General features: G+C 68.7%; 51 protein-coding genes and 11 pseudogenes. 24 read left to right on the top strand and 38 right to left on the bottom strand.

Translation table 11 applies throughout. The features are described from left to right. Positions 1-796 precede the first annotated feature (796 nt). Positions 797-1,069, bottom strand: coding sequence for a hypothetical protein (locus tag ACZ7LK_RS31255; RefSeq protein ID WP_471144567.1), 273 nt, complete (start codon positions 1,067-1,069; stop codon positions 797-799). Then, entirely contained in the window at positions 1,069-1,305 is a 237-nt protein-coding gene (locus ACZ7LK_RS31250; protein WP_392277573.1) for a hypothetical protein, read from the bottom strand. Before ACZ7LK_RS31250 ends, ACZ7LK_RS31255 begins: the two co-directional genes overlap by 1 nt. On the opposite strand from ACZ7LK_RS31250, the gene ACZ7LK_RS31245 reads away from it, so the two are divergent. Then, the gene (locus ACZ7LK_RS31245; RefSeq protein WP_471144579.1) at positions 1,195-1,947 is read left to right on the top strand and encodes a tetratricopeptide repeat protein; all 753 of its coding nucleotides are present in this window, start codon (positions 1,195-1,197) and stop codon (positions 1,945-1,947) included. The two genes, ACZ7LK_RS31250 and ACZ7LK_RS31245, sit on opposite strands and share 111 nt — an antisense overlap. Here the strand turns inward: ACZ7LK_RS31245 and ACZ7LK_RS31240 are convergent. Together ACZ7LK_RS31240 and ACZ7LK_RS31235 are read right to left on the bottom strand one after the other, a co-directional pair. Continuing rightward, positions 1,904-2,683 (bottom strand): hypothetical protein, encoded by a 780-nt coding sequence (locus tag ACZ7LK_RS31240; protein WP_471144566.1) that lies wholly within the window; start codon positions 2,681-2,683, stop codon positions 1,904-1,906. The two genes, ACZ7LK_RS31245 and ACZ7LK_RS31240, sit on opposite strands and share 44 nt — an antisense overlap. A gap of 228 nt (positions 2,684-2,911) precedes the next feature. After that, entirely contained in the window at positions 2,912-3,352 is a 441-nt protein-coding gene (locus ACZ7LK_RS31235; protein ID WP_471144565.1) for an ALF repeat-containing protein, read from the bottom strand. A 236-nt stretch (positions 3,353-3,588) separates the two neighbouring features. Here ACZ7LK_RS31235 and ACZ7LK_RS31230 point away from each other — a divergent pair. Further along, positions 3,589-3,786 (top strand): annotated as a pseudogene (locus tag ACZ7LK_RS31230) (alpha/beta fold hydrolase); the annotation flags it as partial. A 1,550-nt stretch (positions 3,787-5,336) separates the two neighbouring features. Here the strand turns inward: ACZ7LK_RS31230 and ACZ7LK_RS31225 are convergent. Further along, the gene (locus ACZ7LK_RS31225) at positions 5,337-5,864 is read right to left on the bottom strand and encodes a hypothetical protein (RefSeq protein ID WP_471144564.1); all 528 of its coding nucleotides are present in this window, start codon (positions 5,862-5,864) and stop codon (positions 5,337-5,339) included. Positions 5,865-5,924: 60 nt separating this feature from the next. Between ACZ7LK_RS31225 and ACZ7LK_RS31220 the strand changes: the two genes are divergently transcribed. After that, positions 5,925-6,284: a hypothetical protein gene (locus ACZ7LK_RS31220; protein WP_471144563.1), complete on the top strand. Its 360-nt coding sequence runs from the start codon at positions 5,925-5,927 to the stop codon at positions 6,282-6,284. Positions 6,285-6,356: 72 nt separating this feature from the next. Here ACZ7LK_RS31220 and ACZ7LK_RS31215 read toward each other — a convergent pair whose 3' ends face one another. From ACZ7LK_RS31215 to ACZ7LK_RS31195, 5 genes are all read right to left on the bottom strand, one after another. Further along, positions 6,357-6,752 (bottom strand): DUF6193 family natural product biosynthesis protein, encoded by a 396-nt coding sequence (locus tag ACZ7LK_RS31215; protein ID WP_471144578.1) that lies wholly within the window; start codon positions 6,750-6,752, stop codon positions 6,357-6,359. A gap of 184 nt (positions 6,753-6,936) precedes the next feature. After that, positions 6,937-7,221 (bottom strand): hypothetical protein, encoded by a 285-nt coding sequence (locus ACZ7LK_RS31210; protein WP_471144562.1) that lies wholly within the window; start codon positions 7,219-7,221, stop codon positions 6,937-6,939. Then, entirely contained in the window at positions 7,218-7,433 is a 216-nt protein-coding gene (locus ACZ7LK_RS31205; RefSeq protein ID WP_471144561.1) for a hypothetical protein, read from the bottom strand. The genes ACZ7LK_RS31210 and ACZ7LK_RS31205 overlap by 4 nt, the downstream gene beginning before the upstream one ends. A gap of 1,278 nt (positions 7,434-8,711) precedes the next feature. Then, entirely contained in the window at positions 8,712-8,885 is a 174-nt protein-coding gene (locus ACZ7LK_RS31200) for a hypothetical protein (RefSeq protein ID WP_471144560.1), read from the bottom strand. Positions 8,886-9,193: 308 nt separating this feature from the next. Continuing rightward, positions 9,194-9,787, bottom strand: a complete 594-nt coding sequence (locus tag ACZ7LK_RS31195) for a TetR/AcrR family transcriptional regulator (RefSeq protein ID WP_471144559.1) — start codon at positions 9,785-9,787, stop codon at positions 9,194-9,196. Positions 9,788-10,327: 540 nt separating this feature from the next. Here ACZ7LK_RS31195 and ACZ7LK_RS31190 point away from each other — a divergent pair. Then, a complete protein-coding gene (locus ACZ7LK_RS31190; RefSeq protein WP_392277562.1) occupies positions 10,328-10,477 on the top strand; it encodes a hypothetical protein in 150 nt (49 codons plus the stop codon). 279 nt (positions 10,478-10,756) lie between these two features. Continuing rightward, positions 10,757-10,936, top strand: coding sequence for a hypothetical protein (locus ACZ7LK_RS31185; RefSeq protein ID WP_392277561.1), 180 nt, complete (start codon positions 10,757-10,759; stop codon positions 10,934-10,936). A gap of 93 nt (positions 10,937-11,029) precedes the next feature. Here ACZ7LK_RS31185 and ACZ7LK_RS31180 read toward each other — a convergent pair whose 3' ends face one another. Beyond that, entirely contained in the window at positions 11,030-11,344 is a 315-nt protein-coding gene (locus tag ACZ7LK_RS31180) for a hypothetical protein (protein WP_471144558.1), read from the bottom strand. A 311-nt stretch (positions 11,345-11,655) separates the two neighbouring features. On the opposite strand from ACZ7LK_RS31180, the gene ACZ7LK_RS31175 reads away from it, so the two are divergent. Next, a complete protein-coding gene (locus ACZ7LK_RS31175; RefSeq protein ID WP_471144557.1) occupies positions 11,656-12,291 on the top strand; it encodes a GNAT family N-acetyltransferase in 636 nt (211 codons plus the stop codon). 35 nt (positions 12,292-12,326) lie between these two features. Here ACZ7LK_RS31175 and ACZ7LK_RS31170 read toward each other — a convergent pair. From ACZ7LK_RS31170 to ACZ7LK_RS31150, 5 genes and pseudogenes are all read right to left on the bottom strand, one after another. After that, positions 12,327-12,617: pseudogene (locus tag ACZ7LK_RS31170) on the bottom strand (transposase); the annotation flags it as partial. A 380-nt stretch (positions 12,618-12,997) separates the two neighbouring features. Beyond that, a pseudogene (gene bla / locus ACZ7LK_RS31165) lies at positions 12,998-13,905 on the bottom strand (class A beta-lactamase). 253 nt (positions 13,906-14,158) lie between these two features. Then, positions 14,159-15,097, bottom strand: a complete 939-nt coding sequence (locus ACZ7LK_RS31160) for a MerR family transcriptional regulator (RefSeq protein WP_471144556.1) — start codon at positions 15,095-15,097, stop codon at positions 14,159-14,161. Between the two features lie 398 nt (positions 15,098-15,495). Continuing rightward, positions 15,496-16,227 carry a DUF2625 domain-containing protein gene (locus tag ACZ7LK_RS31155; protein ID WP_471144555.1) on the bottom strand — a complete coding sequence of 244 codons (732 nt, stop codon included), beginning with the start codon at positions 16,225-16,227 and terminating at the stop codon, positions 15,496-15,498. 106 nt (positions 16,228-16,333) lie between these two features. Continuing rightward, positions 16,334-17,621 (bottom strand): annotated as a pseudogene (locus ACZ7LK_RS31150) (IS110 family RNA-guided transposase). A gap of 784 nt (positions 17,622-18,405) precedes the next feature. On the opposite strand from ACZ7LK_RS31150, the gene ACZ7LK_RS31145 reads away from it, so the two are divergent. After that, positions 18,406-18,936 carry a helicase associated domain-containing protein gene (locus ACZ7LK_RS31145; RefSeq protein ID WP_471144554.1) on the top strand — a complete coding sequence of 177 codons (531 nt, stop codon included), beginning with the start codon at positions 18,406-18,408 and terminating at the stop codon, positions 18,934-18,936. 16 nt (positions 18,937-18,952) lie between these two features. On the opposite strand, the gene ACZ7LK_RS31140 is transcribed toward ACZ7LK_RS31145, so the two are convergent. Continuing rightward, positions 18,953-20,722, bottom strand: a complete 1,770-nt coding sequence (locus ACZ7LK_RS31140) for a protein kinase domain-containing protein (RefSeq protein ID WP_471144553.1) — start codon at positions 20,720-20,722, stop codon at positions 18,953-18,955. 2,742 nt (positions 20,723-23,464) lie between these two features. On the opposite strand from ACZ7LK_RS31140, the gene ACZ7LK_RS31135 reads away from it, so the two are divergent. Both ACZ7LK_RS31135 and ACZ7LK_RS31130 read left to right on the top strand, forming a co-directional pair. After that, the gene (locus ACZ7LK_RS31135) at positions 23,465-24,070 is read left to right on the top strand and encodes a dihydrofolate reductase family protein (protein ID WP_471144552.1); all 606 of its coding nucleotides are present in this window, start codon (positions 23,465-23,467) and stop codon (positions 24,068-24,070) included. A 600-nt stretch (positions 24,071-24,670) separates the two neighbouring features. After that, positions 24,671-25,244: pseudogene (locus tag ACZ7LK_RS31130) on the top strand (helicase associated domain-containing protein); the annotation flags it as partial. 390 nt (positions 25,245-25,634) lie between these two features. Here the strand turns inward: ACZ7LK_RS31130 and ACZ7LK_RS31125 are convergent. From ACZ7LK_RS31125 to ACZ7LK_RS31115, 3 genes are all read right to left on the bottom strand, one after another. Next, positions 25,635-25,814 (bottom strand): hypothetical protein, encoded by a 180-nt coding sequence (locus tag ACZ7LK_RS31125; RefSeq protein WP_471144551.1) that lies wholly within the window; start codon positions 25,812-25,814, stop codon positions 25,635-25,637. A gap of 195 nt (positions 25,815-26,009) precedes the next feature. Next, a complete protein-coding gene (locus ACZ7LK_RS31120) occupies positions 26,010-26,735 on the bottom strand; it encodes a hypothetical protein (protein ID WP_471144550.1) in 726 nt (241 codons plus the stop codon). A gap of 128 nt (positions 26,736-26,863) precedes the next feature. Further along, positions 26,864-29,404 carry a hypothetical protein gene (locus ACZ7LK_RS31115; RefSeq protein ID WP_471144549.1) on the bottom strand — a complete coding sequence of 847 codons (2,541 nt, stop codon included), beginning with the start codon at positions 29,402-29,404 and terminating at the stop codon, positions 26,864-26,866. Between the two features lie 244 nt (positions 29,405-29,648). On the opposite strand from ACZ7LK_RS31115, the pseudogene ACZ7LK_RS31110 reads away from it, so the two are divergent. Together ACZ7LK_RS31110 and ACZ7LK_RS31105 are read left to right on the top strand one after the other, a co-directional pair. Beyond that, positions 29,649-29,848: pseudogene (locus ACZ7LK_RS31110) on the top strand (hypothetical protein); the annotation flags it as partial. 250 nt (positions 29,849-30,098) lie between these two features. Continuing rightward, positions 30,099-30,227 (top strand): hypothetical protein, encoded by a 129-nt coding sequence (locus ACZ7LK_RS31105; protein WP_471144548.1) that lies wholly within the window; start codon positions 30,099-30,101, stop codon positions 30,225-30,227. A gap of 449 nt (positions 30,228-30,676) precedes the next feature. Here the strand turns inward: ACZ7LK_RS31105 and ACZ7LK_RS31100 are convergent, their stop codons facing one another. Then, positions 30,677-31,474 (bottom strand): N-6 DNA methylase, encoded by a 798-nt coding sequence (locus tag ACZ7LK_RS31100; protein ID WP_471144547.1) that lies wholly within the window; start codon positions 31,472-31,474, stop codon positions 30,677-30,679. A gap of 766 nt (positions 31,475-32,240) precedes the next feature. After that, on the bottom strand, positions 32,241-33,248 hold the full coding sequence (locus ACZ7LK_RS31095) for an ArsR/SmtB family transcription factor (protein ID WP_392277547.1): 1,008 nt from the start codon (positions 33,246-33,248) through the stop codon (positions 32,241-32,243). A 56-nt stretch (positions 33,249-33,304) separates the two neighbouring features. Between ACZ7LK_RS31095 and ACZ7LK_RS31090 the strand changes: the two genes are divergently transcribed. After that, positions 33,305-34,072: an SDR family NAD(P)-dependent oxidoreductase gene (locus ACZ7LK_RS31090; RefSeq protein WP_471144546.1), complete on the top strand. Its 768-nt coding sequence runs from the start codon at positions 33,305-33,307 to the stop codon at positions 34,070-34,072. A gap of 15 nt (positions 34,073-34,087) precedes the next feature. Further along, positions 34,088-35,416, top strand: a complete 1,329-nt coding sequence (locus ACZ7LK_RS31085) for an MFS transporter (protein WP_471144545.1) — start codon at positions 34,088-34,090, stop codon at positions 35,414-35,416. Here the strand turns inward: ACZ7LK_RS31085 and ACZ7LK_RS31080 are convergent. Next, complete coding sequence (locus ACZ7LK_RS31080; RefSeq protein WP_471144544.1) at positions 35,395-35,805, bottom strand: Tn3 family transposase; 411 nt, start codon at positions 35,803-35,805, stop codon at positions 35,395-35,397. The genes ACZ7LK_RS31085 and ACZ7LK_RS31080 overlap by 22 nt on opposite strands. 88 nt (positions 35,806-35,893) lie before the next feature. On the opposite strand from ACZ7LK_RS31080, the gene ACZ7LK_RS31075 reads away from it, so the two are divergent. Continuing rightward, a complete protein-coding gene (locus ACZ7LK_RS31075; protein ID WP_471144543.1) occupies positions 35,894-36,412 on the top strand; it encodes a GNAT family N-acetyltransferase in 519 nt (172 codons plus the stop codon). A gap of 150 nt (positions 36,413-36,562) precedes the next feature. Here the strand turns inward: ACZ7LK_RS31075 and ACZ7LK_RS31070 are convergent, their stop codons facing one another. From ACZ7LK_RS31070 to ACZ7LK_RS31060, 3 genes and pseudogenes are all read right to left on the bottom strand, one after another. Continuing rightward, positions 36,563-36,952, bottom strand: coding sequence for a hypothetical protein (locus tag ACZ7LK_RS31070; protein WP_361609665.1), 390 nt, complete (start codon positions 36,950-36,952; stop codon positions 36,563-36,565). A gap of 141 nt (positions 36,953-37,093) precedes the next feature. Then, positions 37,094-37,666, bottom strand: a pseudogene (locus tag ACZ7LK_RS31065) (response regulator transcription factor); the annotation flags it as partial. Between the two features lie 549 nt (positions 37,667-38,215). Further along, positions 38,216-38,635 carry a DUF6841 family protein gene (locus ACZ7LK_RS31060; protein WP_469464553.1) on the bottom strand — a complete coding sequence of 140 codons (420 nt, stop codon included), beginning with the start codon at positions 38,633-38,635 and terminating at the stop codon, positions 38,216-38,218. Between the two features lie 530 nt (positions 38,636-39,165). Here ACZ7LK_RS31060 and ACZ7LK_RS31055 point away from each other — a divergent pair. Beyond that, positions 39,166-39,614, top strand: a pseudogene (locus ACZ7LK_RS31055) (DEAD/DEAH box helicase); the annotation flags it as partial. Between the two features lie 92 nt (positions 39,615-39,706). Here ACZ7LK_RS31055 and ACZ7LK_RS31050 read toward each other — a convergent pair. Then, positions 39,707-40,024 (bottom strand): ArsR/SmtB family transcription factor, encoded by a 318-nt coding sequence (locus tag ACZ7LK_RS31050; protein ID WP_392277541.1) that lies wholly within the window; start codon positions 40,022-40,024, stop codon positions 39,707-39,709. Positions 40,025-40,122: 98 nt separating this feature from the next. Here ACZ7LK_RS31050 and ACZ7LK_RS31045 point away from each other — a divergent pair, with 98 nt between their 5' ends. Further along, positions 40,123-40,470: a putative quinol monooxygenase gene (locus ACZ7LK_RS31045; RefSeq protein WP_469464554.1), complete on the top strand. Its 348-nt coding sequence runs from the start codon at positions 40,123-40,125 to the stop codon at positions 40,468-40,470. 636 nt (positions 40,471-41,106) lie between these two features. Here ACZ7LK_RS31045 and ACZ7LK_RS31040 read toward each other — a convergent pair. Continuing rightward, positions 41,107-41,418 carry a hypothetical protein gene (locus ACZ7LK_RS31040; protein ID WP_471144542.1) on the bottom strand — a complete coding sequence of 104 codons (312 nt, stop codon included), beginning with the start codon at positions 41,416-41,418 and terminating at the stop codon, positions 41,107-41,109. On the opposite strand from ACZ7LK_RS31040, the gene ACZ7LK_RS31035 reads away from it, so the two are divergent. Continuing rightward, the gene (locus ACZ7LK_RS31035) at positions 41,417-41,731 is read left to right on the top strand and encodes a hypothetical protein (RefSeq protein ID WP_471144541.1); all 315 of its coding nucleotides are present in this window, start codon (positions 41,417-41,419) and stop codon (positions 41,729-41,731) included. The two genes, ACZ7LK_RS31040 and ACZ7LK_RS31035, sit on opposite strands and share 2 nt — an antisense overlap. Before the next feature lie 9 nt (positions 41,732-41,740). On the opposite strand, the pseudogene ACZ7LK_RS31030 reads toward ACZ7LK_RS31035, so the two are convergent. Both ACZ7LK_RS31030 and ACZ7LK_RS31025 read right to left on the bottom strand, forming a co-directional pair. Then, positions 41,741-41,998, bottom strand: a pseudogene (locus tag ACZ7LK_RS31030) (NF041680 family putative transposase); the annotation flags it as partial. A 704-nt stretch (positions 41,999-42,702) separates the two neighbouring features. Next, on the bottom strand, positions 42,703-43,035 hold the full coding sequence (locus ACZ7LK_RS31025; RefSeq protein ID WP_392277538.1) for an SH3 domain-containing protein: 333 nt from the start codon (positions 43,033-43,035) through the stop codon (positions 42,703-42,705). A gap of 741 nt (positions 43,036-43,776) precedes the next feature. Between ACZ7LK_RS31025 and ACZ7LK_RS31020 the strand changes: the two genes are divergently transcribed. Both ACZ7LK_RS31020 and ACZ7LK_RS31015 read left to right on the top strand, forming a co-directional pair. Next, entirely contained in the window at positions 43,777-44,307 is a 531-nt protein-coding gene (locus ACZ7LK_RS31020; RefSeq protein WP_471144540.1) for an ArsR/SmtB family transcription factor, read from the top strand. Positions 44,308-44,501: 194 nt separating this feature from the next. Then, positions 44,502-44,843, top strand: a complete 342-nt coding sequence (locus ACZ7LK_RS31015; RefSeq protein WP_471144539.1) for a hypothetical protein — start codon at positions 44,502-44,504, stop codon at positions 44,841-44,843. Positions 44,844-44,889: 46 nt separating this feature from the next. Here ACZ7LK_RS31015 and ACZ7LK_RS31010 read toward each other — a convergent pair whose 3' ends face one another. The 7 genes from ACZ7LK_RS31010 to ACZ7LK_RS30980 form a co-directional block, all read right to left on the bottom strand. Then, on the bottom strand, positions 44,890-45,219 hold the full coding sequence (locus ACZ7LK_RS31010; protein WP_471144538.1) for a hypothetical protein: 330 nt from the start codon (positions 45,217-45,219) through the stop codon (positions 44,890-44,892). Beyond that, a complete protein-coding gene (gene istB, locus ACZ7LK_RS31005; protein WP_471144537.1) occupies positions 45,209-46,015 on the bottom strand; it encodes an IS21-like element helper ATPase IstB in 807 nt (268 codons plus the stop codon). Before istB ends, ACZ7LK_RS31010 begins: the two co-directional genes overlap by 11 nt. Then, positions 46,008-47,024 (bottom strand): Mu transposase domain-containing protein, encoded by a 1,017-nt coding sequence (locus ACZ7LK_RS31000; protein WP_471144536.1) that lies wholly within the window; start codon positions 47,022-47,024, stop codon positions 46,008-46,010. Before ACZ7LK_RS31000 ends, istB begins: the two co-directional genes overlap by 8 nt. 573 nt (positions 47,025-47,597) lie before the next feature. Next, positions 47,598-48,083 carry a DUF3995 domain-containing protein gene (locus ACZ7LK_RS30995; RefSeq protein ID WP_392277532.1) on the bottom strand — a complete coding sequence of 162 codons (486 nt, stop codon included), beginning with the start codon at positions 48,081-48,083 and terminating at the stop codon, positions 47,598-47,600. A gap of 17 nt (positions 48,084-48,100) precedes the next feature. Next, positions 48,101-48,250: a DUF6191 domain-containing protein gene (locus tag ACZ7LK_RS30990; protein ID WP_471144535.1), complete on the bottom strand. Its 150-nt coding sequence runs from the start codon at positions 48,248-48,250 to the stop codon at positions 48,101-48,103. Positions 48,251-48,394: 144 nt separating this feature from the next. Next, a complete protein-coding gene (locus ACZ7LK_RS30985; protein WP_471144577.1) occupies positions 48,395-48,790 on the bottom strand; it encodes a cupin in 396 nt (131 codons plus the stop codon). Then, positions 48,790-50,238, bottom strand: a complete 1,449-nt coding sequence (locus ACZ7LK_RS30980) for an MFS transporter (RefSeq protein ID WP_471144534.1) — start codon at positions 50,236-50,238, stop codon at positions 48,790-48,792. Before ACZ7LK_RS30980 ends, ACZ7LK_RS30985 begins: the two co-directional genes overlap by 1 nt. Before the next feature lie 58 nt (positions 50,239-50,296). Between ACZ7LK_RS30980 and ACZ7LK_RS30975 the strand changes: the two genes are divergently transcribed. Continuing rightward, a complete protein-coding gene (locus ACZ7LK_RS30975) occupies positions 50,297-50,965 on the top strand; it encodes a TetR/AcrR family transcriptional regulator (protein WP_471144533.1) in 669 nt (222 codons plus the stop codon). A gap of 267 nt (positions 50,966-51,232) precedes the next feature. Here ACZ7LK_RS30975 and ACZ7LK_RS30970 read toward each other — a convergent pair whose 3' ends face one another. Beyond that, complete coding sequence (locus ACZ7LK_RS30970; RefSeq protein ID WP_471144532.1) at positions 51,233-52,459, bottom strand: serine hydrolase domain-containing protein; 1,227 nt, start codon at positions 52,457-52,459, stop codon at positions 51,233-51,235. 295 nt (positions 52,460-52,754) lie between these two features. On the opposite strand from ACZ7LK_RS30970, the gene ACZ7LK_RS30965 reads away from it, so the two are divergent. From ACZ7LK_RS30965 to ACZ7LK_RS30950, 4 genes and pseudogenes are all read left to right on the top strand, one after another. Beyond that, on the top strand, positions 52,755-53,474 hold the full coding sequence (locus ACZ7LK_RS30965; RefSeq protein ID WP_469464563.1) for a MerR family transcriptional regulator: 720 nt from the start codon (positions 52,755-52,757) through the stop codon (positions 53,472-53,474). Between the two features lie 249 nt (positions 53,475-53,723). Further along, positions 53,724-53,998 (top strand): annotated as a pseudogene (locus ACZ7LK_RS30960) (glyoxalase superfamily protein). Positions 53,999-54,034: 36 nt separating this feature from the next. Beyond that, positions 54,035-54,181, top strand: a pseudogene (locus tag ACZ7LK_RS30955) (IS630 family transposase); the annotation flags it as partial. Positions 54,182-54,807: 626 nt separating this feature from the next. Beyond that, positions 54,808-55,055: transposase (locus ACZ7LK_RS30950; protein ID WP_471144531.1), on the top strand; the 248-nt coding region annotated here is incomplete at its 3' end.

Below are 55,055 nucleotides of genomic sequence, written 5' to 3'. Positions count from 1 at the left end.
GGCGGCTGACAGGAGCTGCCGGTAGCACCAGGTGAACCGGCTTGCTCTGGAGCAGCAGAACAAACGGCGGCGGCCCGGTGGCCCAGTCTGCCCTCCCTGCTGCTCGGGTTAGGCCCCTTGCTACCCGTGCGGCACCCGTGTGCCATCTAAACCGTGCGAATACTGCGCTGCGCTGCACTCCTCACCGGATGTGCAGCAGACGCCTCGCACCCCTCACCACCCAGGAGCAGCAGGACGTCGGCGGCCAAGTAGCGAGGCGCTGCGCCCGGCCGGTAACAGCCGTCGGCGGTCGCGACCTGGCGGGAACGCCTCTTGCACCCCATTGGTTGGTCACGCAGGTGGTACCTACGTGCGGGTTGGGTTTCCTTCCCTCTGAGCAGAGCTTGGGGGCGGGAGCGGCGAGAGGCGGCGACCGAGGAGGGAGGGCATGGCGCCCGTCGTGAAGCCGTCGCCGTGGGGCAGGGCGCTTCAACGCCCCTCGAACGTCAGAGCGCCACAGACGGCCGCACAGCGCCGGGAACGATCATGTGCGCCGGTCGGGCGGGGTGGATCTCAGTGCAGGTGGCGGCGGGTGGTGCGTGCCCGCGCGAGCTTCGCTCTCAGGGGGAGGGATCTACAACTCGGTGCCGATCCGTCAGGACGAGAGGGGTGTTGCCGCACGTCAGGGGGCAACGCCAGCTCTGTTGCACCTATGTGTTGCAGGCCGGGGTGCAGGCGGTCGCCGGCCCTGTGGGCTCCGGGCCGGACGGCGGCGCGGTGATGTGCAAGGCCAGCGTGCCGCGCTGGCCTGGACCGGTCAGACCTCGATGTAGGCGACGACCACGACGGTGCGCAGCGCGGTGACGAAGTACAGGACGCGGACCTGCTCGATGTCGTCGGTGTACTGGCGCAGCTGGGGGCCAGCGGTGTCGCCGGGGATCGGCTCGCCGACGTCGGGGTCGACGGAGACGACGACCAGGGCGCGGTCCAGGGCGTGGATCTCCGCCTCGCTGGTGATGTTCTCCAGTTGCTTGGCGGCGGCGTCGGAGAACGCGATCCGGGCGCGGCGCAAGCCGTGCTGCGGGGTCATCAGGCGACGGCCGGGCGCTGGCGGGCGAGGCGGGCGAGGTGCTGTTCGCGCAGCTCCTCCCACGGGGTGCACTCCTCGACCGAGGGCAGACCGTTCGCGGCGATGTCCTCCAGGACGCCGGCGAACTGGTCGGCGGCGGCCCGGGTGCGGGCGGCGTACGCGCGTACGGCGTCGGCGGCCGCAGCGTCCAGCTGCTGCCGGGCGGTGTCGGCGGCGAGGGCCGGCTGTTCGCTCATCGAGGGCTCCGTAGGGCGCGGAACGGGCGTGTCTCACCAAGGTATCGCCGAACCCTGGGGGCCCGGGACCACTCCGGCGGAACCGGCGGTCGAGGGCCCCGGGGCCCAGGTGGATCCCGGCACGCAGCGGTCGGGGTCGACCGGGGGAAACCCGCCGTCACGCTAGCCTGGGACCAGGTCCACCCGCGGCTGACCCACCGAGCCACCTGGCTAGACCACGAGGGCGAACTCCCGCTGATCACCACCCCGAACACCCTCACCGCCCGCGTCAACCTGGCCGTCTCCTACCGGCAGGCGGGTCGGACCGACAAGGCCATCACGATCCTGGAGAGAGTGGTGGCCGACCGTGAGCGCCTGCTCGGTAACAACCACCCGAACACCCTCACCGCCCGCTCCAACCTGGAGTATGCCCGTCGGTCCGTTGGACGCTGCGGGCTGAGGCCCTGTGGCGGGACCGCTCCGCCTGCGACCAGCGATCCGCGCCCATGCGACGAGCCCGTTTTCGCGACCCGACCGGAGCCGACAACGGGCGGCAGATTTCGGGAGCCGCGCACACGTGGGAACCGTGCACGTGAACAGAGCGCAGGAGTGGTCCCGATCAGTTGGCCGACGTGGTCCGTGTCATCTCGGCTGCCTCGGTGATGGCGCGTTGTCTGAGATCGCCGAACAGTTGCATCGTGACGGCGGCCAGGACGTCGTCCCCGCCAACAGTCCGGCTGTCCCCGCGGCGGGTGGAGAGGGCGAGGAGGGTGTCGTTGAGCGGCGGCGGGGCCGGGGCTGGCTCGCCCGGCACCACCATACTGACCGTCCCGAACCGCTTGACCCCGCCCTCGCGGACGACCTGGGCCGCGTCCCGGGCCAGGGCCGTCAGGAACACGCTCGCGATCCCGTCCAGGTCGCGGACCATCGCCGGGACCGCCCTCACCCCCCGGCTCTTCAGCAGCCTTCTCACCCCAGTCTCGAACCGGTGGGCGCCAGCCACACCACTCGGTGTACGCGCTCCGCGGCGCTCACGAAGAGACACGAGCGCACCATCGGCGTTGCGCACCTCGCCCATCAGGCCGTGGAAGGTCGGGCTGTGCAGGTACCACGCCGATCCCACCTCCACCTCGATGTTCCGGTCGATCGCCGAGATGAGGTCCCTGGGAATCAGCCTTGTCCTGGCCTCCTCGGCCGCCGCGCTTCTCGCGCCGTCGATGATCTCCGTCAGCACGGTCCGCGTCACCGACGCGGCGGCCCACGCGGCCGACCGGGAGACGTGCAACGAGGTCACGTCCCTGAACACCGCTTTGACGAGCTGAGGCTTGAACGGCAGGTCGGTCCCGACGGAAGCGGTCTGCGGACCGCTGCGCTCGGTGCGTAGGGGTTGTGTGGTCATCGAATAATGTGCTTTCTGCTGTCGGAGGTGTCAGTGGCCCATGCCGCACCGGGCGGCGAGACCACAGGGCTCTGCGGAGGGTGCCGAGCCGACACAGGGCCTGCCGGGCGGGGACGCCGGCACATAGAGGTGCAGGCGGCCCCGCCCGGATTCTCGGCGTTGCGGCGACCGGGCCTGCGGCAGGGGGTGCCACCCGGGGGGACGCGCTGTGCTGCGGCGCCGTGCCGGTCAGGCGACCTGGTACCTGCCGACTTCCAGGAAGTGGCGTAGTGCTTCGGGGGTGTTGTCGTCCAGGGCGGCGTTGGCTGCCGCGCGCAGGGCCGGGCTGATGGACGAATCGGCGAGAATGCGGGCGATGGCGACGCGGTCGTCCTCGGCCTGGGCGATGCGGTAGCCGGTCTCCAGCCAGGCGCGCATCGCCTCGGGGTCGTTGGCGTCCAGAAGGGCGTTGGCTTCTCGTGTCACACGCCGGCCGCTGTCCGGGTCGGCGAGGATCCGGACTATGGCCACCCTCAGGTCGTCGGCGTCCGGCTCGTCCGCGGACGAGGACACCGCGGGCACCGTCACCGCGGTCGGTGCCGCCGTGGCCGCGAAGGACGGGGTGACGAGCAGGAGGGCCGGGGCAAGGATGCCCGCGGCGATGCCGGGCGCTACGCGATGCAGTCGCAAGGGGAATGCTCCTCTTCGTTCGCGACGGAAATGAGTTGAGGACGCCTCAGGGCGTTCACTTCGGGAATGCTGCCACCTGGGTCTGACAGTGGCAGTCCCCCCGCCGCGGTCGCAGGGCCCCGTCGCCGCGGACGTGGCCGGTGTTTCATGTCGACGCGCCTTCGAGAAGGGCGGCCTTGAGCGCGGCTCGTGGCTGTCGGGGCGTGATCGGGGCAAGACGATTCCTGGGGGCGGTCGTGGTGTGGTCCGAGCGTGTGGTGGTGCGCGACGGGGCTCGGCTTGTCTGCCGGGACCGGGGCGGGCCGGGGGATCCGGTCGTGCTGCTGCACGGCTTGGTCGGTCATGCGGGTGAGCGGGAGGTGGTGGCCTCGCGGCTGATTGCCCGGTATCGAGTCGTCCCGGTCGATCAGCGCGGGCACAGCGCGAGCGAGCGTCATCTGTACGCGCGGACATCCACCTCAACCTGCGCCAACTCGCCTGCAGCATGATCTGCTTGAGATGACTCCAAACTTCATTTTGAAACGATCAGTAAGCGACGGCCGCGAAGTGCCCAGGGGTCTGGAGGCAGACTGGTTAAGCCTTGGGAGCGTGGGGGCCGGAGTCGTCGGCCGCCGTCGGCAGCGCTGAGTGGCCTTCGGACCAGGCATTCACCCAGCCGCACACGCCGCACGCGTATCGGCCGTTGAGGCCGGACACTGCGGCGCCGCACGCACGACAGTCGGTGTGCGTGATCTCCAGCTCCCTCTCGCTGCTGCCCGCCCCTGCCCCGCCGGTAGGGGTATCGAGGGGCTCGGGGGCCCAGGAGGCCGGCTCTGGCCGGCGTGGTGCGGTCATGCTGTGGAGGGTAGCGGCGACCGGGCGTGTGCGGCAGGCGACGTCGGCCTGGTGTCCGGGATAGCGCCGCTGACGGGCCCACACAGGGGGCACGACCACGATCCGTCGGGGCCTTGCTGCGCCGAGCCCCCGCACTTCGGGCACTGCACGGTTGCCCACCCCCCTCTGCGCGATGGAGGCACCGGTGTACCTGTCCGTCAGCATGCCTGCTGGGCGAAGCTGGTCAAGGGCAGTGGCCCAGGGTGGCTGGATGACGTCGGGGGGCGCGGGAGGCGGGCCCGGCGATCGGGCCGGCACCGGGCCCGCGGGTGCACCCTCCGTTCAACGACTGACGGCCGTGGAGGGATGCGCGCCGGCCGGGAGACCGCGTTGTCAGCGTGCGTAGGGCGCCGGGGCGTAGCGGGGTGCGGAGGATGCTGAGGACGAGGCGTCGGAGGGTGCGTACGGCGGCGCGGCGGGCGCCGGGCGGGACTTGGTCGTCGAGGGGGCGGCCGGTTTTGGTGGGTACCCATGGGTGGCCGGGGGTCGGAGCCTTCGAGGGTGGAGGTGATGCCGGCGCGCTGGCCCAGCCACCGCCGCAGGGTGCGCACGGTGTCGGTGTCGAGGGGAAGGGGGCCGCTGTCGAGGAGGATGCGGGGCGGCCGGTGGTCGAGCTGGAGGTCGGCGAGGTCGAGAGTGGCGAGCTCGCTTACGGTGCGGCCGGTGGCGACGACGAGCGCGGCGAGGGCCGCAGTGCGGATCAATGCCTGCCGGCAGAAGGCATATCGGAGCCGCCGCAGGCAGACGGTCACGCGCCGCGCCGTGGTGAGTATCGGGCGGTGCCGACAGCGGCACCGCCCCGTGGACAAACTTGGCGCTATGGGTAGCGGTCGGCGGGCTCGGCGGCATAGGTGCCGTCGTACAGCGGCACGGCGTCGGCTCGAACCGTTCGTTGTGGCCGCCCACGCCGCGGGTGACGTGTCGGCGGGTGTTGCCTGCTGTTAGCCCCAACAGGGGGCAACCGCTCGGGTGGGCGCATCGCGGTTACAGCCGCGCGGGGGCCGGAGGCACGTGCACTGGCTCCGGCCCCCTGCTGTCCGTGCGGACGGTACGGGTCAGGCGGTCTTCGCCGACGGTGTGAGGAGGGCGAAGAAGGTTTTCCGGTCGTCGCTCATCTTGCCGTCCATGGAGACGGCCGTGCGCAGTGTGCGAATGGTCTCCTCCGCCGGTGGGCCTTGTGGGTGATCTCGCCGATGTAGTGGTGGGCGAAGTCGGGGTGGTGGCGGATGAACCAGTCGAGCATCCCCGCTTCTGGCCGCGAGACGTACAGCATCCAGACCTTCTCCTTCCCCGGCCCGGCCCGCACGTGTGCCGCGTTGTCGCGATCCATATCGACCGCGTCGGCGAAGCTGTGGAGCACCGCGTCCATGACAGTGGGGCCCAGGAGGTGGGTGGGCAGGAAGCGGTCCAGGCTGGCGGCGACGGTCCAGGCCAGGGTGTCGGAGACCTCCCGGACGGAGTTCTCGTTGCGGGCGCGCAGGATCCATCGCTTCCGTACGTCCGGCCGGTCCCACAGGGTCTTGTGGAAGTCGGCGGCGGACCGGTCGCGGACCTCGGCAGCCCCCTTGGAGAGCTGGTTGCGGTCGCCGACGGACATGGTGGCCCGGACGCCCTCGTAGGAGCGCTGGCATGCCTCCACCCAGTCGACGCCTACCTCTACCCGGCCTACGGAAGGGTCCAGGGGGTGCCTTCCGTTCTCGTGAACGCCACCAGCCAAGCCCACCGCGCTCTCGTCCTCGCCGTCACCGGCCTCGGCCCCGCGGACGAGGTCCACCTCGCCGAGCAACTCCTTATCGGCCTCGATCTGCGCGCCACTAGCTTCACAGTGAGGATCGCCGCGCTCGTATTCGGCACGGGCACGCTGCCCGCGCTCGAAGTCGCCCGTGCGCTGCGTGCCGAGATTCGAGACGCGGGTATCACCGCGGCCGAAGCCATCCTCGAGCTCGCCCTCGCCGTCCGCCCCGCCCGATCAGGTCAGCCGGCCAGGTTCGGCGCGCGGACGGGCGGTTGTTTTGTGGGTCGGTGTCCTGTGACAGTGAAGTTTGACCGCTATCAGTGAAGTTTGATTCCCCATGCGGTTGCCTGATGGGTGACACGCTGCCGGGCCTCTGGCCTCGACGGTTGGACTAGATCAGTTCGCGGAGTGGCCGATGTTTTGGGACCCATCGGCCGTGGACGAGGCCCTGGCTTCGTGGGCTGCGAGTTCTGCTGGAGTCCCGACGAAAGCAGGTCCGGCGTTCAGAGGGAGGCGCTCGATCACCATCGCGACGGCCTCCTGTGGGGTCGCGGCCGGCCCGACGGTCTCGCTGCGCAAAGGGCCGGAGACCCAGTAGCTGCCTCCTGCCGCGGGCTGGATGTAGGGAATGTCCCATGTCCAGCGCTGCTCTGTGCAGCGGCTGAAGTGCAGCTCTCCCATTCCGGTCCACGGGAACAGCTGGCGCAGACGGGGTTCGGCGTAGGCAGCTTCGAGCAACTCTGGACGGACCCGCCCGTCGTCGCGGACCTTCTGCCAACCTGCTTCGACCAGCTGCGGGCCGATGGTGTCGTGTCCATGGAGGCCATCATCCCTGCCGCCGCTCGCTCTTCCACTGCCGGTAGGCCTTGAGGTGACAGAAGGAACCCAGGTGGCGCTGCTGTCCGGGATGGACCCGCATTTTCTTCCCGCAGTGCTTGCAGGGGGTCTTGGGCCAGTTAGCGCGGGGGTTTCGTGATCAGGTCTGGTTCGCGATCCGGCGGCCGAGTTGTTCGAGGAACTCCTGCAAGCTGGACGCGGCGACCTCGAAGTCGTCAGACCAGGAAGCCGTGGTGGACTTCCAGACTTGTCCGCTGTCTCCTATCGCGAACAGATGACCCCCGCCGTCGCTGGCGAAGACCATCGCGATCGGTTCCCCCTCAATCAGTGCGGGGCCGTACTCGCGGAAGTGTTCCGCCGCCGTCTCAGGTGAGTGGATGAAGTACCCGCTGTCGACGTCGGGCAGGAAAGCCTCGCTGATCACCCAGTAGAGGTGGTCAGGTCTGAGGGGATCGGCGTCAGGTCCACGAGCGCGTCCGTCGCCTGGTGGCTGTCGTCGGTTGCGAGCATCACGGCGTTGTGGCCGGGCGGGAAGCCGTGCGTCGGAAGGAAAGACTGCATCAGCTTCGTCAGCGCCGCGTCAGCCGGCTTCCACCAGGACCGGAGCCACTCCGCGTCAAGCCGCTCATCAGGCATCTTTCCCCCCTCGAATACGCGTGGGACCCGCCGACGCGAGCCCGGAAGAACATATCGGCCCGCACCAGCTCCGCTATGTACCCCTCGACCGGGCATGTCCAGCATCAAGCCCGGCTGCACGTCCTCCGCGACCGCGCGCCAGCCGTCCCCGCCTAGCGGACGGGCGCGCGGTTGGACCGGGGGCGAGGCGACGTCGTTGAGGTGCAGACGATGCGTTGCGATGTTCATTTTCGCTTGGTCGCAACGTAGAAGACGATAGCGATCGCTACCAGAAAAGCGGGAATGACTATCCAGACATCGCCCAAAGATGCCCTGGTCAAGACCGCCAGAACCATCTCTTAATTCCTCCGTTTAGTGGCTCTCACCAGCAGTGCCGGGATCTGCAAGGCGCCGAGCTCGGGAGGAATAAGTCAACCTCCGACCTCAGCCCCCGCACGGCGGAGGACAAAGAGCCCGGGAGCTGCAAATACGATGCTTGCCGTACTCGTGGGAAATCGCTTATCGCGGCTCATTCGATCACCCTTCTGGCCGGGGGGATTCCTTCTTGGTAGAGCGCCCCAATGGCGGTCTGCTGAAGCTCAGCTTTCGGTCAAGATTGCTGGCAATCGCACGGCTGACGGTCAGTCAAGCAGAAGGGCTGCGGCTCCGCCAGACCCGACGGAGCCGCAGTGCCATTTATCAATCACGCTTGACTACGTGCTGACCGGCGGCGGCGCTGAGCTCAGTCGACTTCGGCTCGTCCGTGTCAGTTGGCCGAATCCTCGTCGGTTGGCGGTGACTCGACACCACAGCATCGCCAAAGGGTGGTCATCGGTGGCGGGCGCGTTCCCACCGGTTTGTGGCGCCGGTGCCTCCTCCCGCTCCAGGGCCGCACTCTGTGAGTCCGGGACTTCAGATGTGGCCGACCCTGACCGTGTACCTCCCGTCGCGCAAGGTCACCCTGGCCGTCATGATCGACACGACCTCCGTCGGCAGCGTCAGGAGCTGTCCAGCTCCTCGCCCGCGCGATCACTCAGGTCGTCGCCCCGGGCAACGTCTACGACAGCAAGGCCATCTCCTCGCGCGGGTGACGAGCCGCCCCCGGCGGCCCCATGGGCGCGCCAGCGGCCGCGATGTCCGCATGGGACTTCACCGCCTGGACATCCCCCCGTGTCTCCGCCCAGTAATGCGAAGTGGTCCCGCTGGCTGATGGCAGCGGGACCACACGCTGGTGTTGCTTACAGGAGGGACTTCGCCGCGCGAAGGTCAGTGACGGACACTCGGTTCAAGGCGTTGACCTCATCGTTTACGCCCCTTCAGCGCTCCAGGAAGCAACAGGACCACGACAATAGCCACTGCCGCAGCCGCAACCACGAGAGCCGTGCCCTTGCCAACCCCCAGAATGGAGAGCACGAAACCCAGAATTACGCAGAGGGCGAGTGCTATGACTATTTTGTTCTGCTGTCGCTCCATGGCATCTCCTGTTTGTCAGTCCAGCCAGGACTTCACTGCTTGCCCGGTGGCATAGCCGATTCCTACGGCGCCACCGGCAGCTGTGCCGATGGCAGCACCTGTTCCCGCTCCAGCTGCACATCCAGCCGCTGCCGTGACGATGCACCCGGCCGTGGCTCCCACCGCAGCGCCACCGCCTCCTAATGCGCCCGAGAACCAGTCTTTGAAGCCGGCCCGAGCGGGTCTCGGCCCGTGCCTCAGCTGTGGCGTGGCGGAGTCGCCGATCCGGCAGGTGTGGCGGCGCGGATCAGCTGGCGAAGCGCGCCGTACTAGACCTCGTGGTCGGTCACAGCGGGCACGATCGCGGCCATGTGGCAGGTCAGGGCAGGGAACTGTTCAGGGTCGAGGGCAGCCAGCGCGCGCCTGGTGGCCCCCTGGGCGGCCTTGGGGTCGCGATGGTCGACGAAGCTGGCACTGCCCAGGGTGAGCAGGTACAGCCGCCGATAAGTGACGATCGCCTGCTCTGGGGTCATGCCGGCGGCGAGGGAATCAGCGAGCTGCGGTTCCACCAGACGCTTGAGCAACTGCGGGCCGAGCCAGGGTCGGGCACCGCGTAGGGCGATCAGTCCTGGGTGGGCGGTCAGCAGTTCGTACAGCGCGGTGAACCGCTGCTCTGTAACGCTCGGCCAGTCGGTGGCGGGCGGGATGTCGGGCAGGTGGGTGGCGAGGTGATCGGTGACGAGGTCCAGCAGTCCGGCAAGGTCGGTGCATCGGCGTTGGAGCGAGGCGACGGAGATGCCCAGGGCGGAGGCCAGGGCCCGGAAGCTGAGAGCCGTAGGTCCCTCTTGATCCACGATCAACAGGGCTTGCTCGGCGATGCGTTCGGGCGTCGCAAGGTCCAGGGAAGCGGATTGCCTAGGCATGCGAGTCAGCGTACGGTACGCCGTACCGTCACGGTAGGCTCCTGCATCCTTAACGGAGGCACCATGCCCCCCCCGCACCACGGCACTCGACCCCCTGTTCACCGCAGCAGACTCCAACTCCTTCACCGACCGGCACCTGGCAAACCTCGCAGCCGACACCCTCGCCGCCGTCCGCGTGCCCAACTTCCTCGACACCCCCACCTGCCGAACCGCGCTCGCAGCACTCGACAGGCTCCCCACCGCCGACTACGACCCCACCCGCGTCCCCACACCGATCATCCGATTCGGCCCAGCCCTCAACACCTACCGCAACCAAAACGGCCAGCACAGTCAACTAGACACCGACCGATACTGGCCCGACGCCGAGGCCGCCCGCGCCACCTGGCAGCGCGCCGGGATGCGGCCCGATGGCCCGTCTCGGCACCGCATGGGGCGCCGCCGTCACCCCGGCCACCATCGGCGGCAGGGCTGTCTTTGGCGGCCCTCACGCAGTGGGTCGAGCGGGAAGGCGCGGGCCGGCCCGTACCAAGGAAGGCAGTGGTGATCTTGCCTGACGGGACCGAGACCAAGCTCGGCATCTGGTACAGCAACAAGCTCGGCATCTGGTACAGCAACACCAAGCAGAGACGCGACAAACTCGACGCCGACCAGCTCGACGCACTTCGGCACCTCGGCGTGAAGTGGGTGTGAGGCGTACCAAACGCGTACAAAGGACGTGCCTACCGCGTAACCGCACCCACTCCCCTGGTCCGAGCGTCGAAGTCCAGCACGAGGCCGCTGCCGCCATGCTTGCACAGCCCACGACAGGCGGCGCGGCCGGCCACCGGCACAACCCCACCACCGCCTTTTGCGCCGTCCTGCGGCACTGCCAGATCGCGGGAGCGGACTGCTCCCGGTTCCCGCCCGGGCGCTGTCTCGGATGCGGGTCCGGGCCTTCGCCCGGAACCGGCGTCGTGAAATCATCAAGCGATGACCGAACCGACCAGCGACGACGGCCGTACCTTCCAGCGCGAGAATGCCGTGGTCATCGTGCGGGTGCCGGCGTCCTCCAACCGTCATCCGGTGGGCACGGGCGGCGGTCAGGTCGTGGGTGCGGCCCGGCAAGGCGGGCGCTCACCGTTTTGCACGCCATCTCCTTCAGGTCCGTAGCAGAGGACGCCCATAACTCCCGTATGGCTCCGGGCCGTACGGACCTTTCGCGGATGTTCATCTACCGGTGCTGGTGCCTCCGCCGCGACTCGCCTACTTGCTGACGCGCCAGCCGTACGGCCCCGCAGACGGCGGAGCCTGACGGCCGTCGGGCGTGGGCGCGGTCGGCAGCGGAGCGTGAACGATGGCGCCCTTGTTCGCCTCGGGGATCAGCCCGTACACGAGGATGCACGACGCGTCGATACGACCAGGGCTGTCCGGATCGGACGGCATCCAGGTGGCCCACTCCCGCTCCACGTCGGTGAACACCCCCCGCAACCTGACCCGGTCCTGCACCATCTGCTGCGCCACCGGCTCCGCGCGGAGCAGCTTGCCCTGCTTGGCCCGCACCGGGGCGATCTGCGGCATGAGGACATCGGCCGGGGCGCGAGCCGGTCCCTTTCACCGCGCTACGGGCATGCCCTGCACGGATATCAGCACCATCTGGGCCCGCCGGCAGGTCACCACCGAACCGGCGCACCTCGCGGTCCGGCCCCAGTGACAGGACCGCTAGACCGACCGATTCCAGCGATACCGTCGCTGTCACCCAGCCGTCGGCGTCCGGCGGACCTACCGAGGCTTCGACGGTGCGGACCAGTGCCGCGTCCAGGCGGTCCGGCAGTGCGGCGAGCAGTGCCGGAGCGATCCGGAGGGAGGTCTAAGGCCGCAGCCGGTGGGCGGTGAGTAGTCCTGCCAGTGGGCAGTCAGGTCGAAGCCGTCGTGGCACTCGAAGCCGTCCTCCCCGATGTCCAGGCGGAGGATCGACGACATCCGATAGGTCCGGCACCGCGCCGTGTACCGCTGCTCTTCGCCCCTGGCGCTTGGAGGACGTTGCCGCATTGGTCGATGTGAGCCGGGATCCCGCACTGCGCCAGTGGGCGAGCTCTGTCGTGAACAACGATGCCGACCGGGTGCGGTGGGTGCTGGCTCAGCAGCAGGGCTGGGCAGCGGGGGACCGGTTCGGCTTCGCCGCCCTTGAGGAACAACCCGGTTCAGTTCGCGAACAGTCGGTGGGCAACGTGGTCCTCAAGGAAGTCGCCTCCGGCAAACCGGCAGCTGAGGTGGGCTACTGGACCGCGGCTTTCGCTCGCGGGCGGGGAGTGGCCTCCCGCGCTCTGGAGGCACTCACCAGCTGGGCCTTCGACACCTTCGGATCCGACGGGCTGGAGCGTCTCGAACTCCTGCACCAGGTGGACAACCTGGCATCGTGCCGGGTTGCGCAGAAGAGCCGCTACGAGTTCGACACCATCCTGCCCGCGGCACCGCCCTCCTTTCCCCGCGATGGCCACCTGCACATACGGCGCATGGGTGCCTGAGACCCTCCCGGCCTCTGCGGATCGGCTGGGGCCGCTCACGCCGAGAGGGTCTCGGGGCGTTCGACGAGGTGGCCGCGTTCGCAGCGCGCCCCGGCACGGACCAAAGCGACGAGGTGGGGTGCGTTCACAGTTCGCCAGCGGGCCTGGGCTGACTCGACCAGCTTGAAAACCATCGCCAGCCCGGCGGCCCGGCTGCCGGCACCCTTCGTCACCTTGGTCCGCAGCCGCACGGTGGCGAACGTCGACTCGATGGGATTCGTGGTCCGCAGGTGGATCCAGTGCTCGGCGGGGAAGTCGTAGAACGCCAGCAGCTCGTCCTCATCGTCCACGGGTAGAGCGCCGGCACATGGTCCCAGGGCGTACTGCTGCTTGCTGTCCGGGGCCACGGCGCGACGATGTCGTCTGTGGCTCCGATGTCTGTCGTCTTCGCGCGCACGCAGTTGAGACCGGCCGCGGGCCCGGCCCTGACTATCGCGCCAAGGCCGGGATGAATGCGGACTGTCCCTCCTGGCGGTGTCCCGGAGCACGGTTGCGACGAGGGCGGCGGTCATCGCACGCAATGGCGAGGACGGTGCATTCCTCTTCCGGGGCATCCGGCAGGGCAAAGCGCCTGCCGGATGCCCCTCATTGCCGTCTCAGGCCGCCTGGAACGAAAACCGAGCCGGCAGGCTGCCGCGCGTCGTGCGTAGATGCGTGGGAAGTGGTGCTAGCGCAGGGCGCCGGCCAAGAGGAGCGCGGTGTCCGCGATCAGCTTGTTCTCCGTCGCGGCGCCCTGGTCGAACTTGCGGGACATGATGGAGAGGACCAGCGGGGCACCGTCCTCCGTCCAGGCGATACCCACGTTGTTGTTGGTGCCGTAGGAACCACCACCGGTCTTGTCCGCCACGGCCCATGAGGACGGCAACCCCGCGCGCAGGCGGGTGTTGCTCGTCTGATTGTGCAGCAGCCAGTGCGTGAGCAGCGCGCGGCCGGGCCGGCCGAGCGCGTCGCTGAGGACGAGCCGGGCGTAGGTGCGGCCGATCGCGCACGGGCTGGTGGTGTCCGTGATCCGCCACGGCTCCCCCGAGTTCAGCTCCGTCTCCCACCGGTCCAGCCGGGTCACCGGGTCACCGGGTCACCGAGGGAACGGGCGAAACGGGTAATCGCTGTGGGGCCGCCCAGTTCGCGCAGGAGCAGATTGCCCGCGGTGTTGTCACTGTGGCGGATCGCGGCGTCGCAGAGTTCGCTGATCGTCATGCCCGTGGCCAGGTGATCTTTTGTCACGTCTGAGTTGTCGACCAGGTCGGCCGCGGTGTAGTGGATCCGGCGGCCCAGCACCTCGCCGTCGCGGTCCAGGTCGCGCAGCACCGCCGCGGCGGCGAGCGTCTTGAACAGCGAACAGATCGGAAACAGCGTGTCGGCACGGTGCCGGATCGTTTCCCCAGTGCGAACATTGTGGGCATAGACCCCCAGTTGGGCCCCGTACTGCTCCTCCAGCGCACCAAGACTGCCGGTGACACCGTTCGACGCGCGGGCGGGCGCGGTCGTGAGCAGGGTCGTGGCGGTGGCCGTACCGGCCACAAGCAGCATGCGCCGGCTCATCGCAGAGGCAAGAGGGCCGTGCGTGCGTAACATGTGCACTCCTTCATCAACGTGCGTCAGCAGTTCCGTCAGTAATCGACGCAGCGCCTTGCGCCTTGGTTGCGCGAACTCGACCCCTACGGCCGGTCCTCAAGGCGGGCGTCTGGTACCTCGTCGGCGAGAGCGGGAGAGACCGGCGCCGCGGCCACCTGAAGTACGACCGGGGCACTCATCAACCGATCATATGTGGCGGCGTTTTCACCCGACCCCAGGCGCGGCGGCCCCATGCCGCCTTGCGACCGCCCCGTTATTGCTGTGTCCGGACGCGCAGAGCCTGGACGGACCAATCGAACACCAGAGCCAGACTCTCCGGGGCCGGCCAACCGTTGACCACTGCGAGCAACTGGAGGTACCGCTCCCTGCGTGGGTCGTTCACGCTCTCCAGCCGAGTCGCCAGCCGGCGGCGAAGCTCGACGTCGTCGGGGCGGCCGAGGAGGTGCGTGTAGTGCGCCGTGAACGCCGCGACGATCGGATCGGCCTGGGGCGAGGCCGGGTCGATGCCGGCGGTCAGAGCAGGGCCGGCCTCGTCACGGACGGCTGCGGCGATGTCGCGGCGCGGGCCCCTCATGTCGCTTCGGGTCTGCTCGGCTGCCTGGTCCTCGGCCATCTTCCGCACGACGGCGCGGAAATCCGGATCCAGGGACAGTTCGGCCAACTCCACCCAGGCCTGGACCTGCTCTGCCTCCGGGTTGTCGGGCAACTCGGGGGTCATCGAGCGCATGACCCCCGCGAATGCGGGGGCGGCGTCAAGACCGCCGAAGACGGCGTCGAGGAAATCGCCGATCACACGTCGGCGTTCGTCCTCGGAAAGCTGGGCCAGCCGGTGCATGAGTTCCATCTCCTCAGGTGTGGACCCGCGCTCGGCCACCGCCGTCAGCACCGCTCGCCGCAGGCGCAGGACGCGGATCTGCACTGCCAGTGCTTCGGCGTGCGCCGCGGCGACCTCGGGAAGCGAGAGCTCGCGGTCCACGACCTTGCGGATCGTGGGAAGGTCCAGTCCCAGCTCGCGCAGGGTCCGCACGAGGTCCAGGCGTGCGACGGCGTCGATGTTGTAGAGGCGGTAGCCGGCCGGGCTGCGGTCCGTCGGCGCCACGATTCCGCGATCGGAGTAGAACCGAATGGTCTTGACCGTGAGACCGGTCCGTCGAGCGAGTTCGCCGATCGAGTAGAGCGTGTCGCCGTCCATGCCCCCACCCTTGTGTCTCCCCCTACTGGAGACTCAAGTCTCTTCGCCTGCCAGCAGGCAACCACTCCTCATCCTCGACACACAACAGCACTCAGCTGCCACAAGCAGTCACCAGATAGCCCTGCGGCCGGGGCAGCGAGGGTCCCGGAAGGATGCGGGACGGTGCTGCAAGGCACTCGCGCAACAACGGGTCGTCCCTTGGCGCCCGGCCCTTCGCACCGCCGCCCGCCACCAGAATCGAAGCGGGCCTCTTCCCTCGGCTATCGCGAGGAAAGACACCTCATGCAGTTAAGCCGTCAAGCCGTGGGTGTTCGCCGCCCCATCACGCCCGCAGAACCTCGACCCAGTCCCCCGGCTCCGGACCTTCGCTGACAGACCAGGACCGACAGCGATGCCAGTCACACGTCGCCCAGGAACCCAGGATCGGATGGCCCCATCTGTCGGGCGAAGTCCGCTGCGACTCCGAGCACCTCGCGCATCGGCACAGGCCGCCGACTCATGGCCGCGAGATCGGCGTGAGCTTCCTCGGACCACAGGAACGGATACACGGAAAGACCCTGCCCGAGAGCCAGGGCCGCGGTCTCCTCACGCCAGCCGGGCCAGCGCATTCCGTCATAGAACGTCTCCAGCCTGCCCGAGAGCAGCCAGGAGACCCACCCCGAGTGGCCCATCTCCATCGCCTCCCACTCCAGAGTGTCGGGAGCGAAGTACGTCATCTGGCCAGGTGCCCCAGGGCGGCCCGCTGCCGCGGGATCGCCTCCGTTCAACGCGAAGACCCCTCCGACAATGTCGTGGCCGACCACAAGACCTGTCGCGGGATGCCAGCCAGGGTCGAAGTCCGTGGGGAAGCGGTTGACCTGCGCCAGACTCGGGAGTCGCCCGTCCGCGACCGAACCCGAACCCCCGCCGAACACGCGCACCCACCCGTCATCCACGAGCAATCCGCCGGTGTTCAACGCCAGTGCACCCAGCACCGATCGCGCGCTGACCTGCATCTGCAAAAGGCATCGGCGGCCCTCGTTGAGGTCTCCGGACAGCACTTGAACCGGCACGGAGCTCGCCTTGAGCATCCCCTGAATCTCTGGCCACGCCGGGGCGTCCACATTGATCAGCTCGTCGATCCCTCGCATCCGACGATGGTCGCACCTTTCGGTATCGCCTGATCATGTGGGCTGGGCCGCGCTCACTCGGAGAGCGGGGCGATGGATCGGGCAGTGATTGTCTCCACTTCGGGTCTCATGGCCGAATGACCGTCGCTCCTGTCGCCCCCTGGACAAGCCGTCCCGTTCCGTTCATTAGCGGCTGTTCCTGCTGGTAGCGGCTCTGCGGGAAGGCGATCGATTCATCGAACGGAATGCGCGCCAGGAGGCAGTGGTGAAGCTGGCCGAGTATCCGGTTGAACAGGTGCCGCAGGGCCTGCATGTGCCAGTCTCCTCCTGCCCGGGGGCGCCCGGTAGTGGGCGTCCGCTCCAGTGGAACCGCTGAGGGAGGCGAAGGCCCACAGGTGGCCGACGTGGTTGAGCCGGTTGTTCTTGACGAACCGGCGCCCGACGTAGCGTCGTTTGCCGGAGGCCCGCGTGATCGGGGCGGAGCCGGCGTACGCCTTCAGCCCTCCAGCCGTGGCGAACCGGCTCCTGTCGTCGCCGATCTCTCCCAGGATGCGGGCGCCGACCCGGGGGCCGATCCCGGGGAAGCTCAGCATGATCGCCGCGTCCGGGTGGGAACGGAACGCCTCTTCAGTGGCCCGGGTCATCGACCGCCTGGCAAGCAGCGTCCAGCTGCAGCAGCAAGGCCAGTACCTGCTTGCCCATGGCGTCCTCGACGAGGGGCAGCTGCCGAGGGACTTCCTCGCGGAAGAGCTGCTGGATTCGTTCGGCGTCCGTTTCGATGCCCCGGCGGCGGCCGGCTCGCCGGAGCATGGCGGTCAGCTTCCACATCGGCAGCTTGGCCGCCAGAGCAGGTGTGGGCGCGGCGGCGAGGATACGGCGGGCGTCAGGGCGTGTCAGGGTTCCCGGCTTCTCCCTGAACGCCTCGATCATCGTCGGGAAGTACTCCCGGAGCAGGGACCGCAGCTGGTCGGCGACCTGCTGTCCAGACCGCGTCCTGCTGTGCGCGGGCGAGGACGGCGACGGCTTGGGCCAGGTCGAAGTCGGCGGGCAGCGGGCGGTGCACCGGCGCGTCGGTGCGGATGATGTTCGCGAGGACCAGGGCGTCGCCCGGGTCCGACTTCTTGCGGCTGACTCCGTGCCGGTCGCGGTAGCGGGTAGGCAGCCATCGGGTTGACCGCGTAGATCGTCCGGGGGCCCTGCCGCAACGTGGCGACCAGCAGGCCGCGACTGGTCTCGATGGCCACCGGGATCGGCGTCTCCGCAGTGTCGCCGTGCTCGGCCAGAAGATCCAGCAGCAGCCGGTAGCCATCCAAGTCATCGTTGATCCGGCACTTGACCAGCAGCTTGCCGGTGTCATCGACGAGCGCGACGTCGTGGTGTCCCTCCGCCCAGTCGATCCCGCAGAACACGTCCATGGATCCCGCCCCTTCTCCGGTGCCGTTCTCGAAGACGAGCACGCGGGACCGCACGGCGCACTAATTTCCAGGGCTTTAAGGCCCGCCACCTCATCAGCCGTGCGCGGCGCCGCCAGACCGCACGGGCGCACGCCGTGTCCAGAGCTCGAAGCTCGTGAGGAGAAACGCGTCACCGTGCGGCAGCTCATCCAACGAGGATCCCGAACCCGACGGACCCGCGGGGGCAGAACGTGCGAGGACCGGCCGGCACCCAGCGCCACCAGTCTTTACGAAGACCTCGCACGGTCGGAGGTGTCGTAGGGGTCACCACGGCACCGACCGGACCCCACACGTCCTGCCCCGGGCTGGACAACGCCGCCCGGGCCATCAGAGATCCAGGACCTCTGATACTAACGAATTAGAGGTGTCGTTTTCCGAAAGGGGCTTGCCCACGGCCACTGACATGCGCTGCTCCTTGAGGGTGAGGGTGGCGCCTCTGAAGCCGCGCTGCCTCGAGGAAGGCGGCGGGGTTGTGCAGAACGGCTCCGGTGCGGTGCGTGGGCGAAGAACTGGTGCAAGCCCGCGGTCCAGGAGGCTCTGCGGGCCGCGTTTTGGGCGAGGAACGCCTCCAGGTCGCCGGTGGTCAGGGACGCCCAGGTCCCGTGGCCTTGGCCTGTGGCGTGGAGAGCGAGGTCCCGGACGGTGTCGAGGCGGATCTCGATACTCTTCAACCGGTTCGGGCGCAGGCCCAGAGCGGCAGCGCGCTCCCGCTGGGCCAGCAGGGCCTGCGCGAAGCCACTGACGGTTGGGCGCAGGGTCGCGGTTCAGGCGTGCCCCCTCACCCAATAGGCCCCTCGCGACTCTCTCATGCCATCTGCGGGGTCACAGGTCAGAGCCGCATGGCTACTGCAGCGTCAACGAGACGTCACAGCCGAAGCCGCCCCGTACACAGGCCGACAAGTGGGCCATGAACTACGAGGCCGCCAAGCAGTTCTTCGAACGTGAGGGGCACCTTCAGGTCCCGAGGAAGCACATCGAGCGGATCGTCGGCGAGGACCAGGAAGAACGGGAACACAAGCTGGGGGCGTGGATCAGCAACCAGCGCAGCCGGGCCGCCACGCTCACGCCGGAGCGAATGGAGCATCTGTCCGCGATCGGGATTCACCTCCAGGAACACCCTCAAGCCCCGCTGTCTCTCACTCCACTGTCACAAAACCGAGAGATCGCACCCAGGCAGACCTGCGCCTCGCGGTCGGGCGCCTGGCAGCCGGGTGCTCGTCGTGCCGGGAGATCGGCAATCGCCACAACGACCACCACACCGTCGGGACGCGGGTGAGCGCCGCGCCCGGGGGCTAACTGTGCAGTTTGGCCGCCTGCATGGCGGTGAGCCGGCGGACGTAGAGGGCGGCGGCGAGTGCTGTCAGCACGACCAGGACGTGCAGGACGAGGTTGATCCAGGTTTCCGGCAGGAACGCGTACCCGTAGTCATAATCGCTGCTCATGCCGTCGCCCACGTCCTCGATGTGCTCACTGAGGAGCGCTGTCCACGGGGTCCAGAAGAGGGGCGAGGTCAGGAAGGTAGTCAGCCACAACGCCCACCAGGCGTTCAGCACACGGGCCGGTGCGGGTCTGCGGCCGGGGCTGGAGGCGTGCCAGACGTCATCGGCGATCTGCTTGGGCAGGAAGAGGTTCGCGATGGGGATGAACCAGCCGATCACCGCCATGGACGGGTCGTACCGCAGCCGACCGGGCGCGAACTTCTCGGCGGTGACGCGTACGCGGCTGAACCAGACGAGCCAGGCCACCAGCAGCGCTGAGCCGAAGCAGAGCTTGGCGTACCACAGGAGGGGGAACGAGAGGACGCCCCAATCCCCCAGGTCCCAAACGTCGTCTGCATCCGGGAGAGGCTCGTCATACAGAAGACCCTGCCCGGAGGCAACGTGGAGCTGCTGGACGACCGTGAGCGCGGAGGTCAGGGCGACGAGGGTGAGGAGCCAGTAGACAGCGGCCCGGCACCCGTCGGCCGGGGCCTTGTGGCCGCGGGCACGGCGGCGCTCGTCGGCCAGCCGGGGCATGGGCACCCCCACCCCACCGTCCTCGCCGCCGGCGCGGTCGGTGAAGGGAACGGTGGACGGGGCAGTGGGCGGCCTGCCCGGTGCGGTCACGGCTTCGGCCATCGCCTCAACGCCCGCCTCGGCGCTGGCGGTCACCCGAGTGCGCGGGTCCTCCTGGTCGAGGAGCTGCACGGCTTCCTGGCCCAGCCGAGCCAGCACCTCCGGCGGCAGCCATGGCCCCAGCGAGCGGTACTGCGTCTCTTTCCTCTCCCGCAGCTCGGCCAGGGTCGGCCGGTCGGCTGGGTCCTTGGCGAGGCAGTCCTTGATCAGAGCTAGCAGCGGCGCCGGTACGCCGGTGAGGTCCGGCGGCTCATGCACCACCCGGTACATCAGGGCGTGCAACTGGCCCTCAGCCACCTCGAACGGCAGCCGCCCGGCGGCGGCGAAGGCCAACACCGCGCCCAGCGAGAAGATGTCGCTCGCCTCAGTCAGCCTCTCGCCCCTGATCTGCTCCGGTGACATGAAGCCGGGCGAGCCGACCACCACCCCGGTGGAGGTCAAGCCCCCCGTAGTGGAGGAGTCCACGGCGCGGGCAATCCCAAAGTCGATCACCTTCGGCCCGTCGATGGTCACCATGACGTTCGACGGCTTCAGATCGCGATGGATGAGCCCAGCGTCGTGGATGTCGCTCAGGGCACGGCACAACCCGGAGGCTAAGCCACGCACCGAGCACTCCGGCAATAGCCCGTGCCGCTCCGCCACCACCTGATACAGGGTCGGGCCGGCGACGTACGCCGTGGCCACCCAGGGCAGTGCCGCGTCGGGGTCGGCGTCCAGCACGGCGGCCGTCCACTCCCCACCGACCTGCTGGGCCACGGCGGTCTCCTTGGCAAACCGGAACCGGAAGTCGGGGGTTGCCGCCAGTTCGGCGCGGATAGTCTTCACCGCCACCATCCGGCCACGCGGGGACCGGGCCAGGTAGACCACGCCCATGCCACCTTCCCCCAGCCTGCCAAGAAGCCGAAAGTCCGCAATCCGGTCAGGGTCCTGTTCCTGCAGAGGCTGCACCGCTGATGACTCCCTCCCCGTGAACATCACTACGGCGCACCAAGCCTAGTCTCGGAACTTCACAGGCATGGGTGATCAGCCAGTCCGGCGTCACGACCAGCCGGGCACCGATGTCAGCGCGAGCACGGAAGCCCACACACGTGCGGACAACGCGCATATTTCGCAAGCGCAGGTAAACGGCCTCCCCGTTGCGGGACACGCACCTGGTGGACGGATCTGGGGTAGCTGTCACTATGGACACCTCCGCTCAGAGTGGTAACCGGTCTGCGAGTTGATTGCGGTGGGACCCCGGACGTCATTCCACCCTGCCCGCGCAACTTGCGCGGCAGCATGTGCCCCTGACGGCGCCGCCGGCCCCCGAAACCGAAGCACACCTCTTCCCCCGGCTATCGCGTGGAAAGACTTCTCACGCAGTTAGCCGTCAAGGTGACCTTGGTCATCCAGCTGCAAAGGCGGCAGTGGCGCCCTGGCCCGAGTCGGGCGGAGATCTGGGGCTGAGGGTGTCGTTCGTCCTTCCGCGGTAGCCGCGCTGTTGACGCGGTCCGGGGTGGGGCGAACTACGCCCCCTCGGCATGCAGAAGAACACTCGGGGCCCCGGGCACCGAAGAAGCAACCGTACCGTCAATCTCGCTCACTGGTGGTGGCCATCTTGGATGGCTGCCGCGGCCGGACGGCGCACGGCAGCGCAGCACAGCTGCACACGGCGGCGGGACGGCGTGAAGCGCGGCTGGCGGCGGGCAGCGGCGCGGCGGCGGCACAGGCGAAGCGGCGGCGGGACGGTGGAACGGCGGCGGGACGGTGGAACGGCGGCTTCGCAGCGACGGGACAGCAACGGCGGCACACCCGCCGACGGCCAGAACGGCGGGCGCACGACGGCGGCACGGCAACGGCGCGGCGCGAGGCCAGCCAGCGGCGACACCACGGCGGCCAGACGGCACGCCAGCTCGGGAGGCCTGGGCCAGGAGCATGGGCGTGCCAGAAGCCTGGGCGGCCGGACGGCACCGGCGGCCGGTGGCGGGACAGCGTGCCGGGGCCCGGCCGAGGGAGGCAGAGAGGCACGGCGGAACGGCGAGGGAGCCACAGAACAGCGCGCCAGCGCGCCACAGCGACCTGCCGGGGCCTGGAGAGACGGACCCGTCCATCAGCTGCCCGGCAACGTCATAGGCTCTCCCGCGGGGTGGAAAGCACCGAGGTGGTCATGCCATCAGCCGGGGTTAGGCACGGCGACGGAGACGGAGCACGGTGTAGCCAGCAGTGACCACGGCAACTGTGGCGAGGCCGATGCCGATGCCCGTCTCCCAGTTACTGGGTGGGGCTGCGGAGGAGCCGCCGAGTCCTCCCCGCGCCCCTCCCGTCGGCGTGGCGGTGGGGCGTCGCATAGGTCGATCACCAGTAGCGGCCGAGCGCCGGGGCAGAACCTCGCACGCGATGCCATCGTCGACGCCTCTGTCCTCGTCGAGACGGTTCGGATCGCTGGGATCGCTGTCGAAGACCGCTTGGGCGTCTTCCTGATAAATGAAGTCTCGGCAGTCGAGGTCCTGGGCGTGAGCCACGCCGGACAGCGGGGCGATCGCCACCGCTGCTACGACTATTCCGGCAGCGACAGTATGGCGGTGCACAGCGCCTCCTTCCTGGCCCAAAGGACAACCTGGATCTTTACGCTAGGGGTGGCCACTGAGTCCGGCACGGACACGTAGCCCAAATGAGTGGCAACAGACCGGCGGTGATCAACCGGGCGAAGTCACCAGCGTGGTGTCTGACGCACGCGGCGGAACGCCGGAGACCCGGCGGCGGAACAGCGGACGGCAACGTCCAGGACCCCCCGCGGCGACCGACACCCCGGGGCGGGGCGGGGCGCCGGCAGGCTCGGGCGGCGCGGGCGGGGTACCGACGGCCAACGACCGCAGCCAGACCCGAAGCCGCCATGCAGCCGCGCCTTGACGCAGGCCGACAGGCGGGGCGAGTGACTTCGAGGCCGCCAAGAAGTCCCTCAACTGGGAAGGACACCCCGGCAAGGCCAGTGCTGTACTAGGTAGGGCAAGGACTGCCTCCCCTGGAGGGCAGCATGTACCCTTCGCCGCCGCCGGACCCGAACCCCTGGCGCGACCCGACCCGGCGATCCCGCCCAGGACGGCCGCGTGGCCCCAGAGGTCACAAACGCCTAAAACATCCCTGGATCGCGGTCCTGGTGATCTTCGGGACCCTCTTAGGCTTGGGCGGCCACAGGTCACTGCCTGATGAGAACCAGGAACGCACCTCTGGCCCGACTACGCCGACACAGCCCTCCACGACTCAGCCGTCCCAAGGACCCCAACACGACTCGCCCTCCCATACGGCAAAGCCGTCCGCCGAGTCCCCCGAGGCCCCCGAGGCCCTCGTGGACACGCCGACCACAAAGCGCAACCCGCCCTCGAGCGGCCACGCCTGGACATGAACGAACGGTGGGGCTGCCCGCTGACACACACGGTCAGTTTTCCCGCTGCGGGATCTCCCACCTGCCGTGGAGCCGTGTGGAACGAGCGAGCCCTGGACACTCCGGTGTGGCTGAGCGTTTCAGTTGGCCCCGAGCGTTGTACTTGGCCCGGCTGAGCGTGACGGTTGACCCGGGCCGTTCGCGGGTGGCGCTCCGCCGATCTGATCGGCTGCAGCGTCATGGGTTTTCTGGTTGCTCCACAGCGCCGCCGATGAGTTTGTGGCTCCCGGCCGGTCCAAGCTCGTGACACTCTGGGAAAGGACACCGCCATGTCGGAGCTTCTCGTCGACTTCATCACCTCCCTCGACGGCCACGCATCGGGAGACGGATGGCCCGGGTTCTGGGGCCTCGAGGGTCCGGAGTACCTCGCATGGCTCGGCGAGCAACCCGAGGCCACCTACCTGATGGGAGCGAACACCTACCGCCTGATGTCGGGCTTCGCCGCGGGCGAGGTCCCGAATGGGCAGGACGAGTTCAGGCCCGAAGAAGAGGCGTCCGTCGACGAGCTCACGCAAGCGTCCAAGGTGGTGTTTTCCTCCTCACTCGAGGAGCCACTGTCGTGGGCCAACTCCACGCTTGTCCGCGACGACGCCGTCGAGGCGGTCCGCGCCATGAAGTCGAGTGGCTCGGGGCTCCTCAGCACGATCGGGAGCCTCAGCCTGTGCCGGTCCCTGCTACGAGCCGGACTCGTCGACCACTTCCGGGTCGTGATGTTCCCGGTGATCACCGGGGCCACGGGCAAAGAACGCATCTACGACGGTTATCCGGACGTTGCCCTGGAGATGATCGAGCACCGCACCTTCGACGGCCGCATCCAGCTGGTCGAGTACAGGCCCCACGTACTCGAGCACCCGCCGCTCGGCGTCCCTGCGTGACGACGCCCCGCCCGCCGGCCGGACGGCCGCCAAGCCGGCGCCGGCGGGTGCAGAGCAACAGGCCCGCGCTCCCGGCAATGTGGCGGCCGACCAACGGGACCGACCGCGGCAATGGAACTGAGCTGGGACGTGGTGCCGGGCGTGGCGGGGTAGTGCCAGGCGCGGTCGCCGGGGGCCGGGGGCACTGAAGACGATGCGGCGGCAGCAGCATGACGGCGGCTGGGCGCGCCCGGCGTCACGGCGCGGGAGCCGGCCGCCGCGCCGAAGGCCAGCGGCGGTCGCTGACAGGCGTGGGACGGGCTCACGCCGTCGTGCACGGCGGCCAGGAGCACGCTGTCGGGCGATCCACTCCCACTCCCATGGCTCCCCGCTCATGCTCGTACTCGTCAGCGGGGTGAGGCTGGGGTTATGGAGATGTACACCACCGATGCGGTACCGGCTGCGGGCGCCGCAGCCATAAGAAAAGGCGTGGCTGGCCAGCGCGATTCCTGACCACCCTCGAAGGCACGCTGGGGGCCGGCGGCGTCGATGTGTGTGGTCAGCCGCGGCGGCGGAACAGACCGCGGAGCTTGCCCGGCTCCCTGGTCGTCGGGAAGGGCCCGCGCTACCGGGCACCTCGCACCCCGCCAAGACGCCGTGTGGGGCGAGGGCGAGACGACCTCGGGAAGGAGCCGGAACGGGCCGCAGCACGCGCGCAGCAGCTGGCGAAGATCGACCCCGACTGGACTGCCCCTGGCCCCTCAACTGGCAGCGGCACTACCGCGTCCTCGCGGACCTGGTCGACGCCGACGGCAGCCTGCCCGAGATCCAGCCCGGGGTGCTGTTCGAGGGCGATGACATCGGGCGGTGGCTGGAGCGGCAGAAGAACCCGGGCACCTGGGCGCAGCTCCTCCCCGAGCAGCAGGAGCGGCTGTCGAAGCTGGGCGTGCAGCCCACTGAGGTGCTGCCTCCCGCCCCAGCAGCCGCCCGCCCGGGGAAGGGCCCGAACAAGGCACAGCAAGCATGCCAACGGGGCCTCGCAGCCCTCACACAGTGGATCGAACGGGAAGGCGCCCACCGGCCAGTACCACGCAGCCACTGCGAGACGATCACCATCGACGGAGAGACGGAACCCGTGACCATCAAGCTCGGCATCTGGATCTCCAACACCAAGCTCGGCATCCACTGGGCATAAGGCCAGCCCTGGCCCGGGAGGCGGCAACCATGGACATGAAGTCCCCCCGGGACCCCGGGGGGAGGAATATCGACCGGGCATGAGGCGTACCAAAAGCGTACGCGGTACGTACGGAGGCAGTGCGAGACGTGGGGGGAGCTGAGCGACGACCAGCGGGAGCGGCTGGACGCGCTCGAGGTGACGGCGCACAGGCACCGGACAGCTCGAGCGGTGCCCGCCGCGCGGGGAAGGCAGGGCCGGCACCGGCAACCGGGCAGCAGAACGAGCCGGGCACGGAGGCCAGCGCCGCGAGGCAGCCGGAGCGGCTGGACGGCTCGGGTCATCAGTGCCGAAGCTGGCAAGTCCTGTCCGGTCTGGCGGGCAGGACTTGATTCAGATGTTCTTCCTATTTCAGCCCGTCTCGTCATCGATCAAGCCGTAGGGCGGCTCTGTCTCGTCCCGGCTGAAACGGACGATCACGCGGTCCTCGATCAGCTCGGGTGGGCTGTTGTCGGCGACGATGACCTCCGCCCCGTTGCCATGACGTGCCAGCCATTGCGTGAGGTGTCGGTAGAAGTCGTCGGTGCTCACAGCGTCCGCGATGAGGGTGTCGCGGCCGGTGCCGTGTCTAAGATTCTTCTGAGGACTGTCGATCATGAGGAACCCGGGGTGCGCTGCCCCGCTCTCGAAGGCAGTTTCGAAAGACGGCCAGTTGCCACGCGAGGGTGATGAGCGTCCTGGCTCCTGAAGATGCCCCCTGGTAAGGCTCACCACGCACAAAGGGAGTCAGGTCGTGCGCCATGTGGGCCACTTCTGTCCGCACCGCTTGCACACGGGGCGCTGCGCCTCCCGCTCAGCGGCACGGCGCCGTTCCCCTTCCGCTTCGGCGCGGGCGTACTGGTCGCGGAAGAGGACGTCGCCGTCGGGGTTGCCGAGCGCGGCCGCCAGCGTCTGTTCGTCCTTGCGTCCCAGACGCCGCCACACCGCCGCGCCAGCGCCGCGCTCCGTCAGCTGCTCCAGAGTGGTGACGACGACCGGCATGGCCTGGCTGTAGTCCTTCGCGGTGATCGCCTCTCGGTAGTAGGTCTCGTACCGGCATGGCGCCCAGTAACGGCGGCCGGCCTGCTCCAGCGCGGCGACCGTGTTGGCGACCTTCGCCTCGGTTGTGTCCGCGAACACGAACGCCACCGGGACCGGGCCCTCGCGGCCGGTCGGTGGGTAGACCCGGTGCCACAGCCGCTGCTCGCGGTCGACGTGCTCGATCGCGCCTGGCCGGGAGCGGACCAGGTCCACGGTGTGCTTGGCCGCGTCTTTCGGGAGCAGCCGGCCCCACTCCCAGTACCGACGCAGCTTGGTCACCAGGTTGTGCCCGTCCTCGGTGCGGCGGTCGATCTCCAGCAGCATCACCGGCACCCCGGCCTCCGGCGCCCGCACCACCAGGTCCGCCCGCTGCACGTACCCGCCTGCGAGCCGGTGCGGGACCTCGGTGGCGAAGCCGAGCCGGTGACCCATCCCGGCACGGTGGAGCTCGGCGGCCGTCGGACGCGGACCCAGCACTTGCAGCAGTTGAACGACCCGGCCGGGCAGTTCCTCAGGACGGCGAGGTTCGTCCCCTACCAAGAACGGCATCCCGGTGATAACTACCGGTACTGCTTCTTCGCTGCCGTCAGCCAGCCGCGCGGACGCCTGATGCCCTTCACCGAGGGTGCTCCTTCAGCCTCGGCAATCTGTCTCAATTCCCTCATCAGCTCACTTCTATCGTTCTCAACATGCTCCTTCAACCGGGTGGGCGAATCAATGCCAGCCTTCAGGAGCAGGTGAAGCATCACCGGATCGCCCAGGTCGGGATGCACCTGTGTCAGCAATGCGATCTGACGGATACGGTCGACAAGCAAGGGGGAAACGTTCAGATACGTCGCTAGTTCAGTCCGACCCGCGCCGATGGTACGACGGATGATCTCTCTGGGGTTGCTGAGTCCTGCCACAGCAAGCTTGTCCGCCACGCCGGCGAAGGCGGTGTCAGCGAACGGCTGCAGCTTCAGGAACTCCTTAGGTGGAACGCCGACCAGATCCTGGTAGGGCGCATAGCTGTGGACTGGAGCGAGGCGAGGGTCCTTCTTGGCGTCATCCACATCCCGCTCGGCGGGCAGGCCGACACGGAGGTGCTGCACCGCGTGGTCGGCGTAAGGGGGTGCGCCGCCGCTGATCTCCAACAGGGAGCAGTCCAGGCAGGCGTTGGTATAGGCGAGGCGCGTTGCCCGGAAGTCGATCGGATCAGGTGGCCTAGCCGGAGGCTGCTGGGTGATGAGAGCGTCAATTGTGCTGCGCAAGGTGGCTGCAAGTGGCCTTGTTCTCTTGGCGAGTTGATCCACGGGCTCGTGTCGATCAGCATCGGCTGTCTCACATGCATCCTCTAGACGGATGCAGGAACGCCGCGCGCGGCGGAGCAGGTTTCGGTCGCTGTATCCGCTTTCGGCGTACAAGTTGAGCCATTGGGAGGTGCTGCGGTAGTAGCCGCGGATGCGAAGCGTGCGCCAACTGTCGCCGGATTCGGTAAGTGCGCCCAGTAGCCTGTCGACAGTTTGCGCGATCTGGCTGTACAAAGGGCTATCAAACCCTGCTTGCTTCTGGTGGGCCCAGAGGTACTCCAGACGGGCGAGCAGATTGTTCTGATCCTCATGAACCGCGCGGCCCAGCAAGGCAACCTTATCATCGGGGTTGTCGATCAGGGATCGGCTGTTCGCGATGACCTGTAGGGTGACGCTCCTCCAGTCCCGCGCACCGCACAGACCCGGCCGCAGCTGGGGATGTGACTTGCTGAGCCTCACGAGAATGATGGCGGCGGCTCCAGTGAGGAGTTGGGCGCGGAGCCGCGCATTGGCCTTATCATCATCTACAGCGGGTAGCCCCAAGTCCCGGCGGCTGATAATTACACTTTCCGCGTGTTTTCCGTTCCTGTTGAGAGTGACGGCAACGCGGTTCTCATCCACCCACACCACCCGTGCTTGCCAGGTGCGGTCAGGACGCAGAGCAAAAAATATACGGGAGAGCGCGCCAGCGACCTTTCCGACTGGCAGAGCACTGAGGTCCTCTGTGGGAATACTCGAGAGCGAAGTGACCGCCGGTACGGCATTCAGGCCGGGTGGTCTTTCGGTGCCGAGGTTGCGCAACCGTGCCAGTAGGTAGTCGGTCGCAGCTGCGTCGGCCGCGCCGGTCGCACCCCGAGCCTCTACCTGCAGGCGGAGGAGCTGGCCGAGCGAGGCGGCGGTGAGCAGAACTGCAACGCAGCTGAGGGCAATGAAGAGAACCAATAGCCGCTCGTGCGGCGTGGACAAACCTGTCCACCAACCCAATAGCAGAGCGCCGGCGGGTACCCCGACGAGCCAGCCCCAGAAGCCGAACCAGTCCTTCAAGACTCGTTTAAGCGACTGCTCGGTCCTGGACCGCGCGCGGGCGACCGCCGAGATCCCAACTACTACGGCAACGACGAGAAAGATCCGACCTAGATCGAGTACTGTACGGGTGGGCGAGAACGGCTCGAACATCGCGTACAGCGGCAGCATCAAGGCGCAGCCGATGAGCAGGAAAGCACCAAACAGGGCAACCCCCTGCTTATCGTAATCGTTCCATGTGACTGAATGGGGTTTGACCACGAAGTGGGCGACAAGCCCACTCAGCGCCCCCAGCACGACGACGCCGATTGCTGCCGCAGCGGCCAACTGGAGCAGTGGCACAAATGTGTTGCTGTAGAAGGTGTCCCAGCTCTCCTTCTCGGCGGACAGCCCCTGAGCTGAAGGCTGCTTCTCGCTGGCGGAGAGCCGGCCAGCCCGAGCTGCTGCGTTGCCAGCATCCAGTCCGAGGGCCTTCCGGAAGACTGTTTCAGCCTCTTTGTATTTCTTCTGCTCGAGCAGCTGCTGACCCAGCTTCACCTCTACTGCTGCATCAGCACGCTGCTTGTCAATCCTTTGAAGATCCGCAGGCATGCAGTGCAAAGGATTTTCCCCCGGAACGCGTTCATAGAGCGCCCGGGCCTCTGTCAGGTATCCCTTGTGGATAAGCTGGTCCGCTGTAGAACAAACCTGGGCCGGATCTGACGCTGCGCCCGCTTGGCCCATGCAGACCACAATCGCACTAAAGGCTACGAGTAGACTCTTCAGCAATCGGCAGGCGACTTTCCACATCACGGAACCCTTTGAGCGGCTGACACCCCCATCGCCACGACCCTAGTTCCGTGACGACTTTATCTGCCACTTGCGCTAAGCCGACCGGACGAGCACTGGTCTCGGCTGATGACGACAGCTCAGCTTGCCCACCACCTCACCGCCGTGGGCTTTGACCGCCTGAGGACCGGCGTATGATTCAGCGCCACCTCGGGGGACTCGCCGACGAGCGTTCCAAAACTATGCTTCGACCGCGGCCAGCTCGTCCTCCCAGCTGCTCCACATCTCCAGCCCGCGCGACGCGGCGACCGTCGCGGCGTCCCTGCGCACCCGGGTCTATCGGCCCGGGTCCCTGGTCTGGCTGGAGGGCTACCAGCCCTGATCCGGTGGCGGGCAGAGAACGAGATCCCCGGCCTGTATGCCGTTCCCTACGACGTCGAGACGGAGGTCGGGGTCACGAAGGCGCCTTTCACGTGCGTGGGGGTAGCGCTGGGAGCGGTCGAGCTCCTCTTCGAGGCGTCTGGGCAATGTCTTCGCGGATCAGATCGGAGACCACTACGAACTGGAGGCCCGGGCCCTCCTGGAGACCTTCCCCACGGAGGTTGCCCTCTGGGATCTCGCCTACGGGGAGACGAAGGAGTTGTGGAACCAGCAGCCGGGCATAGCCGGTATGGCCGGTAGCGGGATGAGTCCTGAGGGCCGCTACGCCATCCTGATGGACCGCCTCAAGACGATGCTGCAGGATCCGCAGACCCGCGCCGCCTACGAGCAGGCGCTGGCGCTTCACCGGCGCGAGGAAGCCGAGGCGTCAGCAGCCGCCGACGACAGCTCAAGGAGCAGTTGAGCGTGATCGTGGAGTCGATCGGTGACCTCGCCGCTTTCATGCGCCTCGACGCCGACTCGACCCTCAACCTCCTCGCACAGCGGGCATCCGACGGGTGAATGGCTTAGCCACATATCCGGGTCTCCGACCTCGGCCTGATCGTCTGGGACCACGCGATGCCTTGCTGATCCGTTCCCCCAGCCGCCTGGGCTGTCAACCGCGAGCGGTTCTGGCTTGCCTTCCCTGAAGTGCGGACGCCGAGTGACGGCTGACTCGTGGGTCGATAGTGCGTCGTCGTCGAGGGGACGCCATTCCGGCTGGAGGGGCTCTCCCCGTCCGTACTGCGCGGTGGCCAGCGCGGCCGCACAGCGGCGCTTCGGCAACGCCGCACCCCGGACACGCACCGATTAAGCCGGAGACAAACGCGTCGCGGTCGGGATCGTGGCGGTGAGGTCGAGTGTCGGGCGTAGTCAGTCGAACAGCGCGTCCAGGTTCCTCGTCAACGCCTGGAGCTCGCCGCGCCGGTCGTCCTGAGTCGCGGAGCCGGCAAGAGGGAGGAGCACGTACCGCGACGGCGTCAGCTCGTACCCGTGGTGCCGTACGGCCTCCAGGCCCACGGAGACGCAGAAGCCGGGCTCGTCGCGGTACGCCGCCCGCTCCACCCGGGCCGACAGTGTGCCGCGCCAGGCGTGGTAGGTCCCGGCGAGCCTCGCAAGATCGGCCTCCGTGAGGACGCGTTCCGTCCGGCCGACGAGCGTGCCCGCCTCGCGGGCGTCGACGAACAGGATCTCGCCCCGCCGGTCCGCCAGCCCCGCCGCGCCCTGCCGGCCCTTGTCATTGGCCAGGATCCAGAGGCACGCCGCGATCCGGGTCGTACGGAAGAGTTGGGGTGGAAGCGCGACCACACAGGCCACGGCATCGTCCTCCAGCATCGCCCGGCGAATCCTGCCCCCGCTCTTCGCGTGCAGGGAGCCGTTGGCCAGGACGACGCCCGCAGTCCCTTTCGGTCTCAGTTTGGCCAGAGCGTGCTGCAACCAGGCGTAGTTGGCGTCGCCACGCGGCGGGACGCCGTACCGCCATCTCGGGTCGGTCTTGTTCCATGCCCAGTCCGAGATGCCGAAGGGCGGGACGCTCATCACGAAGTCGGCTTCCAGGCCGGGGGGCCGGTCTTCGGCGAGGGTGTCGCCCCAGCGGGCGCCCAGGTCTCCCTCGACGCCACGCACGGCGAGGTCCTCGCCGAGAGCGGCGTCGAGCTCTCCCAGGAGCAACTCCTCGACGCCCTCTGGCTGGCCGGGAGACTGCCCCGGGGCTCCGGTCCGCTGGTCCGGCTCGCCGCACCGGAGGCCCCGTACGGGCCGGCCGAAGCCCCGCCGGACACCGCCCCGTCGCCAGCCGAGCCCGGCCCCGAAGGCGCCGAGGAGCCCACGAGCCAGCGACGGCCGGGCAGCCCGACCCGGGTCCCGCGCGCCCGGTCCTGTCTACGGCCGAGCCGGAGGAGAAAACCGACACACCACAGGTTCCGGCGCTCCCCGTCCGCGCCCCCCGACGGCCGCGTCTCCGGCGCCAGCGAACTCCGGCTCGGGAAGTCCCTCCGCCCGCTGCGGCAGCGGTTCCCCGACCATCGGCACCACGAACTCGACATCGCGCGCACGGTGACGATCCTGGCCGACACCGGCATGCCCGAGACCGTCACCCGCCCGGTCAGGAGCCGATGGCTCTCCCTAGCTCTCGTCGTCGACGACGGTGTCTCCATGGTCCTCTGGCAGCGTCTCGCCGCCGAGCTCCGCGCACTGACGGGGCTCGGCACCGGAGCAGCCGGGCCGACGGTGGGCGGCGCGCACTCCGCGCTGCCTACCCCTCCGCCCGGGACCCGGACCCCGCCGGTCCGGCGGGGCAGTCGGACCGCGCCGGGGTGCGCACCGGTACACCGCCGCCTTGGCAATGACGCCCCAGGGCCGGCTCGGGGTCGCACCGTCGAACGGCGGCGCGAGTCGCCCGGCCGGGCGGGGTTGGGCGGAGGCGGACTGCTGAACCTCAGCTCTCGTGAGTTCGCGGTCTGGTTGCGGTGGTCGTGAGTCGGTCGCCGAGTGCGCTTCTCCGGTACAGCACATGTCGTCCATCACGTGTCCGGGTGACCAGTCCCGTGGAGTGCAGGACACGCAGGTGTTGGGAGACAGCGCTTGGGGTGACCCTGAGACGGCGGGCGAGCTCTACGGTGGGCAGCGGCTCTTCCAGGATGCTGAGCAGTCTCGCTCGGGACGAACCGAGCAGAGACACCAGGGCGGTTGTGTCCACGGTCGGCATCTCCGAGCCCCACAACGTGGCTACTCCCCGACTGGGATAGACGAGGCTCGGCGGCTCTTCCGGGCTCACGGGGGGCGCGGGCTTGTGTGCGAACACGGACGGCAACAGCAACAGCCCCCGGCCAGATGCCGCAACCCGGTGCCTGCTGATCATCTTGTCGATGTACAGTTCTCCGCCTCGCCAGCGCAGGTTCGGGTGCATGTCGGCGAACAGCAGACGGGCGCCCCCCAGGGCAAGCTGGCGGGCGCGGTAGGTCATGTCGGCTTCCAGCACCAGCCGCATCTGCGGCCACATCGGCTCGATGGCCACCTCCCAGTACTGTCGCAGGAGATCGCAGATGGCGTCGCGGAGTCTGGCGACAGGCGCGTCTTCGGCGGCGGTGGCGTCGCGGAGCGCTTCGGGAACAGGGTCGGGCGCGTGCGCGAGCAGCAGGTCGTGACGGACCCGAGCGCAGGACGCCTGACGGACGACGAAGAGTTCTTCTTCGAAGGCCGGCGCGAAGCTCGCGGGATTCGGGGTCAGGAAGTCAGGGAGGGTACGCCGCTGGGCGACCAAGGACATCAGTAGACCGGTGTCGAGCGTGCCGAGTCTGCCGAGTACGGACCTGCGCCACGGCAGGTGCAGCGCGGACAGGCCAGGATCCTGCAGCACCCGCAGGCTGAACAGGGTTTCGTGCAGGGGCGAGAGGGCGAAGCGGGTGTCCGCGAGATCCTCGACGCCGAGCACGAAACTGATCATTAAGCCATACGCTACATCGATTGGCGACGCGACGTCGATGGCGTGGACTTCCTCCCATGACACACACGATTCATGTGCAGCGCACGGCGGTTGTCACCGGCGCTGCCCGCGGTATCGGCGCCGCTGTGGCCAGGCGCCTGGCGGGCGACGGCTTGGCGGTCGGCGTGATCGATCTGGACGAGGCGGACTGTGCCGACACCGTGGAGGCCATCACAAGTGTCGGCGGCGCAGCGCCGGCCGTCGCCGCTGATGTGGCCGACGAGGCCGCGGTCACTGCGGCCGTCACCCGGATCGCCGCCGCGTTCGGACCGCCGGCGGTACTGGTCAACAACGCCGGCATCGGACCTCGTGCTGACCTTGTGGACATGACCACGCAGCAGTGGGACACGGTCTTGGGGATCAACCTCAGCGGCCCTTTCTTCGCCGCCCGGGCCGTCTGCCCGCACATGGTGACGGCCGGATGGGGACGCATCGTCAACGTGTCGAGCATCTCCGCTGTCGGTGATGCCGGCCGCGTCGACTACGCCAGCGCGAGGGCGGGCTTGATCGGATTCACCAAATCCCTCGCTCTCCAGCTCGGCCCGCATGGCGTGACCGCGAACACCATTGCGCCGGGATTCGTCGTGAGCGACATGACCAGGGCCTGGGCCCGGCGGCTCGGCCTGAGCTTCAAGGAGTTCCAGCGCAGGGCGGAGCAGTCCATCCCGGTCGGTCGAGTGGGCCTGCCTGACGACATCGCCCATACCGCCTCCTTCCTCGTAAGTCCCGGGGGAGGGTTCGTCTCCGGCCAGGTCATTTACGTCGCTGGCGGGCCGGTGGACTGAAGGATGAGCCGTCGGATGGTCCTGATCCTGGCTGTCACATGCGCCGTAGCAGTGGGCAACATCTACTTTCCGCAGGCCATCGGTCCCCTGATCGCCGCCGGGCTGCACGTGTCGCCCGATTCGGCCGCTGCGGTGGTGACCGCCACACAGACCGGCTACACAGCCGGGATGGTCTTGTTGGTGCCGCTCGGCGACCGGCTCCCGCACCGCTCGTTCCTCGTCGTCCTCCTGGCCCTGACCGGCCTGGCACTGCTCGCAGCGGGTTGCGCACCGGCCCTGCCGGCCCTCGTTGCCGCCAGCACCCTTGTCGGCCTGACCACCGTGGGCGCGCAGATCGTCGGCCCCCTGGCGGCTGGTCTCGTGGCCGCCGACCGTCAAGGAGGGGTGATCGGCGCTCTGCTGAGCGGATCGACCGGCGGCATGCTGCTGGCCCGAACCTTCGGCGGCACCCTCGGTGAGTGGCTGGGGTGGCGGGCCCCCTACCTGGTCGCCGCGGGCCTGGCCCTGATCCTCGCCACCGTCTTGGCGTTCGCGGTGCCGACCACCACCCCGTCCTCTCGCCAGCCGTACGCAGCGCTCCTGGCCGAGCCGCTGCGCCTGCTGCGCACCGAGCCAGACCTACGCCGCTCGTGCTTCTACCAGGCAACCGTCTTCGCCGGGTTCTCCGCGGTCTGGACCTGCCTGGCGCTCCTGCTCGCCGGACCTGCCTACGGGCTGGGTGCCCACGCGGTAGGCGTGGTCGCCTTGGTCGGCGTGGCGACCATGGTCTGCACCCCGCTCGCCGGCCGTCTGGTGGACCGCTACGGCCCCGATCCAGTGAACCTGGTCTGCATGCTTGGCGTCCTCGTCTCGGCCGCGATCCTCACCATTGGTACCCGGGGCGGCACGGTGGGTCTGACCTCCTTGACACTCGGCACGCTGCTCCTCGACACCTCGATGCAGTCCGGCATGGTCGCCAATAAAGTCCGCGTCTACGCCCTGCGCGTCGATGCCCGCAGCAGGCTCAACACCGCCTACATGACCTGTGCCTACCTGGGCGGCACCGCAGGTTCCTGGCTCGGGATACGCGTCTGGAGCCAGGCTGGCTGGTGGGGAGTGTGCGTGCTCGTCGCGGTGCTTGCCGCACTCGCCCTGGCCCGCCACCTACTGGCGCTGTACACGTTCGAGGAAAGCCCGGCCATGAACCGTGCGGCGAATGCGGACGGCCTCGGCCACCAGCCTGATGCTGGTGGAAGTGATCAGGCATCGTGCGGCGCCTCCGATACTCGGCCTCGCCGTCGTCTGACTCGTCGTAGGCGTGGGGGTCACGCAACGGGCGCAGGTCAGGTGCCGCGAGCCCGGTGAAGGCAAAGCTGCCGAGGGGTTATGTGGTCGTACTGAAGCGGGGAGAACCGGGCTAGCAGCTCGTCGGTGACAGGGAAGCCGTCAGCGGCGAGCTGCTTGACGGCGGCGTCGATGTAGAGGCTGTCGAACAGCATGACAGCGTTGAGTGCCAGGCCGAGGGTGCCGAACTGGCCCGCCATGCCCTTGCGATCGTGCTGGCGCAGTTCGCCGCGCTGGCCGAAGAAGATTTTCCGAGCGAGGCAGTGGCGGGCTTCGGTCCGGCTACCGTTTTCGCCATGAAGACCACGCAGCGCGCCGGGTTCTCCGTCCGCCTCGGCCGAGCCTAGCCGCCTGAGTTCGAGGGACCGTTCGAGGGCGTGCCGGGGCTCCTCACCGCGCCGCTGCAGCATCGGGCGAAGGCCACACCCTGCAAACCACCCTGGCCGGCCCGACCGAAACCACCACCACCACCGACGACCGGCCCGACTTGGAAGCGCGATGAACGACAGCATCCCGCAGAAGATCATCACTTACCTGGAGATGACCGACCCCGCAGACCTGAACCCGGCCCCGGCCGTCCCCGGCTTAGCCCTGTGCCGTCTGGACACCGACTCACCCCTGGTCCGCAGCGTCCAGGCACGCGTCGGCGAGAACTACGGCTGGCGCGCGGCAGCCCGCACCGAGGAAGAGTGGGAGGAGCACCTCGCGGCCCGGCCACAGCGCCAGTACTGGCTGATCACGTTCGCGGACGCACCCGCCGGCGTCGCCTACCTCCAGCCCGGGACCGGCGGCAACGTCGAGATCAGCGCCTTCGGCCTGCTCCCCGCATACCTGGGCAAAGGACTCGGCGGCTACGCCCTGACCCTCGCCCTGCGCCAGGCATGGGCCACCGAGCCCCTCGACGCACCCACGGCGCGCCGGGTCTGGCTGCACACCTGCACCGAGGACCACCCTCACGCCCTGGGCAACTACCTGAAACGCGGCATGCGCCCCTACCGGGTCGATCCCTCGCGGTAGCCGTCGGCCCGAGCCGGGCTTTCGGCCACGTGCGGACTCGACCGACGGCCACCGGGATCGACGTCTGTGGCGCTTGAGCCGAAGGATGCCGCGATCGGCCGTGCACCGCTCACGGTGCCCCTTCGCTCTGCTCTGCGGCGACGACCGGAATCATTCGGGCCTGGCTGAGGGGCGGGTGAGGCCGAGGGCGTTGCGGACGGCGAGCCGCCCTGCGTGGTGGAATGCCCTCGGGTGGGAGTCCGCTGCGTGGATTCCCATGGCGCGAAGAACGACGGCCACCGCCACCGTGGTCCCGGGCTCCAGCGCGGCCAGCTCCTCGCGTATGCCGTCGGCGGCCGCGGCCTGGAACGCGGCCACGTCCTGCGGGGGAGCGTGACCCCGTATGGCCAGGTCGGCAGACGATTCGAAGGCGACGCCTTCCTCCCACGGCTCGAAATCCACGGTGACGTCCGCGAAGTCCGACGGGCACCCGGCCTGCCGGGCGTACACGGCGCGCACCCCTCGGAGCGGGCGGGGCGGAAAGCTGATCTTCTGATCCACAGGATCACCGTACTCGTAGCACCTGCACACATCACCCTGGCCCGAGGCCGGTCGCCCCACCCGGACCGGTCCCGCAAACGCGGTGTCCGATCGCGGTGGCAAAGACGGGGAACGTAACCCGCTTCACCGCCGAGGATCAGGTTTGCGAGGGCTCGCTGCCCCTGCCGCATGGCCCAGGAACAGCTCCAGGAGCGCGAACTCGGTGCGGGTGAACTCCAGCCGCCGGTCGCCGCGGACACCGGTGCGGGTCGCCGGATCGACGGTCAGGTCGGCGAAGGACAGCGCGCCTACGGCGGGCTCGCCCGCGCCGAGGGCGGGCGTGGCCCGGCGCAGCAGCGCCCGCAGCCGGGCCAGCAGCTCGTCCAGGGCGAAGGGCTTGACCAGGTAGTCGTCGGCGCCCGCGTCCAGCCCGGCCACCCGGTCGCTGACGGCGTCGCGGGCGGTGAGGACGAGGACGGGGGTACGGTCCCCGAGCCCGCGCAGCTCGCGGCAGAAGGCGAGCCCGTCCAGCACCGGCATGGCCAGGTCCAGCACGATGGCGTCGGGTGGCTCGGCAGCCACCGCGCTGAGACCGGCCAGCCCGTCCGCCGCCTCCCGCACCCCGTACCCCTCGATGGCCAGCGCGTCCACGACGGCGGCCCGGACCTCGGGGTTGTCCTCCACGACGAGCACTGCGGTGGGCCGGGCGGCGGTGGAGGAGGCGGGTCGTGGCATCGGCGGGCCTTTCGGACGGGGGCGTGTCGTGCCTCCACCCTGGCAGAGCCCGTTAGCGAAGGTCTTCGGGGAGCCCTTCGTCCAGCACCAAGCCCACGAGGCCGGCTGGAAGGCAGTGGACTACAGCGTGCCGGGAACCGACCTGCTCCGCCGCCAGGCCCCCAGCAGACAAACTAGGCCATCACGCCCAGCACTGATCACAAAGAACGCCCCTGGACAGCTGCTCTGGCCGCTCTCGCCTCGACTGGGCGGCTTGACGTTGACTGCTGGACACCTGGTCACCGGCTGGCCAGGCACTGCCCACCACGGCGGGCGAGGTCGTGCGCCGAGGCGTAGACCTCGGCCGGTGGGTCACCTCCGCCCGGCATGGGTGGGACCAGCTCACCACCGTGCAGCAGCGGATGTGCGAGCAGGTCCTCGGGAAGGTCCTCGGGATCGATCCCGCCAGCGAGGACGAGAAGCCGAAGGCGCGCACCAGCCAGGCCGACAAGTGGGCCATGCACTACACCGCCGCAGCCCAGTACTTCGCCCGGGCGGACATCAGCTTCTTCAGCTGGCCAGGATCACGGAGGCGACTGTCCGCCAGCCCGCGTCCGTCCGGGCGGCGAGGTAGAGCACGCGGACGCGCTGGAACTCCCGCCCCTGGCTGTCCTGGCGTGCCCAGGTGACTTCGATCTCTGCGGCCCGCTCGTTGAGGGCGCGCACCACCGGGTCGAGGGCCTTGCTTCCCCCGTAGTCGGCGTCGCGCAGTCCGCGCAGTTCGTGTGCGAGTCCTTGGGAGAGCGCCTCGGCGGAGGTGAGCACGGTGTGGGCCGTCCCGGTGGTCATGCTGATCGGCACGGAGAAGTAGTCGAGGAGCGGCGCGGGGTCGGTGCTCCCCTTCGCCGCCAGTCCGATGAACGTCTCAACGTATCCGTCGAACCATGCCTGCGCTTCGTTCGCGACGGCGGCCAGATCGATGTGCGTCATGATTTCGTGACCTCTCTTGCAGAGATTTCAGGTGTGGGTTTTCCACCAAGTCGGGGCATCGGTCCTGGACCAGGGAGCCGGGCCGGGTCTGCAGGAGCAGGCGGCCGCCCGGGGCCGTTGGGGGTGAAGAGGATCGCCCGGTGGCCGCCGAACTTCCGCTCCGCCGCGAAGCCGCTCGCCAGGACGCCGGAGCCGGGGACGTACTCGGCGGCCTGAGCGAGCATCGACTCAGGGGCGGGGTGAGAACCACTCGGGAACGGCCTCCTTCACCGCGCTCCGGGTCTGGCACCCGACAGCCTTCCCCAGCCAGGCATGCACGGCGCGTGGATACGGCCAGAGGGCCCTGCCGAGTCAGGCTCCGGGGTGGGCCGGCTTCTGCTGCGACTCCACCAGCCGGGCCCGGCCGCCACGCGGGTGAACGCCCTGGTCAAGGATACGGCGGAGCTGTCGGCGGAGGCGGTCGGATAGCGCCTGCAGTGACGGACGTCCGGCCGACGGGGGCACCCGGACGCGCGCTCAAAGGTGGAGTGCGGGGCCAGCGCCTGGCGCTCCTGCAGACCGCGCTCCTGGAGCACGCCGCCGCGTACAACCCGCACCGTCATGACGTTCCACCAGAAAGCCGAGGAAGCCGCCGCGTTCGCGGAGAACCTGCCCCAGCCCGCGGCCGAGCTGTACATGAACGACGCCACAGGCGACGACCTGGCGGCTGCGGAGGAGCTGCCGGAGTCGTCGATCGACGCGGCCTGGTACGAACTAGAGGCCGGGCGCCGGGTGCACCGCGCCTTCCTCGCCAGCGTCCGCGTACTCGGGGAAGGCGTGGACATCACCGGCGAACGGGGAATCGACTCGATCTGCTTCGCCGACACCCGCGGCTCCCAGGTCGAGATCTAACATCGGGCGGGCGCTCCGGCTCGACCGCGACGGCTCCACCAAGGTCGCCCGGATCATCGTGCCGCTCTTCCTGGAGCCCGGCGAGGAGTCACTACGAAGCGGCAGTGTCCTGTCGCCACGCATGTGACACATTGGACGTTCGCAATCGAACTGTCCTTTGGGACTGTCCCGCTCCTGAGCTCACTCCTCCGGCTCGGCTGCCACGATGCCCAGCAGTCCAGGAAACCGCTGCTCGATGTCGGCCCGGCGCAGGCTGGCCATCCGGCTGTTGCCCCGGTCGACCTGCCGGATCAACCCGGCCTGGCGCAGTGCACGGAAGTGGTGCGTGACGGTCGCCTTGGAGACCGGCAGCCCGAAGGAGCTGCAGGTCCGCGCCGCGCCGTCGGGTTCCGCTGCCAGCTCACGCACCACTCGGCGGCGCAGCGGATCTGCCAGCGCGGAGAGTACCGGGCCGAGCTCGATCTCCTCGACGCTCGGGTGGCCTTCACCATCGGGCATTCGGGACACCTCCTTTAGGTACGGATTGCATCGTACCTAGAAGTTCGGTAGCGTCCGACAGGTACGAGATTGATTGTACCTATCGGGGAGAACCCTGCATGTCTCAGCCATTCGCACTCGTCGGCACCGCTCGCCCCAAACCCGAACACGCCGAGGAGTTGAAGCACCTTCTGCTCTCGTTCGTCGAGCCGACCCGGCAGGAGTCCGGCTGCCTGGAGTACCACTTCCACGAAGATCGCAATGACCCCGGCGTCTTCGTCTTCTACGAGGCCTGGCGCTCCCAGGCCGATCTCGACGCCCACCTTGCCCTCCCCCACATGCAAGCCTTCTGGGAACGGCGCATGGACTACCTGCAGACCGACCTCGACGTCCGCTTTCTCACCATGCACAGCCCCTACCAGCCGGCCGGCCGGACTGGAGCGCGGCCTCTGGCACCGCCCCAGTGACGCCGCGCCGATCCTGAACGTCCAACCGGTGCGGCGCCGCTCTGAGCGCGATGACGTGAGAATCCGCCAGCATGGCTGAGACCCCGCGAGCATCCGCCAACTGGGATGCGACCGGACAAGCAGGTCAGGGCCGCCCCGTGCGCACGGTCCGGGGCGTTTGCCGACCAGCTTGCTGATTCGCCAACTGTGCTGCGGTCAACTGATCCAGAGCGGGCTCCCCCAGGAGCAGCTCGGCCTGCCGCTCGGTCACCACGTCCCCGGGCCCTGAGGCCGGCCGCGGCCAGGCCCCGGCCCTTCCACACTCCGGGCGGGACACCGGCTTCGTCATGGGCGGCGCGCAGCGGCCTGCCCGCAGGGTTGTGGCCGTCGCCGACCATCACGCCGCGGAAGAGGTAGCGCCACCCGTTCCCCGGGCGGACCTCCGCTTTGCTGATTATCGGTCATGGAACCCCGGCGCTGACCTGCACAAAAGCGTGATCCATGGCGCTACCCGCCGGGCGGGAGGGCATCACCAGATCTTACGGGAGAGCCGTCGGGCGGGCCGTCCAATCAGCCCAAGACGGTAAGCCGCCGGTGTATGCACTCTCCCGCCCATGAACCCAACCTCGTTCACGACGGCCACACCCAGCGCTTCGCTCAGCAGGACCACCCGGCCCGTAGCTGGATCACAGGGCGCCGATGGTCGAGCGGCGAGGCCACCCGGCCCCAGCTACCCTTCACAATGCCACCGGCCACTGGCCCTCCTTCGGTGACATCGCCGGCGCTGTCGGCCCGATCGGCACCGTGACCACCGCCGCCATCGGCAGCGTGGGCGGCGAGCTCGAGCTCATCGCCGTCAGCGGCGGCAAGGGCCGACCACACCATCCGCAACACCGTGGGGCAGTGGAGCAGCTGGGGCAGCGTCGCCGGCGCGGCTGGCACGACGGGCCCCATCACTTCGGTGGGCATGGCCGGCACCGGCGGCAACGCGCAGATCGTCATCGCCACTGACAACGGCACCCGCCAGCACCACGCCATCCGCAAGGCGGACCGCACCTGGACCACCTTCGGTGACCTGAAGGACTACCTGGGCGCCGCCACCGTGAAGTCGCTCGGCGCCGCGCACGTTGACGGTGAGCTGCGGCTGACGGCCACGACCAAGGACAACAAGCTCCTCCACATCATCCGCCACGCCGACCGCACCTGGACTCCGACCACCACGGTCACCCTCCAGGGCGTGACCGGAACCCTCGGCACCACCGCCATCACCGGCACCCTCTGAGCCGGGCGCTTAACGTGGGCGGGCTTGGCGTTCCTTGATCGACTCGGCGCGTTTGACCGTCTTGCCGACTCCGTGGTGCCTGGCCCGGTGTTTGTCCTTCGAGCCCGCGGGCCGTCCCGGCCCTGGCCGGGACGGCTTCGGTGCGGCCGCCGGGCGGGCCGTGGTCGCGCGGACATTGCGAAACCCCCGCCGCACCCGGGCGGGGGTCAGCCGACGGGGCTCGGCCGGCCGTTCCCAGGGGCGACGAAGGACGGGGGCCACGAGCCGCACCCCTGCCCACCCGGGCCCTATCCAGGAAGGATTCGAGTGTTCAGGGCGGTGCGCTCAGCCTCGGTATACCACCTGGCAAGGGCGTCCACCCCCCTCTGCCTCGGCCGCCTGCGCCCTGCGTCCGCTATCCGCCTGTCAGATATCGCAACCAGTACCGCCTGCTAGGGCGTGTCCGCAAAGTCTCGCCTGGCCCGCGACGCCCCGCGCGCACGCTAGCCGCGTTGTCGTCGGTCGCCATGGCTCCCTCCTCCGCCTTGCGATCGCACGCACCGGACAACCGCGGCCCCCGCCCTCCGGGCGGACGCCGATACGTTCCGGACACTCCCTAGCCGGAACACCGCGGTGACCGTCCCCGCGTGGACCACGGAGGTGCCGTACTCCAGTACGGGTGGCCCCGGCGCCGGCCCCGTCTGCCAGAGGCTGTGGCATGGGTTGTCACTCCCGGCCTTGAGGAACAAGCCGAGGACACTCCGATGCCTCCGCGGCCTGCGAGCCTCGTGGGCTCAGCGTGCGTCAGCCGGCGTACAGGCGGGGCGGGCTCCACTGATGGCCCGGTCCGAAGGCGCCCGTTCCTAGCCCTGGGCGAGGTGGTCCCAGGCGTCGTTCAGCATCGGCACGACTGACAACCGATCGGGTGATCCGGGGCCGATGGCCTGGCCGCGGATCACCCGCCGAACCGCGTGCACGCACGGGCTGCGGGATCAGCAGCCAGCGGTTACGTTCCCGCAGTAGATCCACCCGGAGTAGCCCGCGCTGTCGACGACGTCGTACCACTTGTTCCCGTAGGAGTTGTAGTCGTACCCGTACACGGTGAGAACCTCGCCTGCGTACGCCCAGGAGACAGAGGACGACGTCCCGTACGGGCTCGTCCTGATGTGGCCGCCCTTGGACGTCGTGGTGGCCGCTGCCGTCTTCCCGTCGAACGACGCCACCGAGACGGACGGCGTGGTACCTACCGCGTGGGCAGGTGCCATCGCGGCACCGGTGAGAGCGATACTGCCGAGAAGGACAGCAGCCTTGATCTTTGCGCTCACGAGAAACTCCTTCGTCAATGACCGGTAGGCGGAATGCCGATGGTGATTCCGTTGCACGCCGACGCAGGGTTTGCGACGGCACCCTGACAGCTGTTCACGCGACCGTTTCCGGCCCGGGCTTACCGAAGGCTCCTGCCCTGGGCCTGGCTGCGTGCGAAGCCAGCATCTCTGGCCGGGAAGCGGCTCGACAATGACCGTCGGTCGTAGCTGAATGTTCCTGGTCACAGGGGTACGACTCTCGGGCTTGGGGGGAACCGGGTGCTGCGCTTGCGCTTCACGGTGGATGACTTGGCGCGGACGAGGATGGCTTTGCTGGGACCGCTGGCCGAGACGCAGTTCTCCTTACGAATGCTGCAGCGGACTGATGAAGGGGCGCTGTTCGACGCTTGGCGCAGAAGGACTCGGCCTCGTATTCCGCCGGATGTGCGGCAGTTGGCTCGTTTCGTTGCCAGTCCCAGCAAATGGATGATCGACCTCTTCACTGTGGTGGGACCGGCAGCCTCAATGGCCGAGGCGACGGATCGGCTGCTGGGCGCGCCGCCCACGCTGGTGCGTCGGGAGCTGGACCCCGTCCCTCGCGGACAGCCACCGCGCCCAGCCTGGCTCACGGGGCAGCCGCGTGACGGGTCCCTCGGGCGCTTGGCCCGAGCACTCACCGACCTCCATGACGTGGCGGTCGCCCCGTACTGGCCACAGGCTTCGGGGGCACTGCACTCCCACGCGCATCTGTGGGGGAGACTGATGGCCTCCGCCGGCGTGCAGGCGGCCTTGGACAGCCTGGCTCCGGCGCTGCGCTGGCGGCCGCCGATGCTGGAGGTACCGTCGTACTCGGCCTTCCGGCGCCTTGAGCAGCAGGAGTTCGATCTCGCGGGTCGCGGTCTTGTGCTGGCGCCCTCGTTGTTCTGCGGTCGGGAACCGGCACTGTTCGTGCCGGAGGGTGACGACGCGGCTCTGCTCATCTATCCCATCCCGCGGGACGCGGCCTCCCTCCGCGGCATCTGGTCGCCTGCGCAGTCCGCGGAGACGGACAAGGCGCTGGCCGCGCTGCTCGGGTCGACCCGGGCAGCACTGCTCGCCGAGCTTGTGCAGGGGGGCACCACCAGCGAGCTGGCGCGGCGGCTGTCCATCTCACCCGCCAGCGCCAGCCAGCACACCAGTGTCTTACGCAAGGCAGGCCTCGCCACCAGCGTCCGCTTTCGCAACACGGTCCACCACTCCCTGACAGTACAAGGCCGTGCCCTGCTCAAAGGAACGACTTCCGCGTCGGACTGAACCTCCAGCCGGCCGGTTACCGACCGCTGCCGCCGGCGGTGTACCGGCCTGATGCCGATCCCGAATTTTCCTCAGAGCCGCTCTTCGCCCCAGTTGGTTCACGCAGTGAATCAACTGGGGAACGTGGGGAGCGAGCGCGGGCTTGACGTGGTTGCTCTTCGACGGGTGTCAGAGCTGTGGGGCATGATCGGGCCATGCTGCAAGCGAGAGACGAGCACGGTCGTCAGGTGAGGAATCCGGGGCCCACGGCCTTGAGTCGGATGGTGGCGAACCTCGGCCGGGGCAACGCCTTCGTGATCGTCGAGCGAGTCGACGATGAGGCGGCCGGTGATTGGTATGTGCAGGTGTGGCTGAGGGACGACAACACCTATCAGCTGGAGTTCCGTGACGGGACGCCGGCAGAGCACTACCAGACCCGGACGATCTCCCAGGAAAAGGTGATCACCGCATTGGGCGGCTGGGCCAAGGGGCGCCCGGATTGGAAGGACGCCTTCATGTGGAACAACATCGGTGCCTCGTTGGGAAACGCCGGCTGACCCTGCCGCCGCCTTGGGGCTGACAAGGTCAGTGACGTGCGTTCGCTCAGCTGCGGCGCATGGGGATGACGTCGGGACTTGCTGCGGGGATGGTGGGCCGCGCGGCCTCGGGGGTGGCGAGAAGCGCGACGATGGTGACGGGTTTGTCGCAGTGCGGGCAGTTGCGGATAGCTGTGGGCGTCAGGGGTGTGGGTGCCGGTGACTGCCGCGTGACCACGTCGGTTTCCGCTGTGTTGATGGCTTCGTCGCGTTCACGGCGTCGTCGCCTGGCTGCTTCGGCTTTGCAGCGGGGGGTGCAGTAGGTGTGGCGGGTTGCCTGGGGGTTGGCCTGGAACTGGGTCCAGCAGATGGGGCAGGCCCGGAGTTCAACCAGCACGTCCGGTCACCCCTTTGCGGAGGTTGTCGGAGTGGGACTGGTGCGAGCGGAGGCGGTAGGACGGTCCGTCGATGCCGACTACGGCGGCTCGGTGAAGGAGCCGGTCGAGCATCGCGGCGGCGACGGTCGCGTCGCCGAAGGCGCCCGCCCAATCTGCAATACCGACAGTGGTCGTGAGGATCGTGCTCGACTTCAGATGCCGCTGGTTGATCACCTGGAAGAGGGCCGAAGCGCCGTCGCCCGGCAGCGGGAGATAGCCCAGTTCATCGATCACGAGCAGGCGGGGTCCGGCGAAGAACCGCATGATGCTTGACCAGCGGCCTTCGAGTGCGGCCTTGTGGCACTTCGCGGCGAGTTCGGCGGCGGTGGTGAAGTAGACGCGGTGGCCGGCATCGACCGCGGAGCGGGCGAGTGCGACGGCCAGCATCGTCTTGCCGACGCCGGGCGGGCCGACCAGCAGGACGGTGGAGGCGTTGTCGAGGAACCGCAGGGTGGCCAGGTCGCGGATGAGCTTCTCGTCGACGCCGGGCTGGGCGGCGAAATCGAAGTCGTTCAAGGTCCATGGCTCTGGCAGGCAGGCGAACCTCAGCCGGGAGGAGAGTTTGCGGGCTTCGGTCGCCTCCACTTCGATCTCGAGGAGTTTCTCCAGGGCGGTGGTGAGGGTCATCCGCTCGGCTCGGGCCTGGTCCAGGACGCGGGGAAGGGCTTCGGCGGCGTCGTTGAGTTTCAGATAGGACAGGTGGCCTCGCAGCTGCTGGTAGCGGCGGGCCTCGCTCATCGGCATGGTGTCACTCACTCTCACGCTCCTGGTCTTCGTGGGTGGGGGCCTGCCGCAGCCGGTCGGCGACGGCGGCGTAGTGAGACAGGTCGATGACGACCCGGTTCGCGACGTCCGATTCAGGTCGGCCGCGAAGCTTCTCGGCTTCCGCCTGGGCCGCGGCCGACGGGGGCCGGCGGACCTTGGTGCGGCAGGGAGCCTTGTCGGAGAACGAGGCGAGAACGGCTCGTTCGAGGGCGATGACGTGCCCGGCGTCCCGGACGGTCTGGCCGGCTCCGTCCGGTGCCCGGCGGTGGTGGGCGATGACTGCGCGGCTGGCGGTGACCACGTGCAGGTCGTCCTCGCCGAGGCGGATCCGGACCGTGACGTGGGCGCCGGTCAGCCCGGGCGGGACGGAGTAGTGGTTGCCGGCGAAGGCAACGAGTCCTTGCGGGCTGACGACTCGGGTCTGCTCCAGCTCGGCGGGGAAGGGGCGGGTCGGCAGGTCCAGCAGCGGCTCGGCTTCGGCGAGCGCGGCGACCGTGGTCGAGGCTCCGTCGAGGTTGCGCTTGCGGAGATCCATCTGGATGGCCGGCTTGTCCACGCCGTTCTGGGCTGCCTCGATACTGATGCCGTCCGGGACGGCTCGCCACCAGCGCTGAGCCGCTGAGTGGTTGGCCTTCTCGACGACACCCTTGCGGTTGCCCCGCCGGGGCGGGCAGATGTCGATGCCGGCTCCGTAGTACTTTGCGACGGCGGCGAAGGTCGGCAGGATCCGTCCGGTCGGCGGGTGGCAGACGGTGGCCATCCGGTCGAACCGCCACCTGCGGGCGGTTCCGCCCAGGCGCCGCAGTACGGCGTCGATGGACTGGACCAGGTGTGGGAAGGTCTCTGCCTCCGCGAGCACGGCCCGCCATCGTCCCGAGTGGGCCAGGGCGCCGACGAGGAGATGCGCGTTGGTGCCGACGCCCCACTCCGCGGGCGGATCCGGGAGCTCGACCCAGTCGAACTGGATCTCCTCACCTGAAGGATGCGCGATGATCGCCACGTCGCGGCCGCTCGAAGCCCGACAGGGTTCGCAGTGCGGACGTGCTTTGTATCGACGAAGGGCCCGGGTGAAGGTGGAGTAGCCGCCCGAATAGCCGAGTTCCACCACTTCGTCGAATAGCGTCGAGGACCACAAGTGGGGGTCCTCGCTGAGTCGTTGCCGGCAGTACTCCAAGAAGGGCATGAACGCGTCCGGCGACTGACGTCGATATCCGGAGACCCGCTCGCCATTCAGATACGCGCGGATCGTCTTGCGGTCGTGCCCCACGTACCGGGCTATCGCCGAGATCGACCAGCCCTGGCGACGCAGTGCATGAGCATCCACGTCTCCCTCCCAGGTGAGCATCCAGGGCCCTTCAACAGCCCGAACTCCGTGCTCACGCAGGCTCTCCAGAACACGCCGAGACCAGTTCGACACGCCGGGAAGATCACGCAATGGGTGGGGAGATCACAGGTTTGGCCACCTGAAGAGCGACACCTGGGGAAATTCAAAGAGCGCCATCAGGCCCAGGGCGTGTGCGATGGGTCATCGAGCGTGGCGTGCTGATGGAGCCCTGCGGCTCTGCCGTCCTCGCTACTGCTGATACATGCCAGGTTTGGACGAGGGCCTCGGTTCCGCGTCGGTATCCTTCCGGGACCACCGGGTGGCGAGGCCGAAGGCCAGTCCTCCGGAGAGGGCGAGCGTCCAGGCCCGCTGCCCCGCGCTCACGGAGGTGTCCAGGTGCGTTGTGTCGGTCAGCAGCAGCACCTCGACACCGATGCCCCGGACCAGTAGGAGGGCGCTGACGCCCCATCCCAGCCACCTTGCCAGGAGAGCGGGAACGCCCCGAAGCCTGGACCGGGCAAGCAGACAGTCGAGCAAGGCGCCGAGGAGGCAGAGCGCCCCCACGCCCCACGAGCCTGCGTCGACGAACCACAGCGGGCGCTCGGTGGCCAGCGGACCGGCGGAAGTGCTCAGCCCCACGTCACTGCCGACGGCCCAGTGGAAGTGCAATCCGGCAAACGCGGCCGCCCACAAGCACGCGACACGCCCCCACAGTGTGGACGGTTCCGCGCCCATTCCCTCCGGTTGGCATCTCATCGCCGGACCTCACGGGCATCGCGCCTGCCGGCGCACGGGCCATCCGCTTCCTGTGGCAACACGGTGAACGCGGTGCCCTTGGTCAGGTCGATACTGGAGCGGGGCGGCGCACCGTCGCTGTCGTCGTCCCGCCGCAACAGCTCCACCCGTCCAGACGTTGTGGGGTCCGGCCGGGTGCGCGATGTCCCCGGCAAGCACGATGAACACCTTGTGCTGGCGGGCCATGCGCCGCCAAGTCTTCGGGCGAGGTTCGTGTGGCCCGACAACTGCTTTGCCGGGCCACCTTCCCCTCAGTGGGTATCGGTGCGCCTTTCGAGGCGGGTGCCGTTGCGACGGGTGATCGACATCAGGTCGCTGGGGGCCTCCAGCTCCAGACGGTGCCAGCGCCCGCGGGGAACGATCACGGCGACGCCTGCCTGCAACTGCACCACTTCCTCGCCGCCGCCCGGCCTGTCGGGACGGAAGTAGAGACGGACACCGCCGGTCAGGCAGCACACCGCTTCCTCGGCTTCGGGGTGCATCTCCCAGTGGTCGGCGTGCACGTCGGCGTCGGTCTCGACGTGGAACATGGCGATCTGCCAGGCAGCGGAACCACTGCTTGTCATCTGCCGTTCGACGGCTCGGACGTCGCCGTCGGGCTCCAAATGCAGCGCCGAGGCGAACAGGTCGACGGTGGAAGTCGTCATCATGATGGTGTTCCTTCCAGCTGGTTGGCTGCGGGAGCGGTGGATTGTGGGAGAGGTGTGACGGCCCGGCGGCGCGGCAGCACACCGATCGCCACGACCGCCGCGAGCACGAAAACGGCGGCTGCAACGGCCAGGCCTAGGGCGTAGCCGTCGTTGAGCACGGCGGGGTCGTTGGTCGTGCCGGTGTGGTGCGCGGCGATCGTGGCCAGGGCCGCCAGGCCAATGGAACCGCCGAGTTGGCGGGAGCTGTTCATGAGGCCGGAGGCCATGCCGGCCTCGCGTGGGGCGACGCCGGTGGTAGCGGCGGCGGCGACCGGAGCCAGGACCAGTCCGGCGCCGACACTGGTGACGAGGGACGGGCCGAGCACATCGGTGAGAAAGCTGCCGTCGGGGCTGATGAGGGCGAACCAGGCCAAGCCCGCGGCGGCCAGCAGAGCGCCCGGTACCAGGGACACACGAGGGGTGCGTGACGTGGTGATGCGGGTCGCGACGATGGTTCCCGCGACCAAGCCCAGGGAGAAGGGCAGGAATGCTGTACCGGTCGCTGCGGCACCCATGCCCAGGACCTGCTGCATGTACAAGGACACGAAGTAGAACGCTGCGAACTGCCCGGCTGCGGCCAGGAACACCAGCACGTTCGCGCCGGCGACCCAGCGGCTGCGCAGCAGGCCGAGGCGCAGCAGCGGTGCGGCGACCCTTGACTCGGCGAAGACGAAGGCGGCCAGCAGTACGGCCGCGGCAGCGACGGTCGCCCACGTGAGCGGGGAACCCCAGCCAAGGGTGTCGGTGCGGACGACACCGAGCACCAGCAGCCCGACTCCACCGGTCGCCAGGACGGCGCCCAGCGCGTCCAGCCTTTCGCGCTGGGCAGGTGCCGTTCCGGCGGGCACCCCTGCAGGGATGAGCGCGAGAGCCGCCACCACGATGGGCAGGTTGATCAGCATGACCCAGCGCCAGCCCGCGTATTCGGTCAGGAGCCCTCCTGCCAGCACGCCCAGCGCCCCGCCTGCGGCGTTCACCGCGCTCCACACCCCGAGCGCGCGGACGCGCTGGGGGCCTTCGGCGAAGGTGGTGGTGAGCATCGCCAGCGCGGCCGGTGCGACTGCGGCGGCGCCCAGGCCCTGACCGGCGCGTGCGGCGATCAGTTGCCAGGGATCTTCAGCCAGCCCGCCCGCCAGGGAGCACAGTCCGAAGACGGTCAGCCCCAGCACGAACATCCGGCGCCGGCCGTACAGGTCGCAGGCGCGGCCGCCCAGCAGCAGGAACCCGCCGAACGTGAGCGCGTACACGTGCACGACCCACGACAGGTCGAGCGGCGCGAATCCCAGGTGGGTGCGGATCGCAGGCAATGCGACGTTGACCACGGACATGTCCAGGGCGATGACGAACTGGGCGACGGCGGCTGCCGCCAGCACCACGCCTTGCCTCGCCCGCGAATTTTTATACATGTAAGAAAACTTAGCGCCGGATGATGGCCGCTGTCGACACCTGCGGGATGATGGGGGCATGCCGCAACCGTCCTCACCGCGCAAGACCCCGGGCCGACCTCCCCGTATCTCTCGAGAGGAGATCATCGAGACAGCACGCCGGATTGTGACCGAGTCAGGCGTGGAACGGCTGACGATGCGGCGGCTGGCCACGGAGGTCGGCAGTACGCCGATGGCGCTCTACCACCACGTCCGCGACAAGGAAGAGCTGCTCCTCCTCCTGCTGGACGACTACGCCGCGCGGACGCTGCACCGACCCGATTTGCCGGCCCATCCTGGCGAGCGGGTCATCGTCGCCGCCACGGCGATCCACGAGGCGCTCGCCGCCTGCCCGTGGATCGTGGAGGTGCTGACTGCCGACGATTTGCTGTCCACGAGCGCGCTGTGGTTTGTCGAGCAGATCGTTGACGGACTGGTTGAATGCGGCCTCTCCCTCGACCAGGCTGTGCACGGCTACCGTTCGATCTGGTACTACACAGCTGGAGAGATCGTGGTCAGGACAACAGCGGCCCGACGGCGCGCAGACGATGACCGTGCGACCTACCGGGAGCAAGTCTTCGCCGATCTCGACCCCAGCGAGCTACCCCGCTTGGCTCAGGCCGCGGGCCGCTGGACGCCACTGACCGCCGAGGACACCTACCAGGACGGGCTCCGGGCCCTGGTGGAGGGCCTTCTCGTCAGCCGCTGACGACTCGCCGCCGACGACGTGCCGGGCCGCTGACACCACGGCCTCAAGAGTCGGCAGACGATTCGTCCGCCGAGGACCTGGCCCGCCTCTCCCCGTTCCTCCGCCGCCACGTCAACAAGTTCGGCCGGTACTCCTACCAGCTCCCCGACCTGCCCGGGAGCCTGCGTCCGCTGCGTGAATCGGACACCACCGACGAGGAATGACGCCCGGCGCTGGCCCCGGGCTTCTGTCTCTGACCCCGGCCGCGAGTAGCGGTCGAGCTCGTTGTCAGTCGATGGCCTGATAGAGCGTGGTCCAGAAGTCGTTCATGGCACGCGGCGAATCCGGGGTGGACAGTCCGACCTGGGTGAGCAGGACTCCGGTGAGCTGGTTGGTCCTGTCTGCGTAGGCGGTGGTGCCGGTGCCGCCGAACCAGCCGAACTGGCCGATGGGCGCGTAGTCGCCGCGATGTGTGCGCACCGCCATCCCAAATCCCCAGCCGCCGTTCGACCCCTGGCCGGACGACAGGTGGGCGACGTTGCTGAACATGGCTTCCCGGGCAGCTAGCTGTCCGGGCGAGAGACGGTTGGTGGTCATCAGCTCCACGGCCGCCCGGGACAAGATCCGGTCACTCCCGTGCATCCCATGATTCAGCAGCATCTGGAAGTAGGCGTGGTAGTCGTCGGCGGTGGAGACCAGCCCGCCGCCGGCGCCCTGGAACGCGGGAGGCACGCTGGACCTTCCCCCTGCCGCCTCGTCCCACACGACGAACTCGCCGGTCTGCGGGTCGGGCCCGTACAGAGGCGGCAGTCGGTCGATCTTGTCGGCGGGCACGTGGAAGGCGGTGTCCTTCATCCCCAGCGGATCGAGGATACGTTCGCGCAGGAATGCCTCCAACGACTGTCCCGTGACCCGGCAGACAAGCACGCCGACCACCTCGTTGCTGAGGTCGTACTGCCACCGCACTCCGGGCTGGTACTGCAGCGGCAGCTCGCCGAGGCGGCGTATCCACTCGTCCGGCTCGGGCGCCGGCCCGGACGCGACGCTGTAGTCGAGACGCTCGAAGGTCGCGGCCCTGATCGGGGAAGACATCGACTCGAAGTCCACTCCGAGCCCGAAGGTGGAGGTGAGCAGGTCCCGTACGGTGATCGGCCGCTGTGCCGGCACGGTGTCGCCCAGCGGTCCGTCGGGCCGCCTCAGCACCTGCCGGTCGGCGAGTTCGGGCAGCCACTGATCCACCGGGTCGTCCAGCCGCAGCCGACACTCGTCGAGCAGGATCATCGCCGCCGCCATCGTGACCGGCTTGGACGTGGACGCCATCCGGAAGATCGTGTCCCGGCGCATCGGCGAGCCACCGTCATGACGCATCGTCCCGATCGCTTCGACGTGCGTCTGGCCGCCACGGCTGACCAGGGCGACAAGGCCGGGAATCTTCTTGGACTCTACGTGCCGTGCCAGCACCTCGCGCAGTCGGCGCAGCCCTCCGTCGGAGAAGCCGTTGTTGCTGGTTCCCATGATGAATCCCCTGTTTGCAGTGTGAGTTCTCACGGCGGCCCTGGTGGCTGCCTGGCCCTTCGAGCGGCCATGTGAAGAGCCTGGAGCCTTGACCCAAGGTCAAGGTCAACCCCCTATCGCGATCAAGTGGTGACCGGCACCGATCGCCGGGCGTCCCGGTCCTCCTCGGCGGCAGGGGGATGGGCTGGACCTGGTGCGCGCTATCCTCGCCCCTGTGATCGTCCGGACTTCCCGGCCGCCGCCAACGCGGTTCGCGAGACCGCAGCCGCCCACGACCTGGAGGTGCGTAGAGCCGATGGCAGACGGGCTCACGATCGGTCAGGCGGCGGCGTTCGTCGGTGTCACGATCAAGACCGTGCGGCACTATCACCGGCTCGGCCTGGTTGCCGAGCCCGAACGCGACGGTTCCGGCTATCGCCGATACCGATCGGACGAGCTGTTCCGGCTGGTCCAGGTCCGGACCCTGGCCGCAGCCGGCATGCCGCTGGCCGGGATCGGTCACCTGCTCGACGCCGATCCCAAGACGTTCGCCGCCACCCTGGACGACGTCCATCACCAACTCACCGAACGAATCGACGACCTGATCGCGCGCCGCGACAGGCTGCACCGTCTCGACCATGGCGACCGGGCCCTGCTGCCCGACCGAGCCTGCGCGGTCTTGGACCGACTCGCCGAACTCGGTTTCAGCCCCGACTACGTGGCCGGTCAACGGGAGGCCCTGGTCCTGGCCCGGGCACTGGTCCCGGAGATCTTCGACAGCTTCCTGACCCGGCTTGGACATTCACTTGACGATCCCGAGTCCGTCGAGCTGACCAAACGCGGCTGGGATGCGAGGTCCTGGGATCCGGACGACCCGCGGATCGAGGGCTGGCATCCACGCTTGCCGACAAGCTGCTGGCCAACCGCGCGCTGCTGGCGATGCCGACCGGGTTTCAGGACCAACCCGACGCCGCCTCCCGGTACGGAATGGTCAACCACCACCGGGAAGACCGGTCACCGTCCATCGCCCGGTTGAACACGCTGATCGAGGCGAAGCTGCGCGCAGCCGGCATCGCCGTTCCGCATCAGTGACGGCCGCCCGGCAGACACTGCGGTGAGACGCCCCCTCATCCCGCCGCGTCCGAACCAGGATGTGCCCGGCGGACGCTGGTGCAGGCCGCGGACACCGTCTGAGACGTGATCCACCGGTTCCACGAGATCGGCCTGTCCTGCCTAGTGCCGCATCAGGCAACGTTCGTCCTGGGCGGTCTGCGACGATGACGCCATGGACGAGGAAGCCATTCCCGTTCTTCGCATCGAGAACGCTGCTGCGGCGATCGCTTGGTACGAGCGGCTGGGCTTCGCCAAGCAGCGGGAACACCGCTCCGAACCGCGATTTCCCGCGTTCGTCGAGGTCGCCCGGGGCGGGGTGCGGTTGTTCTTGTCGGAGCACAAGGGCGATGCCCGCCCCGACACGTTGGTCTACCTCCGCGTTGGTGATGTCGAGGCCATCGCCTCCGAGACGGCAACCGGCTGCGGATCGGCACGCCGACGGAATGACACTCGCCGGCAGTGCGCAGCAGGGAAGCTGTGCTGGTGGCTGAGCGAGTACGCGTCAGCGAGATCGATGACGACGAGGGGCAGCGCCTGCTGCGGATCATCCGCCGGGGCAGCGGTTCGCGGGCGCAGATGGTGCTGCTGTCCGCGCAGGGCATGCCGGTGGCGAAGATCGCCGAGGTGACCCCTCACCTGGTGCCATAGCCGAGGGACGGTCAGGGAGTACGTCGGGCAGCCGGCGCCTGGCCCTGCCCGCAGGGGACGCGCCGCTCCTCCCGGGCCGGCGCATGACGGCTGTTGCGCACGGCCCGGCTCGACGCAGGACGGCGTACACCGCCGGCCAGGCACTCATCAACGCTACGAGCAGGGCAGCAGCAGAAACGACCGGCAAAAGGACGCGAGCCCACACCGGTTGGCTGAAGATTGCGGCCGTGGTGGCCAGGACACAGATCAGCAGCCACGCTGCTGCCGTAAGCAGGTGCTGCTGCGGTCGTTGCTGTCTCACGCCCTGCCACCCGAGCCGTAAGGGGATTGCCATCCTCATCGTGATCGACGTCTTCATACCGTAAGACACCGGTAGACGGCTTTTGCAGACCGGTGGAACAAGCGCTGGATCTCCAGCGGTGCCTCTTCGACTACCCGGCCTGCGCCCGGCACATCCCTGCCCGCCCACGACAACCCTGGGCTCTCCCGCCCGAATACTGACAGCTTGTGTGTCCGTCGCAACGACGCTGAGGATCCACCGCATGGCTCACGACACCACCCCCATCCCCTAGAGATCGTCTTCAAAGGTGGCCAGGTGATGAGGGATCATGCATGCCGTGGTGCGTCGTCATGAGCTTTCGGATGCCGAGTGGGCGGTGTTGTCGCAGTTCCTGCCGAGTTCGGGGACTGCGGGGCGGCCCCGTTTGGACGATCGGGTGGTACTGAACGGGATCGTGTGGAAGCTGCGGACCGGATCGGCCTGGCGTGATGTGCCGGAACGCTATGGCTCCTGGCAGACCTTGTACACGCGTTTCCGCAGGTGGGCGCTGGACGGCACGTTCTCGCGCATGCTGCG

The organism is Streptomyces sp. NPDC039423 (assembly GCF_055598725.1).
Note: the sequence above shows the minus strand (reverse complement) of the source record. Positions and strands in the feature narration are given on the sequence as shown.

Excerpts from the sequence above, each read along its gene's own strand:
- ACZ7LK_RS31255 (WP_471144567.1), bottom strand. The coding sequence starts at position 1,069 with ATGACCCCGCAGCACGGCTTGCGCCGCGCCCGGATCGCGTTCTCCGAC.
- ACZ7LK_RS31250 (WP_392277573.1), bottom strand. The coding sequence starts at position 1,305 with ATGAGCGAACAGCCGGCCCTCGCCGCCGACACCGCCCGGCAGCAGCTG.
- ACZ7LK_RS31240 (WP_471144566.1), bottom strand. The coding sequence starts at position 2,683 with ATGACCACACAACCCCTACGCACCGAGCGCAGCGGTCCGCAGACCGCT.
- ACZ7LK_RS31205 (WP_471144561.1), bottom strand. The coding sequence starts at position 7,433 with ATGCCTGATGAGCGGCTTGACGCGGAGTGGCTCCGGTCCTGGTGGAAG.
- ACZ7LK_RS31200 (WP_471144560.1), bottom strand. The coding sequence starts at position 8,885 with ATGGAGCGACAGCAGAACAAAATAGTCATAGCACTCGCCCTCTGCGTA.
- ACZ7LK_RS31195 (WP_471144559.1), bottom strand. The coding sequence starts at position 9,787 with ATGCCTAGGCAATCCGCTTCCCTGGACCTTGCGACGCCCGAACGCATC.
- ACZ7LK_RS31185 (WP_392277561.1), top strand. The coding sequence starts at position 10,757 with ATGACCGAACCGACCAGCGACGACGGCCGTACCTTCCAGCGCGAGAAT.
- ACZ7LK_RS31180 (WP_471144558.1), bottom strand. The coding sequence starts at position 11,344 with ATGCCGCAGATCGCCCCGGTGCGGGCCAAGCAGGGCAAGCTGCTCCGC.
- ACZ7LK_RS31160 (WP_471144556.1), bottom strand. The coding sequence starts at position 15,097 with ATGGACGGCGACACGCTCTACTCGATCGGCGAACTCGCTCGACGGACC.
- ACZ7LK_RS31155 (WP_471144555.1), bottom strand. The coding sequence starts at position 16,227 with ATGCGAGGGATCGACGAGCTGATCAATGTGGACGCCCCGGCGTGGCCA.
- ACZ7LK_RS31135 (WP_471144552.1), top strand. The coding sequence starts at position 23,465 with ATGTCGGAGCTTCTCGTCGACTTCATCACCTCCCTCGACGGCCACGCA.
- ACZ7LK_RS31120 (WP_471144550.1), bottom strand. The coding sequence starts at position 26,735 with ATGGGTCACCGGCTCGGCTTCGCCACCGAGGTCCCGCACCGGCTCGCA.
- ACZ7LK_RS31115 (WP_471144549.1), bottom strand. The coding sequence starts at position 29,404 with ATGTGGAAAGTCGCCTGCCGATTGCTGAAGAGTCTACTCGTAGCCTTT.
- ACZ7LK_RS31105 (WP_471144548.1), top strand. The coding sequence starts at position 30,099 with ATGGACCGCCTCAAGACGATGCTGCAGGATCCGCAGACCCGCGCCGCC.
- ACZ7LK_RS31095 (WP_392277547.1), bottom strand. The coding sequence starts at position 33,248 with ATGATCAGTTTCGTGCTCGGCGTCGAGGATCTCGCGGACACCCGCTTC.
- ACZ7LK_RS31090 (WP_471144546.1), top strand. The coding sequence starts at position 33,305 with ATGACACACACGATTCATGTGCAGCGCACGGCGGTTGTCACCGGCGCT.
- ACZ7LK_RS31085 (WP_471144545.1), top strand. The coding sequence starts at position 34,088 with ATGGTCCTGATCCTGGCTGTCACATGCGCCGTAGCAGTGGGCAACATC.
- ACZ7LK_RS31080 (WP_471144544.1), bottom strand. The coding sequence starts at position 35,805 with ATGCTGCAGCGGCGCGGTGAGGAGCCCCGGCACGCCCTCGAACGGTCC.
- ACZ7LK_RS31075 (WP_471144543.1), top strand. The coding sequence starts at position 35,894 with ATGAACGACAGCATCCCGCAGAAGATCATCACTTACCTGGAGATGACC.
- ACZ7LK_RS31060 (WP_469464553.1), bottom strand. The coding sequence starts at position 38,635 with ATGACGCACATCGATCTGGCCGCCGTCGCGAACGAAGCGCAGGCATGG.
- ACZ7LK_RS31050 (WP_392277541.1), bottom strand. The coding sequence starts at position 40,024 with ATGCCCGATGGTGAAGGCCACCCGAGCGTCGAGGAGATCGAGCTCGGC.
- ACZ7LK_RS31045 (WP_469464554.1), top strand. The coding sequence starts at position 40,123 with ATGTCTCAGCCATTCGCACTCGTCGGCACCGCTCGCCCCAAACCCGAA.
- ACZ7LK_RS31035 (WP_471144541.1), top strand. The coding sequence starts at position 41,417 with ATGGCCGGCACCGGCGGCAACGCGCAGATCGTCATCGCCACTGACAAC.
- ACZ7LK_RS31040 (WP_471144542.1), bottom strand. The coding sequence starts at position 41,418 with ATGCCCACCGAAGTGATGGGGCCCGTCGTGCCAGCCGCGCCGGCGACG.
- ACZ7LK_RS31020 (WP_471144540.1), top strand. The coding sequence starts at position 43,777 with ATGGCCTCCGCCGGCGTGCAGGCGGCCTTGGACAGCCTGGCTCCGGCG.
- ACZ7LK_RS31015 (WP_471144539.1), top strand. The coding sequence starts at position 44,502 with ATGCTGCAAGCGAGAGACGAGCACGGTCGTCAGGTGAGGAATCCGGGG.
- ACZ7LK_RS30995 (WP_392277532.1), bottom strand. The coding sequence starts at position 48,083 with ATGGGCGCGGAACCGTCCACACTGTGGGGGCGTGTCGCGTGCTTGTGG.
- ACZ7LK_RS30985 (WP_471144577.1), bottom strand. The coding sequence starts at position 48,790 with ATGACGACTTCCACCGTCGACCTGTTCGCCTCGGCGCTGCATTTGGAG.
- ACZ7LK_RS30980 (WP_471144534.1), bottom strand. The coding sequence starts at position 50,238 with ATGTATAAAAATTCGCGGGCGAGGCAAGGCGTGGTGCTGGCGGCAGCC.
- ACZ7LK_RS30975 (WP_471144533.1), top strand. The coding sequence starts at position 50,297 with ATGCCGCAACCGTCCTCACCGCGCAAGACCCCGGGCCGACCTCCCCGT.
- ACZ7LK_RS30970 (WP_471144532.1), bottom strand. The coding sequence starts at position 52,459 with ATGGGAACCAGCAACAACGGCTTCTCCGACGGAGGGCTGCGCCGACTG.
- ACZ7LK_RS30965 (WP_469464563.1), top strand. The coding sequence starts at position 52,755 with ATGGCAGACGGGCTCACGATCGGTCAGGCGGCGGCGTTCGTCGGTGTC.